Source organism: Candidatus Tisiphia endosymbiont of Ditula angustiorana (assembly GCF_964026425.1).
In the GTDB taxonomy this organism is placed as follows: domain Bacteria; phylum Pseudomonadota; class Alphaproteobacteria; order Rickettsiales; family Rickettsiaceae; genus Tisiphia.
Genome location: NZ_OZ032143.1, coordinates 980,413 through 1,038,083, shown reverse-complemented (window position 1 = coordinate 1,038,083; position 57,671 = coordinate 980,413). Strand labels below are relative to the sequence as shown.

60 protein-coding genes, 2 tRNA genes and 1 pseudogene (2 of these 63 only partly in view) are annotated in these 57,671 nt (G+C 32.9%); 37 read left to right on the top strand and 26 right to left on the bottom strand.

Annotated elements, in window-relative coordinates:
• From hisS to AAGD29_RS04810, 5 genes are all read right to left on the bottom strand, one after another.
• Nucleotides 1-193 carry the 5' end (the start) of a histidine--tRNA ligase gene (hisS, locus tag AAGD29_RS04835; protein WP_341758725.1) on the bottom strand. It extends 1,085 nt beyond the left edge of the window, so the window shows 193 of its 1,278 coding nt (coding positions 1-193); it begins with the start codon at nt 191-193; the stop codon falls past the left edge of the window.
• 129 nt (nt 194-322) lie between these two features.
• The gene (locus AAGD29_RS04830; protein ID WP_341758724.1) at nt 323-1,723 is read right to left on the bottom strand and encodes an amino acid permease; all 1,401 of its coding nucleotides are present in this window, start codon (nt 1,721-1,723) and stop codon (nt 323-325) included.
• 531 nt (nt 1,724-2,254) lie between these two features.
• Nucleotides 2,255-3,352, bottom strand: coding sequence for a tRNA 2-thiouridine(34) synthase MnmA (mnmA, locus tag AAGD29_RS04820; protein WP_341758723.1), 1,098 nt, complete (start codon nt 3,350-3,352; stop codon nt 2,255-2,257).
• A gap of 356 nt (nt 3,353-3,708) precedes the next feature.
• Nucleotides 3,709-5,439: an ABC transporter permease gene (locus AAGD29_RS04815; protein WP_341758722.1), complete on the bottom strand. Its 1,731-nt coding sequence runs from the start codon at nt 5,437-5,439 to the stop codon at nt 3,709-3,711.
• Nucleotides 5,440-5,652: 213 nt separating this feature from the next.
• Complete coding sequence (locus AAGD29_RS04810) at nt 5,653-6,927, bottom strand: penicillin-binding protein activator (RefSeq protein ID WP_341758721.1); 1,275 nt, start codon at nt 6,925-6,927, stop codon at nt 5,653-5,655.
• A 24-nt stretch (nt 6,928-6,951) separates the two neighbouring features.
• Here AAGD29_RS04810 and rsmI point away from each other — a divergent pair, with 24 nt between their 5' ends.
• The 3 genes from rsmI to AAGD29_RS04795 all read left to right on the top strand — a co-directional run bounded on the left by rsmI (nt 6,952) and on the right by AAGD29_RS04795 (nt 8,696).
• Nucleotides 6,952-7,803 carry a 16S rRNA (cytidine(1402)-2'-O)-methyltransferase gene (gene rsmI / locus AAGD29_RS04805; protein ID WP_341758720.1) on the top strand — a complete coding sequence of 284 codons (852 nt, stop codon included), beginning with the start codon at nt 6,952-6,954 and terminating at the stop codon, nt 7,801-7,803.
• Nucleotides 7,804-8,127: 324 nt separating this feature from the next.
• Entirely contained in the window at nt 8,128-8,406 is a 279-nt protein-coding gene (locus AAGD29_RS04800; protein WP_341758719.1) for a hypothetical protein, read from the top strand.
• Nucleotides 8,406-8,696 (top strand): type II toxin-antitoxin system RelE/ParE family toxin, encoded by a 291-nt coding sequence (locus AAGD29_RS04795; RefSeq protein WP_341758718.1) that lies wholly within the window; start codon nt 8,406-8,408, stop codon nt 8,694-8,696. The genes AAGD29_RS04800 and AAGD29_RS04795 overlap by 1 nt, the downstream gene beginning before the upstream one ends.
• A 436-nt stretch (nt 8,697-9,132) precedes the next feature.
• Here AAGD29_RS04795 and AAGD29_RS04790 read toward each other — a convergent pair whose 3' ends face one another.
• The 3 genes from AAGD29_RS04790 to AAGD29_RS04780 form a co-directional block, all read right to left on the bottom strand.
• Complete coding sequence (locus AAGD29_RS04790; protein WP_341758717.1) at nt 9,133-9,501, bottom strand: hypothetical protein; 369 nt, start codon at nt 9,499-9,501, stop codon at nt 9,133-9,135.
• An 8-nt stretch (nt 9,502-9,509) separates the two neighbouring features.
• The gene (locus AAGD29_RS04785) at nt 9,510-9,737 is read right to left on the bottom strand and encodes a hypothetical protein (RefSeq protein ID WP_341758716.1); all 228 of its coding nucleotides are present in this window, start codon (nt 9,735-9,737) and stop codon (nt 9,510-9,512) included.
• 61 nt (nt 9,738-9,798) lie between these two features.
• Nucleotides 9,799-10,497, bottom strand: coding sequence for a M15 family metallopeptidase (locus tag AAGD29_RS04780; protein WP_341758715.1), 699 nt, complete (start codon nt 10,495-10,497; stop codon nt 9,799-9,801).
• A 433-nt stretch (nt 10,498-10,930) separates the two neighbouring features.
• On the opposite strand from AAGD29_RS04780, the gene AAGD29_RS04775 reads away from it, so the two are divergent.
• From AAGD29_RS04775 to AAGD29_RS04740, 8 genes are all read left to right on the top strand, one after another.
• Complete coding sequence (locus AAGD29_RS04775; protein ID WP_341758714.1) at nt 10,931-12,187, top strand: MFS transporter; 1,257 nt, start codon at nt 10,931-10,933, stop codon at nt 12,185-12,187.
• Nucleotides 12,180-12,815 (top strand): epoxyqueuosine reductase QueH, encoded by a 636-nt coding sequence (locus tag AAGD29_RS04770; protein WP_341758713.1) that lies wholly within the window; start codon nt 12,180-12,182, stop codon nt 12,813-12,815. Before AAGD29_RS04775 ends, AAGD29_RS04770 begins: the two co-directional genes overlap by 8 nt.
• Nucleotides 12,816-13,134: 319 nt before the next feature.
• Complete coding sequence (locus AAGD29_RS04765) at nt 13,135-14,070, top strand: TAXI family TRAP transporter solute-binding subunit (protein WP_341758712.1); 936 nt, start codon at nt 13,135-13,137, stop codon at nt 14,068-14,070.
• Between the two features lie 30 nt (nt 14,071-14,100).
• Nucleotides 14,101-14,529 carry a universal stress protein gene (locus tag AAGD29_RS04760; RefSeq protein WP_341758711.1) on the top strand — a complete coding sequence of 143 codons (429 nt, stop codon included), beginning with the start codon at nt 14,101-14,103 and terminating at the stop codon, nt 14,527-14,529.
• A 308-nt stretch (nt 14,530-14,837) separates the two neighbouring features.
• Nucleotides 14,838-15,992 carry a succinyl-diaminopimelate desuccinylase gene (gene dapE / locus AAGD29_RS04755; RefSeq protein WP_341758755.1) on the top strand — a complete coding sequence of 385 codons (1,155 nt, stop codon included), beginning with the start codon at nt 14,838-14,840 and terminating at the stop codon, nt 15,990-15,992.
• 47 nt (nt 15,993-16,039) lie between these two features.
• Nucleotides 16,040-16,124 (top strand) — tRNA-Leu (locus AAGD29_RS04750).
• A 93-nt stretch (nt 16,125-16,217) separates the two neighbouring features.
• Nucleotides 16,218-17,549, top strand: coding sequence for a trigger factor (gene tig, locus AAGD29_RS04745; RefSeq protein WP_341758710.1), 1,332 nt, complete (start codon nt 16,218-16,220; stop codon nt 17,547-17,549).
• Between the two features lie 272 nt (nt 17,550-17,821).
• Nucleotides 17,822-18,220 (top strand): DUF2660 domain-containing protein, encoded by a 399-nt coding sequence (locus AAGD29_RS04740; RefSeq protein WP_341758709.1) that lies wholly within the window; start codon nt 17,822-17,824, stop codon nt 18,218-18,220.
• 401 nt (nt 18,221-18,621) lie between these two features.
• Here AAGD29_RS04740 and AAGD29_RS04735 read toward each other — a convergent pair whose 3' ends face one another.
• From AAGD29_RS04735 to AAGD29_RS04720, 4 genes are all read right to left on the bottom strand, one after another.
• On the bottom strand, nt 18,622-19,836 hold the full coding sequence (locus tag AAGD29_RS04735) for a DEAD/DEAH box helicase (RefSeq protein WP_341758708.1): 1,215 nt from the start codon (nt 19,834-19,836) through the stop codon (nt 18,622-18,624).
• A gap of 622 nt (nt 19,837-20,458) precedes the next feature.
• A complete protein-coding gene (locus tag AAGD29_RS04730) occupies nt 20,459-20,668 on the bottom strand; it encodes a cold-shock protein (RefSeq protein WP_341758707.1) in 210 nt (69 codons plus the stop codon).
• A 238-nt stretch (nt 20,669-20,906) separates the two neighbouring features.
• Nucleotides 20,907-21,281: a hypothetical protein gene (locus tag AAGD29_RS04725; RefSeq protein ID WP_341758706.1), complete on the bottom strand. Its 375-nt coding sequence runs from the start codon at nt 21,279-21,281 to the stop codon at nt 20,907-20,909.
• Nucleotides 21,272-22,723, bottom strand: a complete 1,452-nt coding sequence (locus AAGD29_RS04720) for an IS4 family transposase (RefSeq protein WP_341757292.1) — start codon at nt 22,721-22,723, stop codon at nt 21,272-21,274. Before AAGD29_RS04720 ends, AAGD29_RS04725 begins: the two co-directional genes overlap by 10 nt.
• Nucleotides 22,724-22,799: 76 nt before the next feature.
• On the opposite strand from AAGD29_RS04720, the gene AAGD29_RS04715 reads away from it, so the two are divergent.
• A complete protein-coding gene (locus AAGD29_RS04715; protein WP_341757316.1) occupies nt 22,800-23,000 on the top strand; it encodes a hypothetical protein in 201 nt (66 codons plus the stop codon).
• A gap of 11 nt (nt 23,001-23,011) precedes the next feature.
• Here the strand turns inward: AAGD29_RS04715 and AAGD29_RS04710 are convergent, their stop codons facing one another.
• Nucleotides 23,012-25,873, bottom strand: coding sequence for an N-6 DNA methylase (locus AAGD29_RS04710; protein WP_341758705.1), 2,862 nt, complete (start codon nt 25,871-25,873; stop codon nt 23,012-23,014).
• Nucleotides 25,874-26,113: 240 nt separating this feature from the next.
• Nucleotides 26,114-26,509, bottom strand: coding sequence for a transposase (locus AAGD29_RS04700; RefSeq protein ID WP_410521141.1), 396 nt, complete (start codon nt 26,507-26,509; stop codon nt 26,114-26,116).
• A 438-nt stretch (nt 26,510-26,947) separates the two neighbouring features.
• Here AAGD29_RS04700 and ltrA point away from each other — a divergent pair, with 438 nt between their 5' ends.
• The 5 genes from ltrA to AAGD29_RS04675 all read left to right on the top strand — a co-directional run bounded on the left by ltrA (nt 26,948) and on the right by AAGD29_RS04675 (nt 30,840).
• The gene (gene ltrA / locus AAGD29_RS04695; RefSeq protein ID WP_341757463.1) at nt 26,948-28,192 is read left to right on the top strand and encodes a group II intron reverse transcriptase/maturase; all 1,245 of its coding nucleotides are present in this window, start codon (nt 26,948-26,950) and stop codon (nt 28,190-28,192) included.
• A gap of 120 nt (nt 28,193-28,312) precedes the next feature.
• Nucleotides 28,313-29,764 carry an IS4 family transposase gene (locus tag AAGD29_RS04690; protein WP_341757292.1) on the top strand — a complete coding sequence of 484 codons (1,452 nt, stop codon included), beginning with the start codon at nt 28,313-28,315 and terminating at the stop codon, nt 29,762-29,764.
• Nucleotides 29,757-29,957, top strand: a complete 201-nt coding sequence (locus AAGD29_RS04685; protein ID WP_341757316.1) for a hypothetical protein — start codon at nt 29,757-29,759, stop codon at nt 29,955-29,957. Before AAGD29_RS04690 ends, AAGD29_RS04685 begins: the two co-directional genes overlap by 8 nt.
• A 110-nt stretch (nt 29,958-30,067) precedes the next feature.
• Entirely contained in the window at nt 30,068-30,448 is a 381-nt protein-coding gene (locus AAGD29_RS04680; RefSeq protein WP_341757976.1) for a transposase, read from the top strand.
• A gap of 20 nt (nt 30,449-30,468) precedes the next feature.
• Nucleotides 30,469-30,840: a transposase gene (locus AAGD29_RS04675; protein ID WP_341758704.1), complete on the top strand. Its 372-nt coding sequence runs from the start codon at nt 30,469-30,471 to the stop codon at nt 30,838-30,840.
• Between the two features lie 48 nt (nt 30,841-30,888).
• Here the strand turns inward: AAGD29_RS04675 and AAGD29_RS04670 are convergent, their stop codons facing one another.
• Complete coding sequence (locus AAGD29_RS04670; protein ID WP_341758703.1) at nt 30,889-31,410, bottom strand: transposase; 522 nt, start codon at nt 31,408-31,410, stop codon at nt 30,889-30,891.
• Between the two features lie 34 nt (nt 31,411-31,444).
• Entirely contained in the window at nt 31,445-31,720 is a 276-nt protein-coding gene (locus tag AAGD29_RS04665; protein WP_341757290.1) for a hypothetical protein, read from the bottom strand.
• Nucleotides 31,721-32,379: 659 nt separating this feature from the next.
• On the opposite strand from AAGD29_RS04665, the pseudogene AAGD29_RS04660 reads away from it, so the two are divergent.
• Nucleotides 32,380-33,378: pseudogene (locus AAGD29_RS04660) on the top strand (reverse transcriptase domain-containing protein); the annotation flags it as partial.
• Between the two features lie 231 nt (nt 33,379-33,609).
• A complete protein-coding gene (locus tag AAGD29_RS04655; protein WP_341757326.1) occupies nt 33,610-34,224 on the top strand; it encodes a group II intron maturase-specific domain-containing protein in 615 nt (204 codons plus the stop codon).
• Between the two features lie 53 nt (nt 34,225-34,277).
• Here AAGD29_RS04655 and AAGD29_RS04650 read toward each other — a convergent pair whose 3' ends face one another.
• Entirely contained in the window at nt 34,278-34,529 is a 252-nt protein-coding gene (locus AAGD29_RS04650; protein WP_341757287.1) for a hypothetical protein, read from the bottom strand.
• A 156-nt stretch (nt 34,530-34,685) separates the two neighbouring features.
• Nucleotides 34,686-34,973 (bottom strand): hypothetical protein, encoded by a 288-nt coding sequence (locus AAGD29_RS04645; protein ID WP_341758702.1) that lies wholly within the window; start codon nt 34,971-34,973, stop codon nt 34,686-34,688.
• 73 nt (nt 34,974-35,046) lie between these two features.
• On the opposite strand from AAGD29_RS04645, the gene AAGD29_RS04640 reads away from it, so the two are divergent.
• From AAGD29_RS04640 to AAGD29_RS04630, 3 genes are all read left to right on the top strand, one after another.
• Nucleotides 35,047-35,385 (top strand): group II intron maturase-specific domain-containing protein, encoded by a 339-nt coding sequence (locus AAGD29_RS04640; protein ID WP_341758753.1) that lies wholly within the window; start codon nt 35,047-35,049, stop codon nt 35,383-35,385.
• Nucleotides 35,386-35,555: 170 nt separating this feature from the next.
• Nucleotides 35,556-35,678, top strand: a complete 123-nt coding sequence (locus tag AAGD29_RS04635; protein ID WP_410521182.1) for a DDE-type integrase/transposase/recombinase — start codon at nt 35,556-35,558, stop codon at nt 35,676-35,678.
• Between the two features lie 167 nt (nt 35,679-35,845).
• Nucleotides 35,846-35,936, top strand: a tRNA-Ser gene (locus tag AAGD29_RS04630).
• Here the strand turns inward: AAGD29_RS04630 and AAGD29_RS04625 are convergent.
• Together AAGD29_RS04625 and AAGD29_RS04620 are read right to left on the bottom strand one after the other, a co-directional pair.
• Nucleotides 35,898-37,436: a recombinase family protein gene (locus tag AAGD29_RS04625; RefSeq protein WP_341758701.1), complete on the bottom strand. Its 1,539-nt coding sequence runs from the start codon at nt 37,434-37,436 to the stop codon at nt 35,898-35,900. The two genes, AAGD29_RS04630 and AAGD29_RS04625, sit on opposite strands and share 39 nt — an antisense overlap.
• A gap of 325 nt (nt 37,437-37,761) precedes the next feature.
• Nucleotides 37,762-37,986, bottom strand: coding sequence for a hypothetical protein (locus AAGD29_RS04620; protein WP_341758700.1), 225 nt, complete (start codon nt 37,984-37,986; stop codon nt 37,762-37,764).
• Nucleotides 37,987-38,113: 127 nt separating this feature from the next.
• Here AAGD29_RS04620 and AAGD29_RS04615 point away from each other — a divergent pair, with 127 nt between their 5' ends.
• Nucleotides 38,114-39,004 (top strand): IS982 family transposase, encoded by an 891-nt coding sequence (locus AAGD29_RS04615; RefSeq protein ID WP_341757373.1) that lies wholly within the window; start codon nt 38,114-38,116, stop codon nt 39,002-39,004.
• A gap of 220 nt (nt 39,005-39,224) precedes the next feature.
• Here AAGD29_RS04615 and AAGD29_RS04610 read toward each other — a convergent pair whose 3' ends face one another.
• Nucleotides 39,225-39,977, bottom strand: coding sequence for an IS5 family transposase (locus AAGD29_RS04610; protein ID WP_341758699.1), 753 nt, complete (start codon nt 39,975-39,977; stop codon nt 39,225-39,227).
• A 230-nt stretch (nt 39,978-40,207) separates the two neighbouring features.
• Here AAGD29_RS04610 and AAGD29_RS10275 point away from each other — a divergent pair, with 230 nt between their 5' ends.
• On the top strand, nt 40,208-42,661 hold the full coding sequence (locus AAGD29_RS10275) for a DUF5410 family protein (protein ID WP_410521181.1): 2,454 nt from the start codon (nt 40,208-40,210) through the stop codon (nt 42,659-42,661).
• A 491-nt stretch (nt 42,662-43,152) separates the two neighbouring features.
• Nucleotides 43,153-43,326 (top strand): hypothetical protein, encoded by a 174-nt coding sequence (locus AAGD29_RS04595; protein WP_341758698.1) that lies wholly within the window; start codon nt 43,153-43,155, stop codon nt 43,324-43,326.
• Between the two features lie 28 nt (nt 43,327-43,354).
• On the opposite strand, the gene AAGD29_RS04590 is transcribed toward AAGD29_RS04595, so the two are convergent.
• Together AAGD29_RS04590 and AAGD29_RS04585 are read right to left on the bottom strand one after the other, a co-directional pair.
• Nucleotides 43,355-44,118, bottom strand: a protein-coding gene (locus tag AAGD29_RS04590; RefSeq protein WP_341757317.1) for an IS5 family transposase whose coding sequence is annotated in 2 segments (ribosomal slippage) — nt 43,355-43,783 and nt 43,786-44,118 — 762 coding nt in all. Because the reading frame shifts where the segments join, the coding sequence is not laid out codon by codon here.
• Between the two features lie 110 nt (nt 44,119-44,228).
• Entirely contained in the window at nt 44,229-44,894 is a 666-nt protein-coding gene (locus tag AAGD29_RS04585) for a transposase (protein ID WP_341758697.1), read from the bottom strand.
• A 380-nt stretch (nt 44,895-45,274) separates the two neighbouring features.
• Between AAGD29_RS04585 and AAGD29_RS04580 the strand changes: the two genes are divergently transcribed.
• Entirely contained in the window at nt 45,275-46,273 is a 999-nt protein-coding gene (locus AAGD29_RS04580; protein ID WP_341758696.1) for a hypothetical protein, read from the top strand.
• Between the two features lie 11 nt (nt 46,274-46,284).
• Here AAGD29_RS04580 and AAGD29_RS04575 read toward each other — a convergent pair whose 3' ends face one another.
• Complete coding sequence (locus AAGD29_RS04575; RefSeq protein WP_341757404.1) at nt 46,285-47,391, bottom strand: ISAs1 family transposase; 1,107 nt, start codon at nt 47,389-47,391, stop codon at nt 46,285-46,287.
• 503 nt (nt 47,392-47,894) lie between these two features.
• Between AAGD29_RS04575 and AAGD29_RS04570 the strand changes: the two genes are divergently transcribed.
• From AAGD29_RS04570 to AAGD29_RS04560, 3 genes are all read left to right on the top strand, one after another.
• Nucleotides 47,895-48,353: a hypothetical protein gene (locus tag AAGD29_RS04570; protein WP_341758695.1), complete on the top strand. Its 459-nt coding sequence runs from the start codon at nt 47,895-47,897 to the stop codon at nt 48,351-48,353.
• Between the two features lie 72 nt (nt 48,354-48,425).
• Complete coding sequence (locus AAGD29_RS04565; RefSeq protein WP_341758694.1) at nt 48,426-48,959, top strand: hypothetical protein; 534 nt, start codon at nt 48,426-48,428, stop codon at nt 48,957-48,959.
• A gap of 297 nt (nt 48,960-49,256) precedes the next feature.
• Complete coding sequence (locus AAGD29_RS04560) at nt 49,257-49,736, top strand: DUF6444 domain-containing protein (RefSeq protein ID WP_341758693.1); 480 nt, start codon at nt 49,257-49,259, stop codon at nt 49,734-49,736.
• On the opposite strand, the gene AAGD29_RS04555 is transcribed toward AAGD29_RS04560, so the two are convergent.
• Together AAGD29_RS04555 and AAGD29_RS04550 are read right to left on the bottom strand one after the other, a co-directional pair.
• Nucleotides 49,722-50,054 carry a hypothetical protein gene (locus tag AAGD29_RS04555; protein ID WP_341758692.1) on the bottom strand — a complete coding sequence of 111 codons (333 nt, stop codon included), beginning with the start codon at nt 50,052-50,054 and terminating at the stop codon, nt 49,722-49,724. The two genes, AAGD29_RS04560 and AAGD29_RS04555, sit on opposite strands and share 15 nt — an antisense overlap.
• A gap of 78 nt (nt 50,055-50,132) precedes the next feature.
• Nucleotides 50,133-50,411, bottom strand: coding sequence for a transposase (locus AAGD29_RS04550; protein ID WP_410521180.1), 279 nt, complete (start codon nt 50,409-50,411; stop codon nt 50,133-50,135).
• A 269-nt stretch (nt 50,412-50,680) separates the two neighbouring features.
• On the opposite strand from AAGD29_RS04550, the gene AAGD29_RS04545 reads away from it, so the two are divergent.
• From AAGD29_RS04545 to AAGD29_RS04510, 8 genes are all read left to right on the top strand, one after another.
• Nucleotides 50,681-51,637 carry an IS110 family transposase gene (locus AAGD29_RS04545; protein WP_341758691.1) on the top strand — a complete coding sequence of 319 codons (957 nt, stop codon included), beginning with the start codon at nt 50,681-50,683 and terminating at the stop codon, nt 51,635-51,637.
• 131 nt (nt 51,638-51,768) lie between these two features.
• Nucleotides 51,769-52,722: a transposase gene (locus AAGD29_RS04540; RefSeq protein ID WP_341758690.1), complete on the top strand. Its 954-nt coding sequence runs from the start codon at nt 51,769-51,771 to the stop codon at nt 52,720-52,722.
• A 601-nt stretch (nt 52,723-53,323) separates the two neighbouring features.
• The gene (locus AAGD29_RS04535) at nt 53,324-54,073 is read left to right on the top strand and encodes a reverse transcriptase domain-containing protein (protein WP_341758689.1); all 750 of its coding nucleotides are present in this window, start codon (nt 53,324-53,326) and stop codon (nt 54,071-54,073) included.
• Nucleotides 54,074-54,080: 7 nt separating this feature from the next.
• Nucleotides 54,081-54,725 (top strand): hypothetical protein, encoded by a 645-nt coding sequence (locus AAGD29_RS04530; protein WP_341758688.1) that lies wholly within the window; start codon nt 54,081-54,083, stop codon nt 54,723-54,725.
• Nucleotides 54,726-54,733: 8 nt separating this feature from the next.
• Nucleotides 54,734-56,542, top strand: a complete 1,809-nt coding sequence (locus AAGD29_RS04525) for a Sca4 family protein (RefSeq protein WP_341758687.1) — start codon at nt 54,734-54,736, stop codon at nt 56,540-56,542.
• Between the two features lie 2 nt (nt 56,543-56,544).
• Nucleotides 56,545-56,823 (top strand): hypothetical protein, encoded by a 279-nt coding sequence (locus tag AAGD29_RS04520; protein ID WP_341758686.1) that lies wholly within the window; start codon nt 56,545-56,547, stop codon nt 56,821-56,823.
• Nucleotides 56,824-56,962: 139 nt separating this feature from the next.
• Nucleotides 56,963-57,310, top strand: coding sequence for a hypothetical protein (locus tag AAGD29_RS04515; RefSeq protein WP_341758685.1), 348 nt, complete (start codon nt 56,963-56,965; stop codon nt 57,308-57,310).
• Nucleotides 57,311-57,562: 252 nt separating this feature from the next.
• Nucleotides 57,563-57,671, top strand: the 5' portion of a protein-coding gene (locus AAGD29_RS04510) for an HD domain-containing protein (RefSeq protein WP_341758684.1). It continues 548 nt past the right edge of the window; the window shows 109 of its 657 coding nt (coding positions 1-109); it begins with the start codon at nt 57,563-57,565; the stop codon falls past the right edge of the window.

Below are 57,671 nucleotides of genomic sequence, written 5' to 3'. Positions count from 1 at the left end.
GTGTACGATCAAAAACTTTAGTATATTCAATGATAGGTGTACTTATGGCTTGATAACCATAAAGCTCACCTATATGTTTGGCTGTGTTTATTATGTAATCGTGAATTAGATAATCCTCAGGTAGTAGATCTTTCGTACCACGTAAAGGTAGTAGATCTTTCATAACACGTAAAGATTGTAATTTATCACTCATACAAATTAAACCTCTTGTTTTACGCGAATTCGGGATAAAGATTTGTCAATTCTTATCCCGAATTCGGTGAAATTATAGAAACAATCAGATTTGAGACGGCTCTGCATCTGATTGTTAAATTAGTAATTCTTATTCCGAATGGGGGTGTTTTATAAAAAATGATCTAATGACATATAGAATAAACATTGCTACAAACCAGTATATTAGTGCTTTCCCCGCAGTCATTAAATTAAACTCACCATCAACTATTTGTATAACTAGTAAGTATAGACAAGCTACTAAAACAAATGGGATAATGATAAATGCAGCAGGACATTTAAACGGTCTTGTGGCATTTGGCATTTTTATTCTAAATAACATAACTATTATAGCAACTGCCATGTAATCTACTAGAGCTCCCATAGATGATAGCTGAATAAGAATTGCAGTTGGACAAAATCCCCCTAATAATGCAGCAAGTGCAGAGAATATTAAAATAGTAATATACGGACTATCATATTTAGGATGAAGTTTTGCAAAACTTTTTGGCAGTAACCCGTCTCGGGCAATTGCATAAAAGATACGAGACGTACCATAAATATTCATCATTAGTACTGTAGTCATACCAGCGACAGCACCAGTAGCAACAATTGCCGAACCAACATTACTGCTATTCAGACTAAGTGCATAAGCAAGTGGTTGATCATTATTAAGTTGATCAAAAGGTGCTATACCAGTGGCCAAACCAGCTATTATAACATATACTATTGTTGAAATTACTAATGACCCAATAATGCCAATCATTAAATCACGGTTGGGGTTTTTACATTCTTCAGCTGTAGCGGCTATCGTACCAAAACCTGTCATAGCAATAAATAGGATAGATGCACCAACTAGCATATTATTAAAGCCGAAAGGTAAAAAATTCTGCCAATTTGTAGCATTAAAATGTGGAGCAGCTGATACAATAAAAGCAAAGATAGCTGCCATTTTTATAAATACCAATAGAGCATTTAGTCTTTTACTATCTTTTGTTCCTAAATATAAAATAAAAGAGATAAATACTACAATAAGAAAAGCTGGTAAATTTATCATCCCACCATTGGCAGGTACTGTAGTTAAAGCCTTAGGTAAATATATTCCGCCTGCTGACAATATTGCTTGAACATATCCGGACCAACCGGCTGCAACAACACCAGCAGCAAAACCAAGTTCTAATACAATGACGCTACCAATTAACCAAGCAAATATTTCCCCAAAAGCTACATAAGAGTAAGTATACACACTACCAGAAGTAGGTAACATTGTGGCAAGCTCTGTATATGCAAGGGCAACGAAGATGCATGTTACACCGGCAATAGCATATGATAGCATGACGGCAGGACCGGAATATGTGGCAGCGACTATACCGGTTATTACAAATACACCTGTGCCTATTATAGCACCAAGTCCTAATAATATTAGATCAAATGCTCCTAAAGTTTTACTAAGGCCACTAGTATTACCTAGCTCTTTTATTGATTCAAAACTTTTTTTTGTTAAAAAACTCATTCTCTCTCCGATTTTAAATAGTAGAAAACCCTAGAAGGGTGTATCAACCTAATACTACAGTTGTAGTATAGTCAATTGATGAGAAGTTGGTGACGTCGTCACTCGTCGCTCGCCTATTACATATAGGCGTCGCTCCATCGCTCCTAGCACCAAATCCTCCTGAATTGACTATATCGTATCACTAGACTATCAGTAGTAGAAACGATGTCACAACCCCTGCGTAGGCAGGGGTCTAAAAAAGTCTAAATAGCTTAAAAGGACACTTTCTTAGATCCCTGCTTTCGTAGGGATGACAACATTGTTCGTATCACTAGACTATCAGTAGTAAAAACGATGTCACCCCTGCGTAGGTAGTGGTCTAAAAATAACCTGCAAAGGCTATTAGATATTATAGATTCCTGCCATTGCTGAGAATGACATACTAGTGATTCACGTGGGCAATGCCTCGCAGGAATGACAACATTGTGAATAACTACAACTATAGTGCTAAGATTACTTATTTTATAAAAATAGACTTTTTTGAAATTGAATCTATACAATTTCTCTAGTAATCCATCCCCCACCAAGAACCCGATCATTATCATATATGACACAAGCTTGACCAGGAGTTACAGATTTTTCTGCAGACATTAACTTTACTCTAATTTCTGTATGACTTATTTTACTAATCTTGGCAAAGGTAGCAGGTCGAGTCGAACGAATCTTAACTTTTACATCAATTTCTTCTTGCTCGGTCATTTTTTTACCAAGCCAATTAACATCTTTAATAGTAAATTGGGTTGAATCTAATGCTGAATCTGGACCAACATATATAATTTTTGTAGTAGGATCAATTCTTACTACATAAAGTGGTGTTTGAAAGGCTATGCCAAGCCCGCGACGTTGACCTACAGTATAATTTATTATACCATTATGTGTGCCAAGTTCAAAGCCATCTACATGAATTATTTTACCTTGCTCATTAGCATTGTCTCGTATATTACTAATTACTTTCCTATAGTCGCCATTCGGTACAAAACAAATATCTTGACTATCAGGTTTATCGGCAACGCTTAGATTAAATTTACTAGCAAAATCTCTTGTTTGCTCTTTGCTCAATCCGCCCAAAGGAAAAGATAGATAATTTAGTTGTTCCAAAGTAGTTGCAAACAAAAAATAACTTTGGTCTTTTCCAGCATCAATACCAGTATGTAATTCTGCCCCACCTATACCTTCGATTTTTCGAACGTAATGACCAGTAGCAAGACAGTCAGCCCCTAAATCTTTTGCTACTTTTAGCAGATCTTTAAATTTAACTGACTGATTGCATTTTATGCAGGGCAGGGGCGTTTCGCCTTTAATATAACTATCAGCAAAGTCATCAATTACTGATTCTTTAAATTTAGACTCATAGTCTAAGATATAATGCGGAATGTTCAACTTATCTGCTACCATTCTTGCATCGTAAATGTCCTGCCCAGCACAACAGGCATTTTTTTTCTTGGTAGCTATACCGTGATCATATAATTGTAAAGTTATACCAATGACTTTATGGCCTTGTTCATGGAGCATAGCAGCCACTACTGAGCTATCAACCCCACCAGACATTGCAACTACTATCGTAGATGGATTATTTATTCTATTATTCATTGTATTGCTAGCCTAGCTAACCTGAATTCGATGTAACTTGTTACATCGAATTCAGGGATACATATAGAAACAATCAGGTTTGAAGCGGTTCTTCACCTGATTGTTAAATATTAATTTGCTAATAATCTTATTTTTATACAATATAAAAATAAGATTATTAGCGGTAATAGATTAAAATGCATTCGTAGAACCGCTTCAAGAATGCATTTTTCCTTATAACAAGCCAATTCGATATAAGAATTGTTAATTCTTATATCGAATTGAGGTTAGCTAAACGAAACATTACATTATAATAACTTTACAGTTAAATGCAATAGGCTTTTTTGAGAATTTTCGTATATTCTAGATTCATAGAATTATAGCTGAAATCTTTTAATAGAATACTCATTTAACGGTTGCCAAAATAAACGATTAAGCAATACTACAAATAGAGCCATAATGCCCATACCTAAGACTATTTTATTAAAGTCAGCCTTTATTGTCATTTCAGCTATATAACTTCCAATACCGCTTGCTGCTATTTTCTGATCACCAAAATTAATAATTTCTGCCACGATACTAGCATTCCATGCCCCACCTGATGCAGTTATTGCTCCTGTTATAAAATATGGGGTAATTGCCGGTAACATTACTTTGAACCACCAATTCCAACCACTGACTTTAAAAATTCTTGTGGCATCTTTAAGATCATTGGGAATAGTAGATGCTCCTACTATAACATTAAATAATATATACCATTGAGCTCCCATAATCATCAGAGGACTAAGCCAAATATTAGGATTTAAATCGTAACGAGTAATAATTATAAAGACAATTGGAAATAATAAGTTTGCTGGAAAAGCTGCAAAAAATTGTGCTAGTGGTTGTACAATAGCTGTTACTCTAGGATTTAGTCCAACATATATACCAATTGGTACCCATATAATTGCCGCAAGGATAATAAGTACTACCACACGTAACATAGTAATTGATGCTAAAACAAATACATTCAATAGCTCAAACCAACCAATATCGTAATGCAAAAAATTATATATGTAATAGGCTGAAAAACATGCTATGCCGCCCAGCATAGTATACCATAAATAATCGCTCCACGAAGGATTATTGGAAAAATTATTTGACGAACTTGAATTTATTTCGTTATAACGATTAAGTATGGGGAGATAAAGTATAAATTTTGCAATATAAGCAATAGGGGAGAATAATTTTTGAATAATCAAACTTCTTTGAAATAAATTTAATGCCCAAGAATGTGGTGCATTGTTACCTGCATTCATTTCATAACGAAATCTATCAGACCATGCCACTAGAGGTCTAAGTAGCAATTGATCATATGATATAATCACCAGTGACATTGACATAATTGCTAAGCTAATTGCATAAAGATCTTTCTGCGTAATTGCTAAAGCAATATATGATCCTATTCCAGGCAAGATTATATGGGTATTGCCAACTGTGATAACCTCTGAAGCTACTACGAAAAACCACCCACTAGATATTGATACTACAATATTCCAAACTAATCCTGGCACTGCATATGGAACGCTGACCTGCCAAAATTGCCTCCATTTTGACATTCTAAAAATATATGCTGCATCATGCAATTCTTGAGGGATATTCTTAAGCGAATAATAAAAACTAAATGTCATGTTCCAAACTTGCGATGTAAAAATGGCAAATATTGCTGCACATTCAGCTCCCATAATACTTGACGGGAAAAGAGCTAAAAAAACTGTAACTGTAAAAGAAATATATCCAAGAATAGGAAGAGATTGAAGAATGTCTAGTAACGGAATTAATATTTGTTCACATTTCTTGCTTTTAACAGCTAGGCTGGCATAAATAAAAGTAAAAATTAATGAGACAATTACCGCAATTAGCATCCTCAAAAGTGTTCTAAGAGAATACTGAAAAAGATTACTATACTCTAGAGTTACTGGTTGCTGCTCTAGTACAGTTATTGGTGCTGCCATCTGCTTTAAACCCCAGGCAATGAAGATAAGGATGCTAGCGATTATCAAAAATGTTAATAAATTGAAGATAAAATTGGACTGAGTTTTTTTTGAATATTTTATAGAATGTATCATTAATTTAACCTTAACTTAAGCAGCTTCTACCATCATTCCTGTGAAAGTATATGTCACCCCTGCAAAAGCAGGGGTCTAAAATTATATAACATACCTTCTATGCTATTTTTTAGACCCCTGCCTACGCAGGGGTGACATCCAAAGGTGCAGGGATGACATCGGAGCTATTAAACCGATGTCTTACATCAATACTTGAGGTTAACTATATCTAAATCAGAATTTGTTATCACTTTTTGCCATAGTACTATACAGACCATCTTCTTTCTTAATTATATCATACTCTCTTTGAGCTATTGAATCGATGAAGTAGACATTACCTGATATACCAGTATACGGGGTTTTACCATTAATAGCTGCTAAAAATCGTTCTTCGGTAAAGTTAGTACCCATATATTTTGATGTTATCCTTCCTAGATCATAAGCTACAGCATGCATGAAAGACAAATGATTAATACCTATATTTTTACTCCTTTCTATTATATTACTATTGACAATATTCAATGAACCGGTGAAGATAATACTTATAGGTTCAGAACGATCGATATCAATTCTGTTATCACCTATTATAACTGCTTTCTTATCTAAATTATGCTTGTGAATACTATCAAAAAGCAAATCTAAATTTTTACTATCATCTGACAGAAAAATTACAGGTTTAGTTGCCGTATCCTCCATTTCATTTAAATTATCAACACTATTTGAGACAGTTAAAACCGCCTTTTCTATTGATTCCGGTATATTAGCATAAAATTCACTCCGCACTAAGGTAGAATTTTTTTGAATTAGTATATTTTGGATAAGTTGGTTTATAGTTTGTGCATGACTACCTGAAGGTAAAAGTGCAATGAAGTTTTTATAATCATTATCGGCAAAGTAATTAATTATTTTTGTGAGCTGCTTTGACGGAGCATGACCAAATACAAAAAGTTTTTTGTCTGCCAATACAGGATTATTAGACATGGTAATGACAATAATACCATGTGCTTTAGCTTTATTGGCAATTAGAGAAGTAAGATTTGAATATAATGGTCCGAGAATAATTTTTGTTTTACGTAGCAGTATTTTATCCATTGCAGCAAGTACCTGCTTTTCATTAGAACCATCATAAGAAGTAACATGAACATAAGTTTTTAAGCCATCTTCTAGACCCATTTTAATTAATTGGTTGTATTGCTTACCTAATGTAGAATGTTCTCCTGTTAGGGGCATTAAAATAGCCACTTCTAGAGTTTCCTGAACAACTTCTTTTGGCCTAGGAACAACAACCTCCTTATTAGATTGGCAAGAAAATAAAGAGACAAGACATATAAATGATAAGGTAACCTTTAGAAATTTTTGTGCATAAGTCAATCTAGTGGGTGATTTTGTCGTCGAAACTCGCCTTCGTTCCTCACGTGCATTTGAGTACGCTCTAGTACTTGGCTTCGTTTTTCCTAAAAATCTCGAAAGCTTCTTTGACTTATGCAGGAAGTCTTTTATATTGCTCATAATGCTTACTTATAGGATTAAATTATGATCTTCAAACCAGGACTATACATTGTCTCAACACCTATTGGTAACCTAGATGATATAACACTCCGGGCTTTAGAAACGTTAAAAAATTCCACAATTATACTGTGTGAGGATACTAGAATATCAAGAAAATTACTAGCAAAACATAATATAAAGACTAAGTTACAAGTATATAATGATCATAGTGATTATCAAGAAAGAGAATTTATTCGCACATTAATTGATAATGGAGCAATAGTTAGTCTAATATCTGATGCTGGAACACCGTTAATTGCTGATCCTGGTTATAAACTAGTAAGAGCTTTAAGGAAACTGAATTATCACATAGATGTAGTGCCGGGTGTTTCGGCATTAACTACCTCTATAACCATTTCTGGATTACCATCAGATCGCTTTCTATTTGCTGGATTTTTACCAAAAACTACTGAAGGTAAAAAGAAGATTTTTACAGAATTATCTAATATAAAAGCAACTTTGATTTTTTTTGAAACTGCTAGCAGAATAGAACAATCGCTACATACAGCTTTTACTGTTTTTGGTAATAGGGAGGTATGTGTAGCACGAGAACTTACTAAATTTTATCAAGAAGTAAAGTTTGGGTTAATAGAAGATGTGATAAATTTCTATAACTCGAACATTATCAAGGGGGAAATAGTACTGCTAATTTCCGGTACTTCTGAACCTCATAAAGCTCTTCTTGCAGATGACTTAAAAAAATTTATAGATTTATACTTATCTAAAGGATGGAGTGCAAAAAGTGTCACAGATATAGCTAATGAAAATTTTGGAAGAAGCTACAGTAAAAAAGAAATATATTCTATAGTTAATAAAATCAAGAACTCAAGTGATTAATATACTTCTCCTACTTCGAGAGTTGCAAACACAAAATAAGTAGTGTATAGTATTACTTATAAATACTTCACGGAAGTTCGATGTAACTTGTTATAGCTAACACGAAAAGGTTTAAGGTATAGTAATGGTGATAGCCTTGATGTCATTCCCGCTTCGGTGCGGAATCTAAAAAAATAGCCTAAAAGACTATGAGATATTATAGATCCCTGCCTACGCAGAGATGACATCGCTTCTAACTAAGCTAAGATTAACATATACCTAAAATCTTTTCGGGTTAGCTATACATCGAGTTCAGGTTACTTAATACTATAAAGGAGATTGAGTATGAAAAGAGCTGATGATAATACTGTAGTAAGCGTGAAACTTGCACCGCAAATTAAGAAGAGGTTGCAAGTGCTTGGTAAAATTAAGCAACGTTCAGCACACTGGTTGATGAAGGAAGCAATTACTAATTATCTCAAATCAGAGGAACATGAAGAACAATTAAAACAAGAGACAATACAGCGTTGGCAAGAAGCAAGGGAAGGTAAATTTTTAGGAAATGACAAAATAACTGAGTGGCTTGATAGATGGGGAAGTGATAAAGAAGAGGAAAGACCTTAATGGAAAGATTAGTATGGTTGGAATCAGCAATTGCAGATTTGGTACGACTGAGAAAATTCATTGATAAAAATAATCCTAATGCTGCAAAGAGGGCAGCAGAAACAATAAAGAAAGCAGTTATCAAACTTATAGAATTTCCTTTGACAGTTAAACCGGTGACTAATCTAATAGATTATAGGGATTTATTTATTCGATTTGGCTTATCAGGTTATATACTACGATATCGAATATATGATGATACCATCTACGTAGTCCATATTAGACATGATAAAGAAATAGAATTTAAATGATTTGAGTATACATGACCGTAGTACCCTACATTTTTCTATAATCGTCATCGCGAGGCATCTTTAGATGCCGTGGCGATCCAGGTAAACAGCGAAGCTGTTTTTTCTAGTACGCTTCGCGTATCCTGGATTGCCGCGTCGCCGCTTTCAGCGACTCCTCGCAATGACGATCAGTAGCCATTTTAATAGTGGTTATATAAAAAATGTAGGGTATGATACATGACTTCCTGATATTAAAAAAACAGTTCTTTAAAGCAGAAATTACTATAATAATGTAATACGTCATTATTGCAGTTAGTTATTCAGCATACTCAACCTTAAAGCTGCATCAGTACTCAATGATCTTTTTCCTAAACATATTACAGTATGTCTAATATCTAATAGCCTTTCAGGATATTAGATATTAGGGATTTCCATCTTTAGTAGGACATTTTTTTACTTAATCTAACTCCTCGTTAAAGGGTAGATTTTCACCCGTTAAAGCACACCCCTGACAGCTAGCGGCACTAGACATTTGTGAACTGCCAGCTGCTACATCATCAAGGGGATTGTCGTTTGTGCAAGAATCATTAATTTTTAGGCTCTCTATCAGTGCTGTTAGATAATCTTTAAGGTATTCAGGATCACTTAGTATGTCTTGTGGCATTTCATTTACAACTTCATCTTCAGGCTTTTCTGATAGTGTAGCTATAGTTTTTAAGAGTTTTTTATTATCATTACTCCAACCAAGAGTACTCTCTTGACAGATAGCAGCACTAGACGTTGCCTCCTGTTGTTGAGAAGAGTTTTCTTGTGTTGTATTAAGCAAAGCTGAGACTACACTGCCAATTGGACCTTGACTATTTGCTGCCTTAATACTTCTTCTGAAGTCATATTCGGTTGCATGTTCTTTAGAAAACCTCCAAGGGCTTTTGGATTGAATGCAGCCCCCAATAATATTATGGGTGGAACTTTACTGAAAACTTCATCTTCAGAAATCCCTAATCTAAGAGCTGTCTCGCGTAACTTTTCTTTATTATCTTGCGTAAGTTTATCTTTACTCATTTTAATTTCTCCTTAAATAATAATTATTTTTTATTAAGTTATTATACTTAATGCAAGAAGTTTATTCAACATCAAAATCAAAATATTGATCCTTATAAGGTTCGTCTTGTAAGGTATAATGCCACCACTCAACCGAATATTCCTTAAAATTATGTTTTTTCATTTTCTCACGTAGATAATTACGATTTTGTAAGTAAAGTTCATCAATTAGTTTACTATCATGGGAGGATGCTAGATCCATAAGATCTACAGAGCTATACATGTCAACCGTATTATCATCAAAATAAGGGATTAGACGACCATCTTTTAGAGGTCTTTTTATCATTTTAGGGTTTGGATTTAATTGTTTTTCAAGTTCGATAATAGTTAAATCTACAGTACTTCCACGACTATGAGGTGATCGTTTAGCAACATAACCTAATTGAAAAATTTCAGCCTTATTAATGTATGGATAATAAGAGTCTTTCATTTTTTGATCAGCAACATCTTCTCCCCAGCTAACGAAATATTGTACAGCTTTATTAGGTCTATAAGCATCATAAATTACCAAAGAGTAGTTATCATTTTTTATATCTTGCTGAAGATTTTTTAAGGCAGTAGCCGCTTCTTTAGTTAGCACAGCTCTATTAGCTTTATAGCCATCGATCCGCTTTCCTACAAAATTTCTAGTATCATAATACATCATCTGTTGAATTATAGTAGAATCTATTTGATCCAAATACACAAAACCTTCCGGTAAATTGACCGTTTCATTCAACATAATAACCTTCTAATTAAAATTATATTTTTAAACCGGACACTAGTGTGCGGAAGCGGGAATCTATAATATCTAATAGCCTTTGCAGGCTATTTTTTGGATTCCCGTTTACGCGGGAATGACATCGGTTTAATAGCCTAGGGTGTCCCTGCTCCTTCGGATGTCACCCCTGCTTGCCATTATGTCATCCCAGCGAAAGCTGGGATCTAAAACTACATAACATACCTTCTATGCTATTTTTTTAGACCGCTACCTTCGCAGGGGTGACATTCGAAGGTGTTGGAATGACATAATGGCGGTAGGGGTATTACTTGAGCCTACTATTATTACATCGATATTTGAGGTTATATTAAATATTGTAGATTAAATTATTGCCAATGTAAAATAATAATTTATTATCCCTTTTTCTGCACTCATTAATAATGTAAAGTATCTGATGAAGAAAGTTGTAATATCCGGAATGATTGGTAATGGTTTAGAGTGGTATGATTATGCTTTATATGCACAATTTGCTTCTATAATTGGTCAGCATTTTTTCCCAGACTCGACAATGCGTGAGACACTCACATTGGCTGTATTTGCTGCTGGTTTTATTGTGAGACCACTTGGCGGTATAGTCCTTGGTAATATAGGTGATAGATTTGGTAGACGTAATGCCCTAGTGATAGGCATTACAACTATGGCAATACCAACAGCTGCTATTGGATTACTACCCGGCTATGACACTATTGGAATAGCTGCACCAATAATTTTAACTTTTATTAGGTTATTACAGGGTTTTGCTCTTGGTGGAGAATTTAGTGGGTGTATTTCTTATATTGTCGAGCATGCTGAAGCGCAGCAGCGTGGTCTTGCTGGTAGTGCCTCTTTTGTTAGCATGTGTGGGGGTATGTTGCTTGGTCTTGCTACTGCAGCTGGGTTTTCATATTTCATGGAACAAGAATCTCTAATAGAATGGGGGTGGAGAATACCCTTTATTGTTGGGTTATTTATCGGTGCTATAGGTTTGTACATCAGAAGCAATTTATCAGAAAGTCCTATTTATAAAAGAGCAAAAGAAACTGGTTGCTTATCTAGATTCCCTATTCGTGAAATTTTTTCAAAATATCGGCTTGAGTTAATTATAGCAATTGGTCTTTATGTTACAGTTACAGCACCATTTTATACGGCGACGGTTTTTATCGGTAACTTCATGACGATACTAGGTTATAGTCAAAGTCAGAGTTCCATTGTTGGTAGTGTAATTTTGATTACAATGATGATTATATTCCCCATTTCTGCGACAATTTCTGATAAAATAGGTCGGCGTCCTGTTCTAATTACTGGGATACTACTAATTATATTATTATCTTACCCAATCTTATTAGGACTTGGGTCGATGAACTTTGTGATTGCTGTCGTGTCTCAGATAGTGTTTGCCGCAATAATTGCTATTTATATGGGTCCAATTCCTACTGTCTTAGTGGAAATATTTCCAACTAGTGTTCGTTTTACTGGTGTGGCTCTTTCTTACAACTTAGCTGCTGCCATATTTGGTGGGTCAGCACCAGTAGTTGGCATGATGTTAACTACCTATACTGGTGATAAATATGCAATATCTTATTATCTGATTGCCCTTGCGGTAGTATCGTATGTTATTTTAAGATTTTATAAAGAAACTTACAGAAAAAATTTAGCAGATAATTATGAATGAAATTCTAGAAGTACCAAATGGTGAAAGTAAAGTGCTACTACACTCATGCTGTGCTCCATGTTCAGGAGAGTTGATGGAAAAAATGTTAATGTCCGGTATTAATTTAACTATTTTTTTCTATAACCCTAATATTCATCCTAAAAAAGAGTATGAAATTCGTAAAAATGAAAATATCCGTTTTGCTGAAAAAATGGGTATCAGTTTCATTGACGCAGATTATGACGTGCAGAATTGGTTTACGAGAAGCAAAGGTATGGAATATGAACCAGAAAGAGGTAAACGTTGTTCTATGTGTTTTGATATGCGTTTTGAACGGACAGCTCTTTATGCCTATGAGAATGATTTTAAAGTTATTACCAGTTCTCTTGGTCTTTCCCGCTGGAAAGATATGGATCAAATTAATGAATCAGGGATCAAGGCTGCTTCTCATTACGATGGAATAACTTACTGGACTTATAATTGGCGTAAAAATAGAGGTAGCAGTAGAATGTACGAAATAGCTAAACGTGAAAATTTTTATAAGCAAGAATATTGTGGCTGCATCTACTCACTTAGGGACAGCAATAATTGGCGTAAGTTAAATAACCGTAGTGAAATTGAAATTGGAGAAGAATATTATAAGGAATAACTAAGTGTGCAAGTTTTAGTAAGTATAATAGTCCTTAAAGGTTGATGTCATTCCCGCTTCGGTCAGGAATCTAAAAATACAAAATATCTTAGACTTAAAGATTTTTAAGATCCCCGCCTTCGCGGGGATGACACCGAGGTTACTTAAGTTAATAAAACTTGCACACTTGGTAAGGAATAAGAATTTTTTTACACATGAATTGTAACAATTATCTTGATTATCAATAATAGTAAAGGTACTTTGGATAGGGAAAATGATTTATTAAATTTTAAGTCTTTAAGTATTAGTGGTCAATTATTTTTAGTGTATAGTGTTATTTATGAATAATTTCAGAGTTTTATTGGTAGTTTTTTGCCTGTTTTTTACTAGTAATTGTGTTTTTGCTTCGCAAAAAACAGTAAAAATTGGGTCTGGTTCTATTTTAAAGGGTTATTACTCTATTGGATTGGATTTGTGTAAAACCTTTACTTTAGCTGATAAAAGTGTAACTTGCGAAGTAGTACCTACCAGTGGAGGTGTTGAAAATTTAGCTTTGCTAAAAGAAGGTAAGATAGATTTAGCTTTAGTTCAATCTAATGTAGCACTTGAGGCTTTTGAAGGTACTGGATATTACTCTAATACAGAAAAAATGCAAGAAATGCGTCAGGTACTTAATCTATATGATGAGTTTTTTACTGTTGTTGTAAAAAATCGGGATGAGATAAAGACTTTTTCAGATATTGAGGGTAAGAGAATATCAAATGGCTTGTCATTCTCTAGTAATACTATTACCTATAATGCTATAAGGAAGTTATATAATTTTACTAAAGAACCAATAGATGTTGATGAAATTAATTATGAAGAGTCAATAAAAGAATTTTGCGGTGGTAAAATTGATGTGATAATGATGACGGTAGGTCATCCTAATGCCTTAATGGGATTTACTGCTAATAGCTGTAAAGTTGATTTTATACCTATTGAAGATAATAAAATTACACAATTAATCGCCACTAATAAAGCTTTTCATAAGGCATTACTGGATAAAAGATTATATCCTGGGATTACTCTTGATCAGAATACAGTAGCAGTAACAGCAATTTTAGTTACTAATAGCAATATGGATGCTAAACTATTGGATAAATTTATCGGAATGTTTCACAAAAACGTAAAACATTTTAAACATTCTAATTATATGTTATATAATATAGATATTAAGCATTTTGCTGATACTAATAATTTTGTTTTGCCAAAACATTCAGTAGTAAGAAATAGATAATAATATAAATGCACCGGAGTAGTGTTAATTGTGTTTAAAAATATAATAATACCAATAGATTTGTCGGATAAACAATCAGTTAAGGTGATATTACCAAAGGCTTTAAGTTTTGCTACTATCTTTAGTGCCAAATTACATTTTCTTTATATCATCTCGGATTTCGGTATGAAAATGGTTGAGGATTATTTGCCTAAAAGTTGGGCAAAAGATCAAAAAGAAAAATATCGGGTACAAGTAACAGAATTAATTAGACAATATGTGCCGGAAGAGATCGAAGTTGAATTGCATATTGGTCGAGGGGCAGTATATGATGAAATAATACAATATGCCAATGAAGTGAAAGCTGACTTAATCATTATTTCAGCAGTAAGACCACAACTCAGAGATTATATGTTAGGTCCTAATGCGTCGAAGATTGTGCGGCACTCGGGTATGTCTGTTTTGGTTGTCAGAGAATAAAACATTGGCTAGATATGAAAGAACCCCAATTCGGGATAAGAATTAGTTAATTCTTATCCCGAATTGGCTTTAATATAAGGAAAAATGCATTCTTAAAGCGGCTAACGCGAATGCATTTTAAACGTTTCTAAAGCTAAAATCATGTTTTTAGCAAAATATTAATTTAACAATCAGATGCAGAGCCGTCTCAAATCTGATTGTTTCTATAATTTTACCGAATTCAGGATAAGAATTGACAAATTCTTATCCTGAATTCGCATAGAGCGGAATGTTTAGGAAAAACTATAAGTTGATGACTACTGGAGGTTATCTTGATAAAATTTCTTGAAGACTTAATTAGTTTTCAATCAGTAACTCCTGAGAGTAGCGGTTGTATTGAATATATTAATGATGTATTAGAACAAAATGGTTTTAAAACTGAAATCAAAATATTTGGAGAGGATAATTATAAAGTAACCAATCTTTATGCTGTTTATGGTAATGCAAGACCTAATATTTGTTTTGCTGGACATGTTGATGTTGTGCCAACAGGTGATAAGGCATTATGGCTTAACGACCCTTTTATAGCAACTACCGTAGGTGATAAGATTTATGGTAGGGGAGTTGTTGACATGAAGGGGGCGATAGCATGTTTCCTAGCTGCTAGCTTAGATTTTATTAAGTTAAATCCAACTCCACATGGTTCAATTAGTTTTCTAATTACTAGCGATGAGGAAGGAAACGCCAAATATGGCACTGTGGAAATGTTAAAATATTTGCATAGGGATAGTAATAATTTGATCGATCTTGCTATTGTAGGTGAACCAACAAATGAGCATCAAATAGGCGATACCATAAAAATTGGTCGGCGAGGAAGTATTAACTTTAACTTAGCTCTATATGGGACAATGGGGCATGTGGCATATCCATTACAAGCCAATAATCCGATTACTCCTTTAGTTCAGATACTCAATGAGTTGGTTAATTATCGACTGGATGAAGGAAGTGAATTTTTTCAACAGTCGAATCTAGAAGTTACGTCTATTGATGTAGGTAATGATGTGACTAATGTAATTCCTTCAAAAATTACAGCAAAGTTTAATATTCGTTTTAATGATATTCATTCAGCATCGAGCATAACAGATTTGATAGATCAGATAATTAACAATTATTGTACTAAATACAACGTTAAATATGAGTTAAAGAATGTAACTTCAGCAGCTTGTTTTATCCAAAAACCAGCAGGGCTAATTGCCGATTTTGTTCCGGTAGTATCTAATACAACAGGAGTATATACAAAATTATCTACTAGTGGTGGTACTTCTGATGCGAGGTTTATCCAAAATTATTGTCCTGTTGTGGAATTTGGTTTACAATCTAATACAGCTCATAAAATTAATGAATACACAGAAATTAACGATTTACAAAGGCTGTATCATGTGTATTATAATTCTCTGATAAAATTCCTAACTGAACCTACTTAATTAAGTTGTTAAAACAATCTATGTTAAGTAGTCAGGGGTACAGCTATGCGGGTGTGACGAAATTGGGAGACGTACTAGATTTAGGTTCTAGCGCCGCAAGGCTTGGGGGTTCAAGTCCCTCCATCCGCACCACAAAATAATAATACAAAAACTGAAGAGCTTGATTTAATTTAGTAGCTCTTCAAGTTTTTGTAAGGTTTTAATATTGCTAATGAGTTTTTTAGTATGCAAGTCACAGAACTTAAAAATGAAGGTCTAGATTTTGAAGTTAAAGTAGTCCTTTCTTCTTCTAAAATTGCCAATGAAGTACAAAAAGAATTAGATAGTTTAGCAAAAAAAGTTAAGCTTGATGGATTTCGTGTTGGTAAAGTGCCAATCAGCATTGTTAATAAAAAATATAAGCAATCTGTTAGGTCTGATGTGGTAAACCATGAAATTAATCATGCAGTACAGCATGTTATTAAAGATCATAAACTAAAAACAGTAGGTGATCCACAGTTAGAAAATTTACGTAATGAAGAGAATGAGGATATAGAATTTACTCTAAAATTTGAGCTATTACCTGATATTGAATTGCCAGATTTTAAAAAAATGAAAATTACTCATCCAAAGTTAGTAATTAAAGAAGATGATGTTAATAAGCAAATAGATAAGCTTGCATCTATATCAAAAATTTATAATAAAGAAAGTAAAGGGAAAGTAAAAAAGGGGCAGGAAGTTACTATTGATGCGATTGGTTATGTCAATAATGAGGCTTTTGAAGGTGGTAAGGTTACAGATTATAAACTAGTAATTGGTAGTGGAGCTTTTATTGAGGGCTTTGAAGATCAGCTTATTGGAACTAAGACTGGAGATGAGGTAGAAGTCAACGTTAAGTTTCCTGAAGATTATCATATGGAGCAAGTCGCAGGTCAACCGGCTAAGTTTATTGTACAAGTAAAGGCAGTACATTCTGCTGATGAGGTAGTTGTTGATGATGAGTTTGCTAAGAAATTTAATTGTGAAACACTAGAAGAGTTACGTGATAATATTTCTAAAAGCATAGAAAATGAATATAGTGAGTCTATACGTACTTTAATGAAAATGAGCTTATTTGATCAATTAGAAAAGCTATTAACGTTTAATGTTCCTAAATCTTTAATAGACCAAGAGATAAGTATTCTGAAATCTCAAACGGAGAGAAATAGTGATTCAGATTCGATATTTAAAGATAAATCAGAAGCAGAAGTTAGTGAGTATTATAATAAGCTAGTCTTACGTCGTGTTAGAATAGGTCTAATGTTATCCGAATATATGAAAATTAAGAATTTACATATCGAGCAGAAAGATCTTGTAAGTGCTATTATGGCTCAAGCAAGGAAGTTTCCAGGTCAAGAAACAGCAATATTTGATTTTTATAAAAAAAATCCTAATGCTCTTGAACATTTAAAGGGTCCGTTATTAGAAGAAAAAACAGTACAACATATTTTTGACAATGAAGTGATCTTAGAGGAAAAAAATTATACGAAAGAAAAGCTTGAAGAATTTTTAGCACAAGAAGAAGATCGTGTGGTATAGAGTCAAGTAGCAGGGCATTATCTAGGGTAATTTAAAAGTTGGGCTGCAACAAGCCTAATAGATAAAGGAAAAAGTGCTTAATATGTACTCGATGTCATTCTTAGCAACGGCGGGAATCTAAAAAAATAAGCCTGAAAGGCTATTAAGTATTATGGATTCCCGCCGTTGCTAAGAATGACATCGATGGTGGTTGAATTTATATCTATAATAACTATTAATTGTAACTTTTAAATTACCCTGGCATTATCAGTAAGATATATTTGGAGGGTTTTATGCAAAATACTAATTTGATAATCGCTGTAGCAGGTCTATTTTTAGTGTTTGTTACATTCTTTATTTATAAAAAGAGCAAGAAAACACCGGTTAGAACGCTTGTCGATGATCCTAATAATGCAGAACCATTTAATAAAGAAAATAATAAAAAGAACCTCTCTTTCAAGGATAGAGTTGAGCTATCTTGGAAGTTTTTATATGAAATTACAGAATTAATTATTAGTAAATTCTCTAAAAAGGATGTAGAGTTAGTAAATAAACTTGGTCATATCCTACTAGATAATGGAATGAGATACGAGCATGTAGTAGATCTTGGTATCAAACAACAGGCTATATCAAGGGTTGCAAGCATTGAACAACAAGCACATTCCCAATCTCAGAAAACTTTGGGTAAATAAGTATACTCGTAAATGAAGAGTCATAGCACCCTACATTTTTCTATAATCGTCATCGCGAGGCATCTTTAGATGCCGTGGCGATCTAGGTAAACAGCGAAGCTGTTTTTTCTAGTACGCTTCGCGTATCCTGGATTGCCGCGTCGTCGCTTTCAGCGACTCCTCGCTAATAGACGATCAGCAGCCATTTTAATAGTGGTTATATAAAAAATGTAGGGTACTATGATGAAGAGTATACTACCTGATTATTCAATAATAATGCTACTAATCACCTTATCTCAAAACGATGTCATCCGAGCTACGGCGGGGATATCAAAAACCTTTAAGTCTAAGGTGTTTTTGTATTTTTAGATTCCTCTACCTACGCGGGAATGACAGCTCTGTGCAGTAACTACAATTGTATATTAGAATGCTTTATTATTTCTAGCAGAGCCAGCATAAGGTTTCCTATCATTATTATTACGAGGAAAATAACTTTTTTTGCCATTATGGCCATTAAATGGTTTTCTGCGATTTTTACTTTCCCTCATATCTTCTCTTGAAGTAGTTTCGCCTTGATTTATTAGGCGATCAATAGCTTTCCATCTAATATTATCTTCTGGCGAAATGAATGATAATGCACAACCTGAAAGACCGGCTCTACCAGTTCTACCTATTCTATGCAAATAATCTTCTGGAGCCATTGGTAAGTCATAATTGATAACATGCTGTGTATGAGGTATATCTAAGCCACGAGCTGCAACATCTGTTGCCACCATGATCCTATGACGAGAAGAGCGAAATGATGAAATTACACGATCACGTCTACCTTGTGTTAAATCACCATGTATAGCTTCAGCTTTATGATCTTCAAATTTTAACATTTTTGCAAGCTGATCAGCACCACGCTTAGTTTTTACAAAAATAATTATAGAACCATCACGTTCATTTAATTGCTTTATAAGCTCAGGAAATTTCTCTTTATCAGAAACACGCAAAGTTTCTTGTTTTATTTGAGATGCAGCCTTAGTAGTTGATCCAACAGTAATACGATGAGGATTAACCACGTATTTTTGCGATAATGCAATAATATGTTTTGGCATAGTAGCTGAAAACATTAAAACCTGGCGTTTTGCAGGTATATATTTATTTATCTCTTCTAATTGTTCTTTCATACCCATATCAAGCATTCTGTCCATTTCATCAAGTACTACCAATTGGATAGTATTTAATTTTAAAGTACCACGAAGTAAATGATCTATGATACGACCTGGTGTGCCAATTATAACTTTAGGATTTACTTTTAGTTGTGTAAATTGTTTATGCATTGGTTCACCGCCTATCAAAACCGCACTGAGAAGTTTTATTTGAGTAGTTACCTTAGTTAAAGTATCACGCACTTGAGTAGCTAATTCCCGAGTTGGAACAAGTACCAAAGACATTGATTTAGTCTGTATAAAAGAATTGATTATTGGTAGCAAATAGGCAAGGGTCTTACCCGAGCCAGTTTGACTAGAAGCTAGAACATCACTACCTTGCATAGCAACCGGTATGGCCTCTCTTTGAATTTCCGTTGGAGAGGTTATGTTCATGCGTTCAAGTGATATAATCACTTCATTTGGTAAATTAAAACTTTTCATTATATAAGTCCAATATTATTTATCTTAAATTAAAAATGCTCAAATGCTTTGAGTATCACCCCAGCGAAAGCAATAGGTGTTCGTTTTAAGTCGGTTATTATCTAAAACTAAACCATACATCATCCTGAATTTATTTCAGTATCTAGAAAATCAAGTAGTTAGCCTCAACTATCGATGTAACAAGTTACGTTGTTAAGCATCAACTGCGAACAATGTCACCCCTGCGAAAACAGGGGTCTAAAAATAGCCAAGAAGACTATTCTTTTTAGACCCCTGCCTACGCAGGGGTGACATCCGAAGGAGCAAGGACACCCTAGGCTATTAAACCGATGTCTTACATCGAACTCAGGTTAGTCAAAGCATTTGAGTAAACATATATTCTATACTTTAAAAGAATAAGCTTATGATTAAGTTCTTACGTTATAACGTGAGTTGTCAATTAATTGTGTAGTAAAAAACTGTTGTATTATGATCCAACAAAATTATAACTTTAACTTACAGTGAAACACTGAATTACAAAAAATAATCCATGAAGTGTATAAAAAGATGATACTACCCAAAATTCACTAGTTTAATAACCACTCATAAATTTTGAGTAGTTGCTTGTAGTTTTAAATAAATATTATTTTATTTGTAGATTAACAGCAGAAATTTTCCCCTTATTATCTTCTAGATCAAAGCCAACACTTTGACCTTCATTAAGATTATGGATACCGGCACGCTCTACAGCCGAGATGTGAACAAAAACGTCACTCCCACCATCGTCTGGCTGGATGAAACCGAAACCTTTGGTTGTATTAAACCATTTAACCTTACCTACTTTAGTAGCCATAAAAACCTTTTAGTATAGAGTTACTTATTTGAACTTAATTCGCAACTCTTCCGTAGAAATTAAACCAAATAAATCGATAGATACAAGGTTTTCATGCTATTAAAGAGTTAATTATTAAACTCAAGCGATATGTTACTCTTTTTCTTAATAATTGTCAACAAGGGATAAAAAAATATGCGTAGATTCTATATTTTTCTTTGAAACGTAGACATTTTAGCACAGTTTATTAACTGATTTATCAATTCTGTAAGTAGAATTTGAAAAATAAAAATTGTAAAATTGCTAGATGTATAGCATAGATATATAAAGCATTATTGCTTATAATCCGCAAATTTATAGCAATTTTTTGCTCAAAATTTCTTGCAACCATAAATATATATTGCAAAACTCCAAATATAACTACTATAAGTACATAGATATACGACAAGGAAAAAACAGCAATGGTATGCAATACAGTCAAAATCATAGATATTGCAAGGGCAAGCCTAAGATTACCTAGATCATGTTTAGCTATATAGCCAAGTAACATGATAGCTAAACCTATCGTACCATAATCAACCAAGAACCAAGTGCAGAACCAAAGAGTCCCAAGTAAGCTTACTATTACCCACAAATATTAGAGTTAGCTAATTGATAACCTTGAACTAGATCAAATAACCGTTGCCATCCTCTCCACAATACAATAGGACCAGGCTCTAGATCATTTTTTCTTGCTAAATACCCACCCAATTTAGCAACCCATATTATAGCATTTTTTATTGTAGGAATTGTATTATTAGGGGGAGCTGCTTTGTGTATCTTTACATACAAAACTCGCCATTCTTCTTCAGCTAATATTACACTACATGGTAGATTAGGATTAGTTCTGCCAATTAAAGTAATAAAAAAAATTCTCCAAGCAATTATGCTCATGATTGTCAAGTATTTTATTAATCTTTCTCCTGTTGCAAGTCTACATTGTTCAACCCTAAATCCAGATTTTAAAATTTTATGAAAAATTTCAATTCTCCATCTTAAACAATACCATCTTACTTTCTCTATAGCTTCTTCAAAATTATTGATAACTATATTGGTTAGTAACATCCATTCTAATGGTGTTGTTCCACTAGGGGGACGACGCTCAATAACATTGATGGCATATACTGGTAAATTTGGCAATGTTTCTGTTTTATGTCTTACATTGTTTACAGGAGGATTCATTATAAATTTTCCAAATCTAACTTCCAAATGTCTAATCCTATTAGCTTTATTTTCTTGACTAGTATCTTTAACTGCTATTTCTCCAGCACACTGGAAACCCGATACTACCTTCCACAAATATTGTCTATCTTTTTTGGAATATTTTGACTTTTTATTTATTTCTCTATCCTGTGCAGCTCTAACTAAAACTTTAGATTTCTGAGCTTGTGCCAATTCAAAAAAATCATATATATCAGCTTCTCTATCACAAACAGTTATAATTTGGGTATTACTATTATTCGTTGCATTAATAGTGTTCTGTAATGCATTAAGCCACTTCATACTTTCTTTATCTTTAATATGTACCGCATTACCATGACTAGTTTTTTTTAACTGTTGTATTTCTTCAGGCACTGCTGGTCTATTGTGAATCTTTTGATCCAACAACCCAAGTGCTAATCCATTGGTAGCAACCGCAAAGGCAGTATGCATTATCAGACCTTTACATTCAATATTTTTAACATTCTTTCCCTCTTTTCTTGATAACACACCCAATCCAGTAGTTTTTTTATGACTAGTATATGTGATATAACTAGTATCTTGTATAACAAGAACTTTATCATGCTCTTTGATTCTTTCTACTGCTTTAGCAATATGGGCTTCTAATATTTTTGATTCCTTAACATTATCGTTTTTAAAAAAACGATATGCTGCTTTTGTTTCTGCCCAATTTCCACATGCTTGATTAATTGAGCTTTCAGGTATATTTGCAAAATTATCAGCTATCTTTATTAACCTATTTGTCAGCCTTTTATCACCCAAAATAGCTCCACTAAATTCCTCGGTCAAATAATTATTTATTATTTCTTGACTCATACTATACCTCTACAATGTAATATTTTAATTGCAAATCAGTATATTATTTTTACTTCTTTTTCACCATTGTTATTTTGTGGGTAATAGTAAGGCTTTATACATGGCGGTATTGGCGGGGAAGAATGGTGTCAAGAATGGTTTTCAATATTTAAAAGCTTTATATGATAGGCTTGTTAACAATTTTAAACCTAAAAAGGTTGCTATAGTTGCATGCATGCGTAAACTACTTGAAGTGTGCCATAAACTTATTCAACAAAAACGTTGTTTTGTTATTTAGATAAATATTTTTTATTTTTTTGAAAATTTAGATAAAAGATAATTGCTGTTAACTGGTACAATTCTGACTTTCTCTAATCCTTTTCTCGATATGTGTTGCATTGTGTTTTCAATATACAAACTTGTAAAATCTTTAATTGTTGCCCAATTAATATCTTTACTATTCCAGTATTCTCTAATGCGTTTTGAAGGTGTTGAGCCACTTATAATATCTTCACATACCTCTCCTAATTTCACTAATTTCCACTTACTTTCAATTTTTACATTATCCCTTTTGTTTAGATTGAGTGACTTATCAAATTTTTTCAAATCAAACGACATTAACTGCGAAAGACGAACATAATGTATATGTTCTTTCAGTGGATGATCATCAGAAATTTGAATTTCTGCAATTTTTTGTTCAATTCTACTATCTTTTTTATAGTTCCTTAAAATATAGCTATTTAACTTGTTCGGGTCTTCAAGACCTTCGAATTCAGGATTATAGAGTTTTGAATTTAAGTTACCTTCTTCATCTTTATAGATATAAATTCCCTCACTTCCACGCCGATTTGAAAATTCATATCCATAAAATTCTTTTTCAATATTTTTTTCACCGCTATCAGCTAAAACAACTTTTTGAGAATAAGTTGTGAAAAAATAAATCAGTTTCTGTTTTTCTAGTTCAATAATCTCATTGTAAGAAAGAGAATTGTACTCTTTAGTTAATACATTTTCTTGTTCATTCTTTGTTGATTTATTTTGTAAAATACTTACATAATCTTCAAAAGTTAAATCTTCATAAACATTTCTTACATAAGTTGAAAAAGCGTTGTGAACTCCACCATAAATTACATCATTAAAATTGGTAAAAAATCTGTTTACGATATGTTTTATTTGAATCAATTCAGAGTGTTGGCGTTTTTCTAAAAATAAGATGATTGTTTTTGTTCCTGTTGCCATGAACGCACCAGAACCAGTGGAAACAATCGCCTTAGTATAGAAATTATCTAAAATAAATTCTCTTGCTTTTTCGTAAATACCACCATTTGTTAATATTGAAATTGGCAAAACAATACCTGCAACAGCACCATCTTTCATTAGCTGTTTTGTTCTTTCAAGAAATAAACATTCAATTTCTGATGATTTATCTGTTAAAGAATTAAATAATTCAAAAGTATCTTTTCCGTTCTTTACAGTATTTTTAAATCCACTTACTGAATAAGGTGGATTTGCTACAATTATATCAAAAACATTATTTTCTTTCCCTTTTTCTTTTTTGTAAAGTTTCCCTTTGTATTTATCGTTATCAAAAGGAGCTAGTCCATCAGCACAAATTACATTAGCATCTCCATCACCATTTAAAAAGGAGCTGACCTTAGAAATTTTTACGAGACGGTAGTCTTTTTCTATTGCATAAACATAATTTTTTGCCCATTTTAGATTTTTACTTTGACTATTAAAGTTATTAATCGCATTTCTGCCAGCTTTAATATCAGCGTCTTTTATTTGATTTACATAGATATCTATCTCATCCATTATTTCCGTTATAAAGTGTCCAGAGCCAGAGGCGTAGTCTAGGACATAAGGCAAGAAATCTATATCACTCTCTATTTTTTTATCTATTATTTGTTTAATAGGTAGAGATTTACAAACAAATCTTGTCAGAGGTATTGGTGTAAAAAATTGCCCAGATTCTTGCTTAAAGCCAGTATTAAGTAATAATTCAAAGAAATCTCCTAGATATTGATGTTCTTTTGAATATTTTATCTTGAACTTTTGTAGTAGTTTTACAACTTCCTTAACAATCTCAGCATTATCTATAAAAGTATCTTCGTCATATACGTCTTTAAATGCAAATTCTTGATAGCTTCTGTAATATCTCAGCTTATAAAAAGTCTTTCTTAATTCTGCATTTTGAGTATGTTCAATCACTGCCTCAAATTCTGCACTACTAACATATGGAACAATAATGTTGATATAATTACTTAATCCTTTCTTAAAAAGATTATTCAATCGATCAAATAAACTTTCAAAATTATCATTTACTTTAAATTGGAAATCTAAATCTATGTTTAAATCTATTGATTTAGTATCTTCATCTTGTATTTTGCAAATGAAAAGATTTAAAATTTTATTAAAAGCATTAGACTTATCCGAGACAATATGCCTCCTTAAAATTTCTGCAAATTGATGAAAAATTGTTTGACCATCAGCAAACTCTAAATCATCTAAATCACCATATGTAAGACCAATATTTTTGAACTCATAGCAATTTATACTATTTTCAAAAATCCCTTTCTTATTAAATGTCTTATCCCAAGAGTTAAAAATCTCAATATCATTCTCACCATTTAGACTGCTTGTATCTATTATTTCATTTGTATAAACAATTTTATCTCCCGCTAACTTAGAAGCATAAAGACAAAGAGCTTTTGCTTTTCTATCTTGCCTAAAATAACTTAAAAGTTGTCCACCGTCCCTAAACATTTTATTCTTTTCTTTATTAAAACTTGCACCCCAGTTTTTACATTCTATAATGAAGAGTGAGTTACCTTCTGCGTTCTTAACAAGAATATCAACAAAACCTTTGCCGGTATGTCCTAAGTTCCAGCTTTTTTCTAATTCAATTGAATTTGGGCTATACCCCTTTTCAAGCAATCTACAAACGCATTCCAAGATTACCAAATTTTCGGATTGAGAGAAATTAGTTGTTGTATTTCTGTGAAGTTTTATTTTTGTTTTATAGTCGATAATTGATTTTTCTATTCTTTCAGAATCTAAAGTTACAGCAATTTCATAGGTTTTAAAAAATTTAGAAAAAGAGTTTTGTGTTCCGTTTTTAAAAACAAAACCTAAACTATCTAGCCATTTCTTAACAAATTCAATATTCATAGAACCAAGCAAAAAATTCTTTTAATGTAGTTATTAATGAATACATATACTCTATTACTAACTTGACTATTATCTTTTTATTTATTAGATATCTTTCGAAACTCTACTTCTGCTGGTAATTTGTGCGTCGATTCGGTACTCGAATCCTCACGTATATTTAGTACGCTGCGATTCTGCGAGCGAAAATGCCTATAAATCTACTCATTACGTAGAAATGTTCACAGAACCTAGGGTGTGTCATCAATTGAGCCAAATTACCATGGAAGCCATATAAACAGCACCCAAAAAGTTCTGAGATGTTTTGTCAAATCGTGTTGCAATAGCTCTATATTGCTTCAATTTTGCAAAAAAGTTCTCAATCAAATGCCTAGCTTTATATAGGTCCTTATCATACTTAGCTGGATTCACACGATTCTTCTTTGGGGGAATCACAGCTATACATCCCTTATCTTTCAGCTTATCTCGCATACGTACATCGGCATCATAAGCCTTATCAGCAAGTACAGCATCCGCTTTCGTCAATTCATTCATCAAAACATCAGATCCTTGCAAATCATGAGCTTGAGTGTGCCAAGAATCAATAACTTCATCGTAGTAAGTTATTGAATGCTTAGTAATAGATGGTGGTAGGTCCACCGAGATCGGCTAGCACGAGCAGATCTCAAACGACCCCACGGTGCTGTTTCTTTCAAGGAGATGGTGTTGAGCGGATGGGGAAAAGGCGATGTAGATCGTCACGTATGATTCAAGGAGACGAGCGTAAGCGAACCAATCGATGAGGTGTCGAAATCTGAGTAAATACTGTCAAAACTAGGGAATCTCAAGCATCGCTAGGATAAGGACTAATCGGTAATGTGTGTTTTGGATTAGTGACAGTCGATATAGAGATGGCGTGAACTTGAATTAGGCTATTACTTAGAACTTGGGAACCATTCCTATTCTCTTTTCTTCCATGGGAGTGGGGTGGATAAAGTTGTAGTAGCGATGAAGGTTTGGAAACAAACTGGAGCAAAGGGCTTTACTTTTGGAGTGATAGAAGATCAAACAACCAATTAGGTAGGAAATGATACTTATATGACTAAACATTATGATGTAAGCAAGGATGAAGTAATGAATGCTTGGAAGAGTGTTCGAAAAAGCGGAGGAGCATGTGGCTTTGATGGCATCACTATAGAAGATGTTGAAGGAGATTTGGATAATCAACTCTATAAGATATGGAATAGGATGTCAGCAGGAAGCTATATGGCTAAATCTGTGCTTTTAGTGAATATCCCTAAAGCTAAGGGGGGATATCGCCAACTTGGGATACCTACTGTTTGTGATCGCATAGCACAAGTAGTTGTTAAGAATAGACTAGAATCAATACTAGAAGACAAATTTTGCCAAAACTCGTATGCTTACAGACCCGGTAAAAGTGCAATAGATGCTGTGACGGTATGTAGAGAGAGGTGTTTTGTGCATGAGTGGTTGGTAGAGATTGATATTAAAGGATTCTTTGACAATATAGATCATGATATATTACTGGATATGCTTTTAAAACATACTGATGACAAAGTTATTGTATTATATGCGAAAAGGTTCTTGAAAGCGACAGGAATAGAGAGTGGCAGGAATATAGAAATAGCAAGGGAAAAAGGCACTCCGCAGGGTGGGGTAGTCAGTCCGATACTTGCTAATTTGTATTTACATGAAGCTTTTGATAATTGGATGCAAGAGATACATAGCAATATAAAGTATGAGAGATATGCCGATGATATTGTGGTTCATTGTTGCAGTGAGAAGCAAGCATATTTTATTAAAGAGAAAGTTCAAGCAAGGCTAAAGCAATATAAGCTAGAGCTGAACCTAGAAAAGACCAAGATAGTATACACAGGAATTAAAAACGATCATGATCATAGGAAGCATAATTTACCACGTAAATTTAGCTTTTTGGGGTATGATTTTAAGCCAAGAATATGGCACGGTAAACTTGTATATACGCCTGGAATTGGCACAGGAGCTATGAAAATGATTAAAGATAAAATAAAGAAGACGTGGCAACTTAAGGTAAGTGTGAGTGGTAGCTTAGAAGATATAGCGGAAAGGGTGAATCCGGTTATTCGAGGATGGATAAACTATTATGGTCATTATAGGAGATCGGATTTATACAAACTAGAATACGTGATAAATAACTATCTAGTGCGATTTATTAAGAAGAAGTACGAGAGTTATGCAACATGGAATAAGGCTTGGAAACACTTAGGCAAACTAAAAGCAGAATCAGCTCACACATTTTGTCATTGGTACATGATAAGTGAATCCAAAGGAAGAGCCGTATAACGCGAGAGTGTTACGTACGGTTCTGTGAGCTTACTATTACCCACAAAATAACAATGGTGAAAAAGAAGTAAAAATAATATACTGATTTGCAATTAAAATATTACATTGTAAAGGTATAGTATGAGTCAAGAAATAATAAATAATTATTTGACCGAGGAATTTAGTGGAGCTATTTTGGGTGATAAAAGGCTGACAAATAGGTTAATAAAGATAGCTGATAATTTTGCAAATATACCTGAAAGCTCAATTAATCAAGCATGTGGAAATTGGGCAGAAACAAAAGCAGCATATCGTTTTTTTAAAAACGATAATGTTAAGGAATCAAAAATATTAGAAGCCCATATTGCTAAAGCAGTAGAAAGAATCAAAGAGCATGATAAAGTTCTTGTTATACAAGATACTAGTTATATCACATATACTAGTCATAAAAAAACTACTGGATTGGGTGTGTTATCAAGAAAAGAGGGAAAGAATGTTAAAAATATTGAATGTAAAGGTCTGATAATGCATACTGCCTTTGCGGTTGCTACCAATGGATTAGCACTTGGGTTGTTGGATCAAAAGATTCACAATAGACCAGCAGTGCCTGAAGAAATACAACAGTTAAAAAAAACTAGTCATGGTAATGCGGTACATATTAAAGATAAAGAAAGTATGAAGTGGCTTAATGCATTACAGAACACTATTAATGCAACGAATAATAGTAATACCCAAATTATAACTGTTTGTGATAGAGAAGCTGATATATATGATTTTTTTGAATTGGCACAAGCTCAGAAATCTAAAGTTTTAGTTAGAGCTGCACAGGATAGAGAAATAAATAAAAAGTCAAAATATTCCAAAAAAGATAGACAATATTTGTGGAAGGTAGTATCGGGTTTCCAGTGTGCTGGAGAAATAGCAGTTAAAGATACTAGTCAAGAAAATAAAGCTAATAGGATTAGACATTTGGAAGTTAGATTTGGAAAATTTATAATGAATCCTCCTGTAAACAATGTAAGACATAAAACAGAAACATTGCCAAATTTACCAGTATATGCCATCAATGTTATTGAGCGTCGTCCCCCTAGTGGAACAACACCATTAGAATGGATGTTACTAACCAATATAGTTATCAATAATTTTGAAGAAGCTATAGAGAAAGTAAGATGGTATTGTTTAAGATGGAGAATTGAAATTTTTCATAAAATTTTAAAATCTGGATTTAGGGTTGAACAATGTAGACTTGCAACAGGAGAAAGATTAATAAAATACTTGACAATCATGAGCATAATTGCTTGGAGAATTTTTTTTATTACTTTAATTGGCAGAACTAATCCTAATCTACCATGTAGTGTAATATTAGCTGAAGAAGAATGGCGAGTTTTGTATGTAAAGATACACAAAGCAGCTCCCCCTAATAATACAATTCCTACAATAAAAAATGCTATAATATGGGTTGCTAAATTGGGTGGGTATTTAGCAAGAAAAAATGATCTAGAGCCTGGTCCTATTGTATTGTGGAGAGGATGGCAACGGTTATTTGATCTAGTTCAAGGTTATCAATTAGCTAACTCTAATATTTGTGGGTAATAGTAAGGCTTTATACATGGCGGTATTGGCGGGGAAGAATGGTGTCAAGAATGGTTTTCAATATTTAAAAGCTTTATATGATAGGCTTGTTAACAATTTTAAACCTAAAAAGGTTGCTATAGTTGCATGCATGCGTAAACTACTTGAAGTGTGCCATAAACTTATTCAACAAAAACGTTGTTTTGTTATTTAGATAAATATTTTTTATTTTTTTGAAAATTTAGATAAAAGATAATTGCTGTTAACAAAGGTATAGGAAAGAAAGTAAGAATAGGGTAGAATGGTCTTAAAAAGGAGATATATATGGATCAACGATTATATCCTATTAAGGCTGATTTTTTCCGTAAAGAAATAGAGCCAATTATAGAGAAGAACTATATTTGGAAGGGTCGACCTGTTCAAATAAGTCATTACAGAGTATTTTGTGCAATAATGTATGTGCTGAGAACTGGCGTACCATGGAGAGATTTACCAAAATGTTATGGTTGCTGGCATACTATCTATCAACGTTTTAAACGAGGTAGTGAAAGAGGAATATGGTGGAAGATATTAATGCTTCTACAGTGTAGCAAGAAGATAATGATTAATATAGTTATCTCAGATAGCAGTATATTCAAGCTGCACCGACATGGCGGCGGCTTAAAAGGGGGAGTCAAACCAAGGGGAAGAGCAAGGGAGGAATGAGTACGAAGCTGCACCTTACGATGACAGTACAAGGGCATATAGTAGAAGGATTTCTGACAGGAGGGAATAGCAATGATATTGCTGTGGCAGAAGAGTTAAGTGCAGGAATTGTAGGGTGCTGTGTTATTCAAGATCGTGGATATGATAGTAATAAAAATCGTCAGAATCTTGTTTCACAAAATAATATACCGGTAATTCCCGGAAGAAAGAATAGGAAGATAGAGATTATATATGACAAGGAAAAATATAAGTTAAGAGGAGCAATAGAAAGATTTTTTGGTAAGATTAAAGAAAACAGGAGTCTTGGACTTCGTTATGAAAAAGATGATCTTTCCTTCCTGTCTTTTATTGCTTTTGCTGCTATTAAAATAAATCTTCGAAACCTTTGTTAACAGCAATTATCTTTTATCTAAATTTTCAAAAAAATAAAAAATATTTATCTAAATAACAAAACAACGTTTTTGTTGAATAAGTTTATGGCACACTTCAAGTAGTTTACGCATGCATGCAACTATAGCAACCTTTTTAGGTTTAAAATTGTTAACAAGCCTATCATATAAAGCTTTTAAATATTGAAAACCATTCTTGACACCATTCTTCCCCGCCAATACCGCCATGTATAAAGCATCTCGTGGTATTTTCCTGCCACCTCTAATAAATCTTCGTCCTTGCTTATTACCACTATCACGAGCATAAGGAGCTATTCCCACAATTGCTGACAATTCGTTACTACTATAATTTTTATTTCCTAATTCAGGTAAAAAACTAATTAGTTTTTTACCTACGCATTTACCAATACCAGGCACACTCTCTAATATTTTTACCTTCTCTTTCAACTCTTCTGATTCGTCTATTACCTCATTTAATTTTTTATCAAGCTCAGCTATTTCATTCTGTAAAAATTTAATGAGTTTTTCTATACTCTCTTTATCAATGCCATCAATATACTCGATGAAAATCAATAATTGCGTTGTCGTTGTCCAAGACCTGCGGTACTCACGTACTAATGTACGCTGTGCTCCTCGGCTTGGACACTCCTAGCACTTGTTGATTTTGATCTTCGTCTACCAACTCTTCATTTACGAGCAGTATACTATGATGTAGCCTCTTCTTTTCATTGCTAAGAATTAATACTAAATCTTCTCGCCTTTGCTGATATCTCTTCAAAGTCTCTGATTCAACTTGATATAAATAATTAGCTGTAAGTTGCATCTTATCGCCATAATATGCTAATTTAAATGCGTCCTTCTTATCAGTTTTACACAAATTCACCGATTTACTAAATGAATTAAAACTATAGGTATTGACCTTATGTATCTGTTGCTTATGGGCGATGTGAGGTTATATATATGATTGTTTAACTATGAAAATTGATTAAACCTGTTGTTCTACCAACAGTAGCCTACTGGTACATGCATTGAAGTAATTCTTTGTTTGAAGCTACCAGGACAATGTACTCGGCTTTTAAAGAGAATCTAAGCTGTGAGGTAAAGATTAAACTGCAAGCATCATGTGGTTAGAGGCTAGGCTTAGATGGTATGGTTAACATATGTGAACTACTGATAAATGTCGTTACAGTCGTAAGGAGCTAAAGATGCTGATAAGCTCTGTCCAAAAGGATAAGTGATCTGGTTATTGTGCTATAGGCTCACGATACGTAGACTTTATGATCACCGGCAGAAAGGTAGAACCTAACCTATCTATGTCATATATATAGAACACAGTAAGCCTGTATTTCTTCCCGGACTGGGAAAGTAAGCCGTAAGGTAAACTGATAGGGATGCAGGTAGAGGAGAGACGGAGAAAGCGAAGGCTGTTTTGTAATGAGGCAGATAAGGGTTGTAACATTATCCTACGCGAAAGCGGGCAGACTTCCGTTATGGTCTCTTATTACGAGAGAATTTGATGAAACTTTTAAAGGAGAAAAGCAAATGGTGGTTACAAATCAAATTGTAGCTAGTGCATCTACTGACAGCAATGTGAGTTGGCACAGTATTAACTGGAGTCGATGTAACAGAGTTATTAGAAGTCATCAGATGCGTATCGTAAAAGCAATACAGGAAGGTAGATGGGGTAAAGTTAAAGCTTTACAACGACTATTAACCCATTCTTTTAGCGGCAAAGCTCTTGCAGTTAGAAGAGTGACTGAGAATCGAGGAAAAAGAACTGCGGGTGTAGATCAAGAAATTTGGCATACACCTGATCTTAAATCTCAGGCAATAATAAACTTGAGGCAACATGGTTATAATCCATCCCCTCTTAGAAGGATTTATATACCAAAGGTGAATGGTAAGAGACCACTTGGTATACCTACTATGAAAGATAGAGCTATGCAAGCTCTTTATAAGCTAGCATTAGAACCAGTTGCAGAAACAACAGCAGATAGACATTCGTATGGGTTTAGAGCAGAAAGATCAGCTGCAGATGCCATAGAACAGTGTTATATAGTCCTTTCTAGGAAATGCGCTGCTCAATGGATACTGGAAGCTGATATTGAAGGATGTTATGATAACATTAGTCATCAATGGCTTCTAGATAATATTCCAATGGATAAAACCATATTAAGAAAATGGCTAAAAGCTGGATATATGGAAGCTGGTAATATCTACCCTACTGAATCTGGCACTCCGCAAGGTGGCATCGCTTCAGCATTACTTGCGAATATGACTCTAAGTGGATTGGGTAAGTTACTAGCTGAAAAGTTTCCGATGAAAATATCCTCAAGAAAACCGGCTCATAAGATCAACTATATTATCTATGCTGATGATTTTATTATCACAGGTCGATCCAAGGAACAATTAGAGAATCTTGTTTTACCTATTGTAGAGCAATTTTTACAAGAGCGAGGATTGAAGCTATCTAGTACTAAAACCAAAATTACTCATATTGATCAAGGTTTTGATTTCTTAGGACAGAATGTACGGAAATATACTCGATGAAAATCAACAATTGCGTTGTTGTTGTCCAAGACCTGCGGTGCTCACGTACTAATGTACGCTGTGCTCCTCGGCTTGGACACTCCTAGCACTTGTTGATTTTGATCTTCGTCTACCAACTCTTCATTTACGAGCAGTATATAATGGCAAGTTTCTTATCAAGCCATCTAAAAACAACTTACAAAACGTCATAAGAAAGATAAGGAAAATTGCTAAGATAATAAGATGATCAAACAAGTTTTATTGATAACTATGCTCAACCCTATTATCAGGGGTTGGACTTTATATCATAGACATATAGTTGCTAAAGAGAGTTTCAGTAAATTAAGGCACGAGATATTTAAGATTGTATGGCGATGGTCTAAACGTCGGCATCCAAATAAGAGTAGTAACTGGGTTAAGAATAAGTATTTTAAGTTTATAAGAGGTGATGCTTGGAGATTTGCTTGTATAGCTGACAAGCCAAAATTAGGGGAAGAACCAATTATTTATAAGCTTATTGACCCAGCTAAACTACCTATTAAGCGACATGTAAAGATTTTGTCCGAAGCTAATCCATATGATAAGCAATGGGATGATTATTTTGAAAAAAGATTAAAACATAAAATGTATGAATCTTTATCAGATAACAGAAAATTATTAAGTCTATGGAATAAGCAAAAAGGTAAGTGTCCGAATTGCACGCAAATCATCACATTAGAAACAGATTGGGATATACATCATGTTATCCCAAAATCAAAAGGTGGTGATAATAGGAGCTCAAATTTGATGATGCTACACATCAATTGCCATAAACAGATCCATAATCGGAGATTCAATGTTGAAGCTGGTTCTAAATAAATTGGGCTTTAAGAGGCTTGAGCCGTATGATGCGAAAGTATCCTGTACGGTTCTTAGGGGATGGGAGAAAGGTAACTTTCTTTCATTACCCGACTATTATACAATTCTTGGCAAATCTCTGCTTCATAACCTCCAGTAGGCTCACATACTATTATCTTAATTTCTTGCTCTTTTATTAATTTTATCAGTTCTTCATGCCCTAACTTATCATTGGAAAAACGATTATATATCGGTTTATTGTTAGACTCATATAAACATATATCTAACCATTTTTTACTTACATCTAGACCTATTATTTTACTCATGATATAATCTCCTTCGTCTTATTGTGCAAGGCTGCTGCTTCCAGCACCTTCTGCAATTTGTTCAAGGTAAACAACTAAGAGGGTACTTATTCTGTTCACGACTATTTCAGTCCAGTGTCTATCAAGTCACCCTCTTACAATTACTTATATCACATTTTAAAGATATAAGTGTCTAGGTGTTAATTCAATAAACCGATTATAACTTAAGGCTTTAGGGAAATCATCCTTATATAGATGTTCCATATAAATTTTGTAGAAAAATTTAAAGTTCTTGGCATAAGATGTATGATACATAATTATTATGGTTAACATCTCACTTAAACTCATACTACAAGGACGATTCCTCTGCTTATTTGATGGTAATAATTTTCTTTTTTCATATTCAAGATAAATTTTACAAAAATCATCTATGAAACTGTATAATTCTGTGATATCTTTTTTCATGCCTGTGTTTATTTATTTCTTTTCAAATAAACTATTTAGCACAGGCTTAAAATCCTTGTAACCCCTATTATATATCAACTATTCTCTCTTACCTTATCCCGAATTAACGTTAAAAGGAATATTCGGCAGACATGTATCGCAACCAGTTGATAGAATAACAGACCTTATCAACCCGATATTACGAGGCTGGATAAATTACTTTAGGATTGGTAACTCTAGCCGTTGTTTTGGATATGTAAAGGACTGGGTAGAGAAGAAAGTGAGACGCCATTTAATGAAATCACGTGGATTGAAAGGCTTCGGCTGGGAAAGGTGGAGTAAGAGGGATTTGTATGAGAAGATTGGATTGTATAACGACTACCAAATACGACACTACAGACCTTTGAAAGCAATAACAGAAGATAGGCCATAGGCAATGATAAGAAGTTATCAGGAAAGCGTAATACGGGAAAACTGTACATTACGTTTGACGAGGCGGGTGATGGAAACGGGGATAATAAAATCCACCGGGCCATGGCTCGACCCTACCTGAGGAGAACCCTAATTGAGTGATTGGTTAGGTCTACTCACAAGTTAATAGATATGCGAGTAAGGAAAGCCAAAAAGCCAGTGGGTAACAGTTGGAGAATGGACGAAACTTATATTAAAGTAAACGGTAAATGGGTATATTTTTACAGAGCAGTTGATTCATTGGTAACACTATAGATTTTTTACGAAGGAAATACCGAGATAAAGCAACGGTCAAAGCATTTTTTCGTATATTTTGAAAGTCGAATTGTATACTTATACCTGTTGAACTTATATAAAATAATTATAGAAATATAAACGATTCAATGCTATAAGTGACTCATAATATAATCATATTATGACTTGGAGAGGTGGCCGAGAGGCTGAAGGCGACGGTTTGCTAAACCGTTATACGGGTTAACCGTATCGAGGGTTCGAATCCCTCTCTCTCCGCCATTCGGTACAAGTGTTTGTTTTTTCAAAAATATCGAACGGGAAACGTAGGGAGGTCTCAAGTTTTTTGCCCCTTAGTTTGAGGTTCTGAAATACGAAATTTATCATTTTGCGTTTTTGGGGCATTTCAGAACCTTTAAAAGTTTCATAGGCTTCAGATGCTAGAGTTATTAGCGTTGTAGCGGTATCAGTAAATTTATCGTCTGCTTCCTCATAAACTTTAATTAAACGAGCAATTTCATATTGGCGATCTTTTAATTGTTGTTTTTTTCTTTGAAATTCTTCTGTACTAAGTTCTCCATTGAGTCGCAAATCTATTAATGAATTTAATCTATTCTCATTTTCGGTATGCTCTTTCTTTAAAGCAGCTGTTGCTTGCCCATGCTCATCTTTCTTTAGCTCATTAGTGTTTTTTAAATAGGCTAGAGTCTCTTTTAGCATTTCTGGGTCTTTTCTTATACCTATTCTTTTAAAAACCTCTTCTACCTGCTTTAAAACCTCATCTTCTCTTACATAAATCTTTTTGTTTGGATTCTTTGGATCCCATGTACCTAAATAAGTCCATTCGTCCACTTTGCCATCTGAATATGTTTTGCTGTGAGTTTCAGCTGTTACAACTTTACCAGTTACTGCACAGGTGATTAATCCTCTAAAAAGAAAATCCTTACCACCATATTTAAAAGGCTTCTTCTTCCACCCTAAACGTACATCTTTACATGCCATAAAAGTCTCTTTTGTTATAATTGCTTGGTAACCATGTGACCACATCTCTCCTTTTACTCTCATTTCACCGTAATAAAATGGTTGTTGGATCATTCGATGCACTACTGTTTTATTGACGTAGCAATTGTTTTTGCTTCTAAGACCAAGCTCCTTAGCTTTTTCAGTCAAATAATTAAGAGTATACATTCCTGTTGCATATTCTTCAAAGAGTTTTTTTATGATAGAACCTCTTACAGGATCGAGAATTACTATACTGTTTCCTCTTTCATCTCGACTATTTAGGTAACCAAGAGGGGCTGGTCCTATCCACTCTCCTTTACGCAATTTATGATCTAGGCTTCTTTTAACGTTATCACTTAAACTATCAACGTAAGATTGTGCCATCAATACGTTCATTCCCCACATTAGCTTTGCATGAGACTGAGAATCTTTATCTATTATGTAACCTTCTGTTCTAAAATGTAATTCTATCTTACCAGCTTTTATTGGTTCTTCTAGTAATGAAATTTCTGAGATTCTTCTTTGTACTCGATCTACTTTATCAGCAACTATAGCAATTGTTTCTCTATGGCTTTTAGCAAATTTGATCATCTCTTTAAATTGTTTGCGATCACCTCTGCTGGAAGATTCGATAATTTCAAAAGTTTCGATAACTTCAAGATTTTTACGTTGGCAATATTCTACTAATCTATATTTTTGAGCTTCAATTGAATACCCTTCTTCTTGCTCCCTTGTTGAAACACGAACTAAAATTATTGATTTTGTTGCTTTGTCTGTCATATTTTTTCCTTTGATAATAGTAATAATAAATTAGAGTTTAAATTAATAAGTATTATGCATTCAGAGATAGAGCAAATACTGGACAAGTCAAGTTGAGTTTGCATTAAATTATCCAAGTAACCCCAGTATTAGAGCCAAGTGTAACATTTTTTCAGCATTAATAATTTTTGGTTATTGTAAAAATAATTGTTTTAACTCGTAGCAGGAGTAACTTTATCAAGTGCTTTATCATAGATACCCCTAATTTAGCTATTTTAAGGCTATTACACGGCTTTTTAGTATCATTATGGTTAGAGCCTAGTTTTTGAATTATTACGCTCTAAGTCTAAATATGGGCTTCTTTAAAATCACATTTCATCTTACTTTGCTCAGTCCTTTGCTTTTTCATCTTATAATCGATAATCTCCTGACAAAAACCTATTAAGTTTCTAGCTGCTGCGTGAAGTTCTTGGTCTGTAAGTTTATCTTTAGACATAATTGTTAGTTTGCTAACAATTGCTGTGTAAATTTCTTCAGACGAACGTTTATCTCTGTCTATTTCTTTTATCATCTGCTGTATATAAGCATTTTACGTCAGTTTGGGATAAGATATAGATGAAATAGTAATAGATAAAAGGATTGTCAAAAAGGAGTGCCTGCAGTATTTATATTTTTAAACAAAAAAACAAACTACAGGCATGAAAAAAGATATCACAGAATTATATAGTTTTATAGATGATTTTTGTAAAATTTATTTGGAGTATGAACAGAGAAAGTTATTACCATCAAATAAGCAGAGAAATCGCTGTTGTAGCATGAGTTTAAGTGAAATGTTAACAATAATAATTATGTTTCATACATCCTATGCTAAGAATTTTAAATTTTTCTATAAAAGTTATATAGAGTGCATGCATAAGGATGATTTCCCTAAAGCCTTGAGTTATAATAGATTTGTTGAATTAATGGCACGATTATTCATACCGCTAAATATGTTGATTCATTTGTTGTTTGGTGAGGAAACAGGTATTTATTTTATTGACTCTACAACGATTAAAGCTTGTCACAATAAAAGGCGTTATAGCAATAAAGTTTTTAAAGGATTAGCCAAACATAGTAAATCCTCTATGGGGTATTTTTATGGTTTTAAATTACATGTAATAATCAATAATAAAGGGGAGTTTATGGCATTAAAAGTGACCAAAGGCAATGTAGATGATAGGATTCCAGTACCGGAGTTAACAAAAAGATTAACTGGAATTATAGCAGCTGATAAAGGTTATATTAAGCAAAATTTGTTCTTAAATTTATATGAAAGAGGCTTAAAAATGATTCATGGAATTAAGAAGAATATGGAAAATAAATTAATGGATTTGAAAGAAAAAATCTTACTTCGAAAGCGTAACTTAATTGAAACAGTTTTTGATTATCTAAAAAATAAAATGAACCTTGAACATACTAGACATAGATCACCAATAAATGCCTTTGTCCATATATTATCTACTCTTGTTGCTTATTCATTAAAGAAAAATAAACCTTCAACAAAATTTGATTTTAATCTACATGTTCTCAATATCCTTATCCCGAATTGACGTTATTTGGAAGAAGGGAGCGTGCGGAAGATACGTTTTTCGCTTAAAAAACTCTTTTGGTAGTAAGTTTCTATCAAGAGATGATAAATGAAATGTTTGAAATTGGTAAACCTATTTCTATTGCTTTTGCTAACCTTCTATTTTGGGGTTTGGGGCGGTTTATTCTGATTTCTATTTACGCAACAAAGCCGTTATTGCCTAGGTTCTGTTGACAAAAATTTTAACGTAACCATATTAAAGTTCCAACGAAATTTAGAAAAGCTAAAAAAGTGGCTGGAGCTTTATCAAATCTAGAAAATATACGCCTAAAATGTTTGATTTTACCAAATAAGCACTCAATTAAATGTCGTTCCTTATAAGTATGTTTATCATATTCACGTTGTACTTTACGGTTAGATTTTGGTGGTATAACAATCTCACACCCCTTATTTTCTAAACTTTCTACAAATGCACTACTATCGTATCCTTTATCGGCTATCACAGTCGTATTCTGAACATCTTGAGTAAGATTTCCCGCTTGAGTTATATCATTTCTTTGCCCAGCAGTTAGTATAAACTTTAATGGATTACCAAGGGCATCAACAAGGGCATGAATTTTAGTACTAAAACCACCTCTACTTCTACCTAAAGCCCCTTCTTCTTGATTACCTTTGATATATCCAGATGAGCAAGCATGTGCTCTCACAATAGTTGCATCAATCATAATTGATTCCATATCTGCATCTACTTTAACATAATCCATTAAATCCTCCCATATACCTTTGTCAACCCATCTCTTAAATCTGCGATAAATACTGTACCAACAACCATAATAATCAGGTAGAAGACGCCATTGGCAACCTGTTCTAACAATAAACCATATTGCTTCAATAAACTGTCTCATTTTTTCTTCATTCTTGTTGTGTATACCATTTCTTTCCTTAAAAAATGATAAAATTACTTCCCATGCTTGTTCTTCTATGTAATACTTCATATTGGTAGTTCCTTTTTTTGATAACTAAAAACTACCATTTCTTCTTACTATGGCAACTTTTTATTCCTCTTTCCTAACTATAATTTTTGTCAACAGAACCTAGTTTAAAATGCACAAACGACGAGTTTATGAAAAAATTACACTTTATCAACAAACCTGGGATCTTATAAAATATGCAATCAAAGAGCTTTTGTAGTGGCGACATACGCAAGAATAAAAAAATTAAGAAAATGCTACAATCATTTTTTATAGAAGAAAATAATCCTATATATAAAAATATCAAAACATTTAATCAACCAATAGATAATAAATTATCAGAGGAAATTCAAAAAGATCTAAATAGACAATTGAATCTTTTCATTCATGATAAAAATGTAGTTGATAGTATGAAAACGCAAATAACAACAACTCCATTATTAACCTCACACTTATGTAAATATCTACAAGATACATATGGATTATCGTTAGGACAAGCTAATTATATTGTAATTTCCAGCACCCAATCTAGGATAGGAGGATGTTATCCAAGTAATATAATTAGTAACATCAATCCTAATATACAATTGTTACTCAATAGACAATGTCTTTTATCTCAAATCATTATAGATGATGAAGAGAATGTTAAATATATAGGAGGTCAAGTAATATTATTTGATATTATGCAAGAAACAGCATCAGAATTATTAAGAGAAGGGGTTGGTATCGAAAATCACTTGATGATTCAAAGTAAAGATCAAATAATTTTATATATTTTAGTTGATTTAGGTAAGTTAGGTCAAAATTTCACTACACATCCTAAAGTTTACATTCAGCTAGCCGGTAAAGGTACGTACGGAGATAAGTTTTTAGCAAAACTTAATAAAGTTAAGATTAAATGTCAAGAATGTAAAAATATTACGTATGAAGATATTATAATGTCTTATCAAACATTTTCAGAAGGTACTCTATATAATAATGATAAACGTGTACAAAGATACAACTCTTTAGCAGAGTCGGATATATGGTATGAAGTAGAGTTACATACAGATAATAATAAAAATACAGATACTGGTTACTCTGTATTAACAGACACTAAAAGTGAAACTAAATTAAGTAACAATAAATGTATGCAAAGTAATACGTTATTACCAAGCCAGGAATATTTTGATAATAATGTAAGGTCTGAGAATAACTCGAATACAGAAATAGAGCCAGAGGGTAGGACAGCAAATATAAATTATAGTACACGGAACTTGTTAACTTTTTTCAATAAACTAATACCACCAACCAAGAGCAAGAAATCTCTAGATAATGGACAATCTAATTTTTATATAGATATAGACACGAATAATGATCAAGTACAAGTATCATCAGATGAGTTTAATAAAATTAAGCAACTATTTTTAATAGTCAAAAAAATAGTAAGTTGTACGGCTACAAGTTATGATATCAAGCAATTACAAGAAATTTTTATTACTAATAATTATAATAATATAATTAGAGATGAGTTTATTAGCAATTTAGATAAAAGCTTAGGTAATAATCAATTACATAAATTAAATATCTTAATAATGCAAACAATGAATGAGTTATTACCTAAAGAAGATACAGAGTGTCTATTAAGACGTAGTGAGGATAGTATTTGGCACAAATTGTTATTATTAGAAGCAAAACGTTGTGGTATGACAATAAAATTACCAGATAGTATTAACGATGAGTTAACTATACCTGAGGTTCCTAAAGAGATATTTGAACTTTATAATATATTAAAAGATACATTTTATAATCAAGGTAATCGTAAATCTCATAAAGCTTTAGAACAGAGAGTAGCTGAGAGTATACATTGGCTTTTTATCAATCCATTAATCATGGAAAACGAAAGTTTCGAGCAAATGGATTCAGGTTTACAAAAAAAATTACTTGAATTTCCTGGAACATATACTGAATTATTGAGGAATTTTAAAATTATTAATATCACAGATAGGAGCTTTGGATTATTAATGACCGAAACAATAGACTTCTTTCGAAACTCTGCTTCTGCTGATGATTTGTACGTCGATCCGGTACTTGAATCCTCACGTACATTCAAGTATGCTGCGGCTCAAGGTGAAGTGGCTCCTCCAAATCCCTCAGCACAAGCGAGTTTCGAAAGAAGTCTAATAACTCAAGCAACTAATGATATTATGGAAATGTTTAGACCAATTTTAATAGATATACTTATAAAAAAGATTGAAAAAACAATAAACCTACAATCAAAAAAAATGAAAGATAAAAATGCAATTACTGAAGTTATACGAGCCTATGTGGACATGAAAGAGACAGAATGTGTATTAGAAAATACACAATTAATAATTGATGACACAATATATTTTCTAAACATTATTGATTCTGGAGATTGCTCACTGATTTTATCAAAATTACTATCATTGAATACTCCTTATATAAGTAATAATAATTCAAGTGCAAGCATAGCAAATCAAAATGATTTAGTAATAAAACAAGATTTAAGTAAACAAGCAGGGGATAATAGTTATGTTATAAAACAACATTCATCACAACAATACTTTCACAAAATCAAAACAATATATATTACATCATTTTGTGAAAAAGAGGATTCATCCTTAGCAGATAATAATCATTATCAAGATCAGGGGTATATAAATTTACTAGGAACATCTTGGTTAACAGGTGAGGTTTACATTTAATCTTAATAAAGAATATGACAAAAATGTTAAAAAGATATGTCGTAAATTAGGTGTAAAAGTTAGAATTTGAACGCGAGTTTAGGATAAGAACAAAGCAGAATTGGCAGAAGCAACTAATTTGTGTGATTTATAGACCTTGTTACAAACCCGAATTCTAGATTAAGAAAGAGGTATCAAGGTAAGTATTTACAAGGGATAGAAGATACTCTATATAAGTTTCTATCAAAAAAAACAAGAGTATCCCCATGAAGAAAGATATTACCGCATTATTTTGTTTTGTCGATGATTTTTGTAAAATTGCTGATCAGTGGATTAGTTGCAGTAGTTGACATTTGATCTTACATTTAATAAAAATAAAGTATTAAAAATACAGATAAAAAAATGGAAGGTTACAATGAACTTAAATCAAAAAAGAGGGTGTCAGAAAGTTTGTGTAAGTTATAAAAATAGTTAAGAATAAAATTAATTAAAACAACTTACATGAGGATAATATGAAAAATAAGAGCAAAGTATCAAATCCAACTATAGAAAAAGTGGTGTCAGAAATACTATCACAAAGTGATCCATCTGAGATATTGGGCAAAGAAGGGATATTTCAGGAAATTAAAAAGCAGATAGTAAATAAGATTTTAGAGAAAGAAATGGAATCTCATATAGGTGAGTGAGGTGGTCCAATTTGTCTAGGGTGTGTCATCAATTGAGCCAAATTACCATGGAAGCCATATAAACAGCACCCAAAAAGTTCTGAGATGTTTTGTCATATCGTGTTGCAATAGCTCTATATTGCTTCAATTTTGCAAAAAAGTTCTCAATCAAATGCCTAGCTTTATATAGGTCCTTATCATACTTAGCTGGATTCACACGATTCTTCTTTGGGGGAATCACAGCTATACATCCCTTATCTTTCAGCTTATCTCGCATACGTACATCGGCATCATAAGCCTTATCAGCAAGTACAGCATCCGCTTTCGTCAATTCATTCATCAAAACATCAGATCCTTGCAAATCATGAGCTTGACCCGGGGTAAGATGGAATCCCGTTGGATTCCCTAGAGCATCACATGTGGCATGGATTTTAGTACTCAGCCCCCCTTTACCTCGTCCAATTGCTTGGTCATCATCTAACTCTTTTTTTTAGCACCGGCACTATGTTGATGAGCCCTAACAATGGTTGAATCAATCATGGCATACTCGTTATCAGCATCTTCAGCCAGCATCTCAAAAACCTTTTTCCACACACCTGTCTTGCTCCACCTTGAATGACGTAGGTGAATCACTCGAAAATCTCCAAAACGTTCAGGTAGGTCTCTCCAAGGTATACCAGCCCTATATCGATACAAGACTGCTTCTACAAATAGGCGATTATCCTTGGCTGTTACACCAACAGACTCTTCCCTTCCAGGTAGCTTATCTTTAATCCGATCCCATTGATCGTCACGTAGAGCATATCGACGCATAGAGAAAATTTATCCTTAATTTTTTCTCTATTACACAACAAATAAACGCTCCTGTCAACTTAATTGATGACACACCCTAGACTAAAAATTGGAAATTTAGAGATATAATTTTAGCCAATAATTTTTGTTAAATACACCTGTTCTAGAGTTAAATTGTAAAAGTAAAGATGGACTGTTGAAAAAGTCATTAAGGTTACAAATATTGTAATATTTTTTATATTTAGTAGCAAAAGATAAAAGAACCAAAAAATAATTTTAAGTATCCGTTTAAAATTTTGTACTATCGCAATCATGAATATTTGAATCTGTGTTTTTTGTACGCCTCTGAATTGTGTTCTTCGTAAACCATGATTCTCTTTAGCCTCAGCAAAAATTCCTTCTATTTTCCACTTTCTCTCAATTAGTTTTTGCTTAAAATCAATTCTATTCTGTCTAGCTTTGACCTCATCTATTTCATCCTGATAAGGATTACGATAAATAAATCTTGCTCTATTACTATAATTATCAGCAATACAACTTGGTTTTAGTGGACAATTTTTACAATGCCCTCCTGTAATAGGATAACATATTATTTGCATCTTGAAAAATAATACAGAATCAATTGATGGACGTCCGTAATTAGCACAATAACACTTTTTAGTTATTTCATAGATAGAAGAAAGGTCTAATTCTTTACTCTCATGAATTCTCACTAATAAATGATCATCAGGTATCATGCACCTTAAGCTAACGCTATCACATCTCACACCTTCTTGATCAGATTTATAACCTTGCATCTTTACACCTTCATTTAAGCATAAAAATACATCTTATTTCTTATCTTAACTTTTTTCCACTCCTTCTTATGACTTTTTCAACAGTCCGTCTTGACTTATACAACTAATTATCTTTCAAAACATAATTAAGGGTAAATGTAAAAGTTTACCAAAATTTTGCCCCTACTTTTGAATGCTCTCCATATTTTGACTTGAAGATCCATCCATGAAAAATACAATGATTATAAATCAGTTAATAATTATAAATTAAATTGCATAACTTGTTGCTTTATAAAAACAAAATATGTTAGTATAGGTAGTTTTAAATCAATTGAAAATAACTAGAAATAAATTAAATATGCCGTCTAAACAAAATCTCAGATGTAAAAAGGTGATAAATTATGGAAACTGTTCAACAAGAAATCTCCCAAATTAAAGCCCTACAAATTATAAAAAGACAAAAATGGTATATTAATAATTTCATAGAAAAGTTGTTTAAAATAAACATGAGTCAGGACGTATTAGTTGATATTGTAATCAATGATGACCCTATTAATCCAAGTGATAACCAAACTACAATAGTAGGACGCCCAAAAATGTTAGGAAGTTCAACAAAACAAATGCGTCATGTAACACCATATTCTTTTATAGAAGCAGCTATTAAAGAAACAATTGTAGCAACAGAAGAAAAGAATGATTATATATCATACATAAATGATGTATCAGAAGCTATTAAACTGCTAATAAAAAATAAGGAAGGTATCTGTTTAACTATAGATCAGTATTCTAAATTGAGATCTAGTATTACATCCGAAGATAAGGAATCTAAAACATTTAAACTATCGACCACCATTAATGAATATTACTTAATATACAATGATACACTTATAGAACAATTTGAGTATTGTAAAGATTTTTCACAAGATGAAAAAAATAAAGCTAAAACAGATTTTAGTGCTAAATTTGAGAAATATATTACTTATGGTATAAAATATCTTACTGAAGAAATATTAGATCCAAAAGATGTTAACACCATAACCATAGTTTGTGAAGGAATTGCAAGAATAATATTAACCTTATTTAATCAAGAAAAGTATGCTGCCTTCCCTGAAGAAGGAAATTCCCTAAAAGAAGAAATCCGTGTATACAAAACTAAAAACGATGCAGAAAAAGCATTAAAAAATGGATATGGAGTATATTCTCATAAAGAAATTACTAAAGAAATAAGTGTGCCACGTATTAAAACTAAATATGATTCATGTATTAGAATCGTAGACAATGAAGGATCAATAGTAAAAAAAGTAGCAAAGGTATTAAAGATCATACACTCATTAGTGTATCATAAATTATCAGGAATATCACATAAAACAGTACAAGAGGATTTAGACAGGGCGATTTAAAAGTCGCAACTTTAAGTTGTCATAACCTTAAATAGTTTGTGTCTATAATTATTAAAATTTTCTCTGGTTTCAGTAATTTTGTTTGAAAATAAAGTTATTACAGAAATAGTTATTGTCCGGAGTAATGACATTACCAAGGGAGCCTTTCCTATACTTATAGTTGACTTATCTTCCCCAAAAACTGTATCTTTGACCCAATTTAAATTATTCTCACATGACCAATGATTCTTATTGAACTTTAGCAAGCTCTTTGGATTAAACTCGCTTCCGAGACTTGTTATCATAAACACATTCTCTTGTTCATAGCTATTAGTTTTATTTTTCTTATCTCGCTCTCGGCTAATTTTACATATTTGTTTGATGTGCCGAAAGCCGTTCAGATATTCAAATGGCATATCAATTACCTCAATTTTTCTTCTCTCTATTCTCCCATGTTGTAAATCGGTATTTTCTTCAAAACTCCTGACTTCTTGCCCTTTTTCTGCTATTTCATCAAAAACTTTGCTGCTATAATAATGCAAATTAGGTTCATTACTTTTCAGAGTAAAAGCAAATTCTCCTTCTTGTTTAACAACTTCTTCACATATATCTTCATGACAAAATGATGCATCTGCTGTCACAATTTTTCCCTTAATATCGTATTCTGATAAAAACTCTAGCATAGAACCATACTCGTTTTTATTTTCTATTTCTATAAAGCCAGTAATAGCTTTAAGCTGGCTACTAAACCCAGTCAAAATTTGCCTTTGCTCTTCTTTCCCATGGCTATTGCTACCACACAGGGTTTTTCCATCAATATGAATAACATCATAACCTATGTTCTTAACTTGGCATATATATTGGATTAGTTCTAATATCACTTCCCTTAAACTCTCTGGAGAAATTTTACGGATAATTAGTGTTAAATTACTATAGCAAAGTGCTTTATTCCTATTAAAACCTAACATTACCAATTCTTTTGGGCTAAAACTTTTAGCAAATCTAGAAATAGATTTTAAATTATTTCTATTACTTAATAAACCTACTACTATAAGTTTTATAACACTCGCTGCACTATATCTCTTACCACGAGCTTTTCTAAAATCTTTGACTTTTTCTAGAGATAAAGATATACTCATAATGCTCCGTTATTTATAGTTGAAAAATCTTTAACGGAGTACTTATACTATTATCATCTATTATATTCTAGATTTTTCTTTACTTTCATCTAATTTTTTAAAAATTTTTAATCGTTCTACATATTAGCCAGAAATAATTAACGTTCAGGCTACAATCCTTGCAATATAATCATTACAACGGCAAAATATTATCCAAACTTTTCAAGCTTATACCAAATATTCTTACTACAATTCTATCACTTTCCCTTCTAAACCCAAGCTAATATTAGATTATAACTCCAACAGATATTTAATCTTTAGTTGCGACTTTTAAATCGCCCTGGGATTTAGAGCATCAAAAAGAATATAACGAGAAATATAATTTTAAAGTAAATGATCAGAATCTTAAATGTCAACACAAGTATAATGAGGATATTAATAAAAGTAATTTATTAGATGTTTTCCCATACCACATAGTAAAACATCTATATTCCGTGTTTGATTTTAAACCTTTAGAGGGAAGGGTGTTAGCCCCTAAACAAAAAGGGGATGAAAGAACAATTACAGTGTATCCGTCTGCTACTGGTACAAAAAAAGCAGAATACATAGCACAAGATGGAACAATATACAGGGAGTTACAATATAATTCTAGGAAAGGTTATAACGATAACGCAATATTTCGTTCAGAACTAAGTGATGAAGCAACTAAAAATGTCTTAAAAACCAAAATCGTTAATCATGTTATTATTTCCCTTTTACCTTTTCATGGATTGGAAATAGGATGCATATTCGATGATGAAGGACAATGTAAAAATACCACAATACTTCAAGCCCTTTGTGAGTTAACAAAAGTAAATTATGAATCAGAAGGAATAAACTTAGATGATACATGGATGATTAATGTACAAGACGAATGTTCTAGATATTTTTCTGAGGCATTAGGTAATGTATCACAACCTACAGAAGTTAATTATGATTTATAATATCTAACTGATATAAATATGTGACTTCTGAAATAATATTTTAATTATAGCAACACAATAAAGGTTAACTGTATGTATAAAAATGTTCCTCCTAAAGCACTAAAAGCAGCTTATTCTGAATTTTTAGTTACTAAACTTCAAAGCAATGATATGCAATCTGTAACAGAATGGGTAGAAGAAAGTTTAGTAAATGATAATCCTAATATTGATGCTACTCGAAAAATTGCTTTTTATGAAGCAGAAAAATCACTGATTACGTTATATATTGCTGAAAATAACTTTGAGAAGTTAAATATACTTATTAATGCAATTGATAATAAAAAATTTAAAGATGATCCAAATCATCAAAAATTAAAGGTAAATGAATGCAGAGTTTTAGCAGGTGCTATAATAGAAGCAAAAAAATACTTAGATGAAGACAATAGTATACACAAAGATCTCCATAAATTATTAAACACTAAATATCAAGAACTAACAGATGAAGGCTATAAAAATAAAATATCAGAGATGATAAATGAAGCATTATCAATTATTTCTTATGCACCATCAGAAGTTGTTACTACTATGGGTGATGATGGAGCAAGTGTTAGTATGACAGATACTTAATAGCACACAATAACATGCGAACTATAATGTATAAATGGATGCTGCAATAAATATAAGACAGGAGTTTCGCACTTAGCAAAATTGCGTATCGAGTCTATCAAAAAGTTCATATGCGTCAAGTTAAGGAAGGTTTATAAGTTCAAGAGAAGATAAAGTAGATTTTTGAGTATGTCAGATTGTTTGTGTAAGTATGATATTGGAGTTAGCGTTCACGAGTATTTGAGATTAAAAAAAGTAGTTGAAAATAGGTATAAGATTTTGTAAGTTATAGTATAGATAAATTATAGTGCATTACTAATGGCAATTGATCTAGAAGAACAAGTTACAGAATTAACATTAACACAGCTGATATCACAAAATCAACAGTTATTACTTGAGAATGAAAGATTAAAACTGCAGATCGTTCAACTTAAAAATATAATAATTCAATTACAGGATAAGCTAAATATAAATTCTAGAAACTCTGGTCTTCCTACTTCTTCTGAAGTTTATCGAATAGAAAAGAAATCAAGACCAAAAAGAGACAGGAATCCTGGGACCCAAGTAGGTCATAAATATAATAGCTATCAAAAGAAAACTCCTGATATAAATATAGATATTATTCCTGACGAAGAAACTTGCGTATGTGGCAATCTATTGGTATTGGAAGAGGAATATAGCACATATCAAAAATATGACGGTAATGTAATAAGTGATAGGTATGGGGTTTATAATAAGTTTGACAGTAGTAAACGTCAGATATGTCTAGCTCACCATAGTACCCTACAATTTTTGTAAAGATGGTAGTAGGGTAGAAAAAACTTTTTGTTTGGGAGGTATTAATAATGTGGATATTAGCTGCGTTATGGCTGTTGTAGATTGATAAAAAGCATTTTTGATATGATCAAAGCCATAGGTAAATAATGAAAACAATTGTCTTTCAATGGGTCTATCAGAAAGATTGTGTAAGTAATTTAATAATTCCCTTTTTTCAGCAATTGTCGAACCTCTAATGATATCAGAGTTAGTCCATCTTTGATCGACATTTGCCCATTTTTGGTCATCAGTAGGTTCTGTCAGATTCTTTGTGTAAGTATGATTTCTCCATTTGCCCAATTTTGTAAATTAGTATCACAAAGGATTGCAAATTGGTTTAAAGCTATCGCCCAATTCTTAATAGGCATTGTCCATTTTTTAGGCATTTGTCAACGCTAAAAAAATTATTTTCTGAATCGATTTGTCATCTGGAAACACCCCTTTATTTTTGATAATTTTGCGAATTTGACGGTTAGTGGATTCAATAGCATTTGTCGTGTAAATCGCCTTTCTAATGTCTTCCGGAAAGCCAAAAAATGGAGCTATACCAGACCAACTGCGTTGCCACATATCAAAAATAACTGGATATTTTGTATACTTGCAGCAAAATTGCATAACTTTATCTAATTTTTTTGCTAGTATGAATTTTTTATACATTTGGGGTCCATACTTATAGTACCCTTGTATCTTAAATATTGTCTTTAGTGAATAACTATAAGATACTTAAGAAAACTTAAGTAAGAAAGCTAGTATACAGATAGTACCCTTAGGACAAAGATCCTGCTGTAGATAAGTAACTAGCTTTCTAAATACTCATAAGAGATCGGACGGTATTCTTAGGCCATGAAACTTTGTATTCAATAGAGCCTGTATTCACAAGGTTGATCCTTGAGTATTCTATTAACTATTAACATAAAAGGTAACTAATGAATAGTACAATTTTAGGTATAGATATCTCTAAAGCAACATTTGATGTAGCATTACTTCATAATAATAAAACAAAAACTAAAAAATTTGACAATAATTTACAAGGATTTGGTACATTAAAACAATGGTTATTAACCAATAAAATTGATACCGTGCATGCTTGTATGGAAGCCACAGGTTGTTATGGAGAAAAATTAGCACAATATCTTTATGATAATAACTTCAAGGTGAGTATAGTTAATCCAGCACGAATCAAAGGTTTTGCAACCAGTAGGTTATCTAGAGTTAAAACTGACAAAGCAGATTGTCAGTTAATTGCCCAATTTTGTAAAGTTATGCAACCTGATTTTTGGCAACCAACAGCGGTTCATATCAGAGAATTACAACAATGGGTAAATCGTTTAGATGCTCTAATTGCTCATAGGAATCAAGAAACTAATAGGTTGGAAAGTGTGAGTGATCTTGTTAAAGCAAATATCCAAGTTCATATTGATTTTTTAGATAAACAGATCAAAGAAGTAGAGCAAGCAATTAGTAGACATATTAAACAACATAAAGACTTAAGTGATAAAAGTAAGTTTCTTGAATCAATTCCTGGAGTAGGAGACAAAACAATAGCTATAGTACTAGCTTTTTTAGGTAACATAGAAGCTTTTGATTCTGCAAAACAAATTGTTGCTTTTGTTGGTCTTAACCCCAAACCAAGACAATCTGGTTCTTCCGTACGTGGAGTTAGTAGAATATCTAAGACAGGAGATGCAGATTTACGGAAAGCTTTTTATATGCCTGCTGTAGTTTCTATGAGATTTAATCCAATAATAAAAGATTTTAGCCAACGTTTAAGTAGTGCAGGAAAATCTAAAATGGTTACAGTTGTAGCTGCTATGCGTAAGTTGTTACATATTATTTATGGTGTATTGAAAAATGAGACAGTTTTTAATGAAAATATTATTTAATAATAAATTTTTATAAAATTCCTAAAAAATTGTTGACACTCAAGACGGTATCTACAAATTTGAGATGATGCAGAAGAATGGTTGATTTAGAGGGGTGTGAAGTAGTATAAGGTAGGTATTTTTGGAACAAAATGCATAATATACTACTTCAAGAATTTATTTTATATATAGACGGAAATAAATCAAGATTAAAATGTTTGGTTGGTATGGTAATTAGTTTGCTGACGGGCAGTTCAATTTATCAAAAAGGTTTAGCACTTGGTATTTTAGGTGATGCTAAAGCAACGTCAAAAACTCATAGAATTTATCGTTTTTTAAAAGATTTTAATTTTGATTATATGAAGGTTGGCTCTTTGCTATTAAGCTTTTTTGCTTCAAAAAATTATGTTGTAGCAATGGATAGAACAAGTTGGAAATTTGGTAAATCCGATATTAATATTTTATTTTTAGTAATGGTAATTGGTAAAATGTCGGTGCCAATATTCTGGAAGACTCTGCTGCATGGTGGGGGGTGTTCTGCAGAATTTATGAAGGAATTCTTGCAGAAATTTATTAATAATTTTGGTGTTGAAAGAATAAAATATTTGCTTGCTGATCGAGAATTTATGAATAAAGAATGGTTAGACTTTCTGATAAATAACCGTCTAAAGTTTGCTATTCCATTAAAAATGGATCACAAAATTCGTCTTACAAAAGGTTTAAGAACTTTAATCATTGAAAGAATATTTAGTGATGTTAAAGCCTTAGAGTATAGGGCTTGTAGCGGTGTGTTATGGAATAGAAAGGTTAATTTTACCGCATATAGAAATGATAAGAGCGAGCTGATGGTTCTGGTGTCTTCAATTGAAATTGAGCAAGATGTTTTTGCTTTATATAAATTTCGTTGGAGTGTTGAACGACTATTTTTGCACCTAAAAAGTGGTGGTTTTGATATTGAAAAAAGTCACATTGTAAATTTGGATAGATTTGAAAAATTATTAGTGATAGCTGCTATTGCTTCAGCTTTAATAGTCAACAATGGACTAATACAAAATTCCTTAAATCCCATCCGAATAAAACGGCACAAAACCATTGAAAAACAATAGGCTTCTTTCGAAACTAGACAATGATGTAGAATGGTGTTATAAATATCTGATTTGAAGTAATAATATGAAATTCGATCAGATTAAAGAGTTAGAGGATGATGGTGCTAGGCAAAGCGGGTAAAATACAGTTGGTGGGAATCCAACCTACGCAAAGTTTAGCCAACAGCGTAGAACCAAATTTCACACATAGGGAGGTAACGAATTATGTGAAGCTGAGAGGAGGGATGTAGTGGGTTGTAACGCAAGTGAAGGATATAAGCTCCGAAATCTACAACATCGTAGAGGTTGACATGCTTCATCTCATGGAAAACAGAATGTGTAGTTGCGATAAGGCAAGCAACTATTGCTCTACCGGAGTCTCAGACCACGACACGCTACAAGATGGAATTTACCTGAACCTAGGAGATCCATTGTATTCTTACGCAAGTGAGTACTTTAAAACAAGCTGTCAAGAGCAAGGATTAAAGGATGATACAATGGAAGTCGGACTGACCCATAGTACTTTGAGCATGGGAAAGCCATGTACATGGGGAAGGGGTCAGCAGTATAGCGTTAGTATAAGTACGCGTAATTCACTAATACACAGAGGTTAGAGAGTAGGATGGAAGGTAAACTTAAACTTATATCTGCTAAAGCTAAGGAAGATAAGAAGCTAAAATTTACAGCACTTGTGCATCATGTAAATAAGGAGAATCTTATTAAATGTTACAAAGAACTGCAAAGAAACAGAGCTTGTGGCATAGATGAAGTAACGGTTGAAGAATATGGCAAGAATCTAGAGGAGAATGTAGAAAACCTTGTACAGAGACTAAAGGATAGAAGCTACAGAGCTAGTGCAGTTAGAATGGTATATATACCTAAAACTAACAGCAAAGAAAAGCGAGGGCTTGGTATTTCAACAGTTGAAGATAAAATAGTGCAATTAGCAGTAAAGAAATTGTTAGAAGCAATATATGAGCAAGATTTTCTAAAATGCTCTTTCGGATTTCGACCTAACTTAAGCTGTCATTCAGCAATAAAAGCCTTAAATGAAGTGGTCATGAAAAAGCCAATTAACTATGTTGTAGAAGTAGATATTAGAAAATTTTTCGATAACATAAATCATTATTGGTTGCAAAGGAGTTTAGAAGAGAGAATATTAGACAAGAACTTTATGTGGCTAATAAGAAGGCTTTTAAAAGCAGGCGTAATCAAGGATGGTGTTGTTAGTAGCAGTGATCAAGGTACATCGCAAGGCTCAGTAGCAAGTCCAATACTTGCAAATATTTACTTACATTATGTCTTAGATCTATGGTTTGAGAAAGTCTTTAAGTCAAAAACTAAAGGCTATGTTGAGTTAATAAGATACTGATGATTTTGTGGTGTGTTGTGAAAGTGCTAAAGATGCAGAAGAATTTTTAAACTTACTACAAGATAGGCTAAAAGGTTTTGGATTAAGCATATCAGAAGAGAAAACAAGGATGGTTAAGTTTGGTAGACGTCCTTGGCAACTAGCAAGTAAAAGGAAAGAGAAAGTGGAGACATTTAACTTTCTCGGTTTTACTCACTATTGTGGGAAAAGTAGGCAAGGATACTTTGTAATGGGTCATAAGACTATGAAGAGTAGCTTTGCAAGAAAACTAAAAGAAACTCAAGAATGGTTAAAGTCAATAAGATCTCAAATACCTTTGCAAGAGTGGTGGCTAACACTAAAATCAAAACTAACAGGACATTATAATTATTTTGGTATTAGCGGTAATTTTCAATCGATCTCTAAGTTTTACTACAGAACTGTACAAATGGTACATAAGTGGATAAACCGAAGAGGTAGTAGAAAAGTAAGCTATAAATGGTTTAATAACTATTTGCAGTGGAATCCGCTACCAATGCCAAAAATAAAGTTTTCTTTATATGGTATTACTTCAAAGCAGAATAGCTATATTGAAGAGCCGTGTGTGGGAAAACCACAAGCACGGTTCTGTGAGGGCTATCATAGCAATGAAACTTTATTAATTAAAGGATAGTAAGAGCTATGATTTCTACTCGGCAAGATAACCCACAACCCACTAATATTCCTCAAGGGGATAGTAATGAGGTTATAGAACAAATAGAAGAAGCACAAGACTTAGTTGTTTTAGCTAATTCAGTCAGTAGTAGCAGCTTCTTTGGTAAAAAAGAAGAATTAGATCCTATCACTGAAGCCATAAGGCAAGAAATCCTGAAAAAACAGCGGAATATCTTAAAAGATTATATCGCTGCGAATCTTGATGTAACAGTACATTACCATGACGATCAGGAATTTGTCAAATATCTCAGAAATGTTAATAATAGTGCAATAATTAATCAAGCATTTCTAAATAGTAAAGTTAAAGCTGAGCTAGAAAGAACAGAGATAGCAGGTTATAAGAAAATTCACCATAATTTTGCTGATCGATTCCATACAATAAATTGGCAAGATGGTGATAGGCAAACCAATATCAGAAGCCAAATAGTAAGAAATGATTCAGGTAATGAGTTAGCTACTATCAAGGAAACAACTCATAAAATTAATACTCTAGTCTCTTTGTCAGATGGCACTCTTAAGCAAATCAATAACTATCGAACCATAGACCTACCAACAGAATTGGTAAATAAAAGCGGTCCTATGCATTTGTCATTAGCTGTAAAAGATGAAAATGGTCGAAATATTGCCTTAGACCGAGCAGTATATTTTACTGCTCATTATGATAGTCAAGGTAAATTGTCAGAGATCAGTAGTCCAAAGCCAGTAAGATTTAATGGTGAAGGAGATGAGGCAATAGGCTATATAGAACATCTAGGACATGTCTATAGTTTGCCAGTAACCCAAGGTAAATATCGAGGAATGATGCTAGCTTTGGAGAAAAATAAGGGACAAGAAATCGACCTCTCTCAAAATATCACTACTGCTCAGGATATGATAGTTACTGCTAATATTGTAAATAGTGATTTGTCAACGCAAGAAGAAAAAAAGACATATCATCATGATAGACAAACATTAGCCGAAGAAACATTAAAGAAAACAACAGAGCATCATGAGTTAGCAAAACGACAAGCAGAATCAATATCACAGGAAATGCAGTTAACAGAAAAGAGTGATAATGTTGCTAATCGACAATTATTTGAAAAAATGTCAGAAGATTCTCAGTATATCCATGACATGTCTCCTGAGCAGGCAATTAGCAAATATCAAGCAATCTTAAATGAATTACAACCATTAACTAGCTCGCGAGAAAAAGAAAGAAAAGCATTATACAAAGTTGCTGAGCTATGTCCTGATCTAGCAGCTAAGTCAGTAGCAAGACATTATGATACTCATGCAGTAGTATATCACAAAGAAAAAACAGCAGATGCAAGTAGTACGGCATTAGAAGAGTTAGAGAACCTTGTAAAAATATGTGGGGGGTATAAGAAATTAGGCTTAACTCCGGTAGAGAAACAATTAGCTGAACTTGATAAAATACGACGACAAGGAGAGAAAGATGTAGACAAAGTAATGACCAAGATAGAAGCAGCTGATAAATCTTTTTATGAAAAACTGAAGAAAATACAACTATCGGCTGATGCATTACCAGAATCTAATCCTGATAAAGAAAAATTGAATATTTTTGTAAAACTAAAGCTAGAAGCACAAGAGTCAATTAACACCAGTAAACCGCTACTAAAAAGCAAAGAAAGAGATGAGTCTTTAAAAATGGAAACTGAGACAACTAAAAAAGTAGATCGTATGATAGGAAGATTTATGAGTAGATATTCTCCATCTAATACACCACCACCATTAAATAGATCAAAACTACAATTAAATAACACTAAAGGGAGGTAACTATGCTAGGCAAGCAATTTTTATATAGTAGAGTACTTAAGTCTGATACATCAATGCATGTTCAAGAACAAATTCACAACTATTTAAGTAAAGAATATCAGATTGATTTTGACAAAGTTTTAAAAAATTATGACTCAGACATGTCTATGTTGGAGACAGTTAAAAATATTGAACTTTCAGAATTCCAAGAAATATTTAATAATAGCCAAAAAAATACCGCTTGGGATTTATATTTACATTTAGTGGCAGGGAAACAAGAGGTTGCTTCATATACTCGATGAAAATCAACAATTGCGTTGTTGTTGTCCAAGACCTGCGGTGCTCACGTACTAATGTACGCTGTGCTCCTCGGCTTGGACACTCCTAGCACTTGTTGATTTTGATCTTCGTCTACCAACTCTTCATTTACGAGCAGTATATTTGTCAGAATATTTAAGAAAAGGTTATGGTACTGTTAAAGATGAGTTCCTTGCTGATTTAACTCTGAGCATAGGAGCCGAGCTGGGAGATCAGGACTCAATTAAACTAACGGAAAAAATATCAATATCATCTCAAATACGAAATGTAGCCAAAGAATGTTTACTAGAAATCATCCAACATAAATTAGGGGTAGAAGGTAGAGAAATATTATGTGATGAGATGATGTCCAGAGGTAAAGCATTTGCTTATTTTGTTGAGGAATTATCAGGTCATTCCTATTATCAAACTATCCAAGACTTTGGAACAGCCGGAGTAAAATACTGGAGTAATTTTGTTGAGCCAGCATAGTATTGTTTATCTGAAATCTCAGAAGAAGTGTCAATAACAAGGGCAGGAGCATTACATGATCAAGAATGATCTAAGATATTAGGGCTTATAGCCAATAGCTAACCCGATTAGCACTACTTCGTCATTGCGAGACCACGTAGTGGTCGTGGCAATCCATTATTCATTATATTGGATTGCTTCGTAGCTACTAAAGTAGCTCCTCGCTAATAGACTAAGCAAGCTTCAGAGTAAACATTCAATAGGGAGTCGTTTATGACCGGTAAAAAAGTCATTATCCTGCTACATTCGTTACATGAGTCTCATAGCCAGCAACTACAAGGATTCTTGAAAAAGGAGTTCTTAGATAAAATTAAAGCATGTA

Bases quoted from the DNA above. Each gene is read 5' to 3' on its own strand.
- AAGD29_RS04520 (WP_341758686.1), top strand. From the start codon at position 56,545: ATGCTAGGCAAGCAATTTTTATATAGTAGAGTACTTAAGTCTGATACA.
- AAGD29_RS04585 (WP_341758697.1), bottom strand. From the start codon at position 44,894: ATGCAAGGTTATAAATCTGATCAAGAAGGTGTGAGATGTGATAGCGTT.
- AAGD29_RS04815 (WP_341758722.1), bottom strand. From the start codon at position 5,439: ATGATACATTCTATAAAATATTCAAAAAAAACTCAGTCCAATTTTATC.
- AAGD29_RS04800 (WP_341758719.1), top strand. From the start codon at position 8,128: ATGAAAAGAGCTGATGATAATACTGTAGTAAGCGTGAAACTTGCACCG.
- AAGD29_RS04770 (WP_341758713.1), top strand. From the start codon at position 12,180: ATGAATGAAATTCTAGAAGTACCAAATGGTGAAAGTAAAGTGCTACTA.
- AAGD29_RS04540 (WP_341758690.1), top strand. From the start codon at position 51,769: ATGCATAATATACTACTTCAAGAATTTATTTTATATATAGACGGAAAT.
- AAGD29_RS04775 (WP_341758714.1), top strand. From the start codon at position 10,931: ATGAAGAAAGTTGTAATATCCGGAATGATTGGTAATGGTTTAGAGTGG.
- AAGD29_RS04740 (WP_341758709.1), top strand. From the start codon at position 17,822: ATGCAAAATACTAATTTGATAATCGCTGTAGCAGGTCTATTTTTAGTG.
- AAGD29_RS04780 (WP_341758715.1), bottom strand. From the start codon at position 10,497: ATGTTGAATGAAACGGTCAATTTACCGGAAGGTTTTGTGTATTTGGAT.
- AAGD29_RS04810 (WP_341758721.1), bottom strand. From the start codon at position 6,927: ATGAGCAATATAAAAGACTTCCTGCATAAGTCAAAGAAGCTTTCGAGA.
- rsmI (WP_341758720.1), top strand. From the start codon at position 6,952: ATGATCTTCAAACCAGGACTATACATTGTCTCAACACCTATTGGTAAC.
- AAGD29_RS04595 (WP_341758698.1), top strand. From the start codon at position 43,153: ATGAAAAATAAGAGCAAAGTATCAAATCCAACTATAGAAAAAGTGGTG.
- AAGD29_RS04550 (WP_410521180.1), bottom strand. From the start codon at position 50,411: ATGTATAAAAAATTCATACTAGCAAAAAAATTAGATAAAGTTATGCAA.
- AAGD29_RS04710 (WP_341758705.1), bottom strand. From the start codon at position 25,873: ATGAATATTGAATTTGTTAAGAAATGGCTAGATAGTTTAGGTTTTGTT.
- AAGD29_RS04735 (WP_341758708.1), bottom strand. From the start codon at position 19,836: ATGAAAAGTTTTAATTTACCAAATGAAGTGATTATATCACTTGAACGC.
- mnmA (WP_341758723.1), bottom strand. From the start codon at position 3,352: ATGAATAATAGAATAAATAATCCATCTACGATAGTAGTTGCAATGTCT.
- AAGD29_RS04560 (WP_341758693.1), top strand. From the start codon at position 49,257: ATGGCAATTGATCTAGAAGAACAAGTTACAGAATTAACATTAACACAG.
- AAGD29_RS04545 (WP_341758691.1), top strand. From the start codon at position 50,681: ATGAATAGTACAATTTTAGGTATAGATATCTCTAAAGCAACATTTGAT.
- AAGD29_RS04785 (WP_341758716.1), bottom strand. From the start codon at position 9,737: ATGAGTAAAGATAAACTTACGCAAGATAATAAAGAAAAGTTACGCGAG.
- AAGD29_RS04650 (WP_341757287.1), bottom strand. From the start codon at position 34,529: ATGAGTAAAATAATAGGTCTAGATGTAAGTAAAAAATGGTTAGATATA.
- AAGD29_RS04680 (WP_341757976.1), top strand. From the start codon at position 30,068: ATGGATCAACGATTATATCCTATTAAGGCTGATTTTTTCCGTAAAGAA.
- AAGD29_RS04615 (WP_341757373.1), top strand. From the start codon at position 38,114: ATGAAAAAAGATATCACAGAATTATATAGTTTTATAGATGATTTTTGT.
- AAGD29_RS04525 (WP_341758687.1), top strand. From the start codon at position 54,734: ATGATTTCTACTCGGCAAGATAACCCACAACCCACTAATATTCCTCAA.
- AAGD29_RS04580 (WP_341758696.1), top strand. From the start codon at position 45,275: ATGGAAACTGTTCAACAAGAAATCTCCCAAATTAAAGCCCTACAAATT.
- AAGD29_RS04765 (WP_341758712.1), top strand. From the start codon at position 13,135: ATGAATAATTTCAGAGTTTTATTGGTAGTTTTTTGCCTGTTTTTTACT.
- ltrA (WP_341757463.1), top strand. From the start codon at position 26,948: ATGACTAAACATTATGATGTAAGCAAGGATGAAGTAATGAATGCTTGG.
- AAGD29_RS04655 (WP_341757326.1), top strand. From the start codon at position 33,610: ATGATCAAACAAGTTTTATTGATAACTATGCTCAACCCTATTATCAGG.
- AAGD29_RS04645 (WP_341758702.1), bottom strand. From the start codon at position 34,973: ATGAAAAAAGATATCACAGAATTATACAGTTTCATAGATGATTTTTGT.
- AAGD29_RS10275 (WP_410521181.1), top strand. From the start codon at position 40,208: ATGCTACAATCATTTTTTATAGAAGAAAATAATCCTATATATAAAAAT.
- AAGD29_RS04535 (WP_341758689.1), top strand. From the start codon at position 53,324: ATGGAAGGTAAACTTAAACTTATATCTGCTAAAGCTAAGGAAGATAAG.
- AAGD29_RS04690 (WP_341757292.1), top strand. From the start codon at position 28,313: ATGAGTCAAGAAATAATAAATAATTATTTGACCGAGGAATTTAGTGGA.
- tig (WP_341758710.1), top strand. From the start codon at position 16,218: ATGCAAGTCACAGAACTTAAAAATGAAGGTCTAGATTTTGAAGTTAAA.
- AAGD29_RS04620 (WP_341758700.1), bottom strand. From the start codon at position 37,986: ATGATAAAAGAAATAGACAGAGATAAACGTTCGTCTGAAGAAATTTAC.
- AAGD29_RS04795 (WP_341758718.1), top strand. From the start codon at position 8,406: ATGGAAAGATTAGTATGGTTGGAATCAGCAATTGCAGATTTGGTACGA.
- AAGD29_RS04675 (WP_341758704.1), top strand. From the start codon at position 30,469: ATGACAGTACAAGGGCATATAGTAGAAGGATTTCTGACAGGAGGGAAT.
- AAGD29_RS04635 (WP_410521182.1), top strand. From the start codon at position 35,556: ATGCGAGTAAGGAAAGCCAAAAAGCCAGTGGGTAACAGTTGGAGAATG.
- AAGD29_RS04625 (WP_341758701.1), bottom strand. From the start codon at position 37,436: ATGACAGACAAAGCAACAAAATCAATAATTTTAGTTCGTGTTTCAACA.
- AAGD29_RS04830 (WP_341758724.1), bottom strand. From the start codon at position 1,723: ATGAGTTTTTTAACAAAAAAAAGTTTTGAATCAATAAAAGAGCTAGGT.
- AAGD29_RS04610 (WP_341758699.1), bottom strand. From the start codon at position 39,977: ATGAAGTATTACATAGAAGAACAAGCATGGGAAGTAATTTTATCATTT.
- AAGD29_RS04730 (WP_341758707.1), bottom strand. From the start codon at position 20,668: ATGGCTACTAAAGTAGGTAAGGTTAAATGGTTTAATACAACCAAAGGT.
- AAGD29_RS04575 (WP_341757404.1), bottom strand. From the start codon at position 47,391: ATGAGTATATCTTTATCTCTAGAAAAAGTCAAAGATTTTAGAAAAGCT.
- AAGD29_RS04565 (WP_341758694.1), top strand. From the start codon at position 48,426: ATGTATAAAAATGTTCCTCCTAAAGCACTAAAAGCAGCTTATTCTGAA.
- AAGD29_RS04720 (WP_341757292.1), bottom strand. From the start codon at position 22,723: ATGAGTCAAGAAATAATAAATAATTATTTGACCGAGGAATTTAGTGGA.